Annotated in this window: 49 protein-coding genes, 1 pseudogene and 1 riboswitch (1 of these 51 running past the window's edge); of the genes and pseudogenes, 23 read left to right on the forward strand and 27 right to left on the reverse strand. The window is 71.9% G+C overall.

Features of this window, described 5'->3' with window-relative positions:
- The 4 genes and pseudogenes from AB0I22_RS28225 to AB0I22_RS28240 form a co-directional block, all read left to right on the forward strand.
- Window positions 1-101, forward strand: a pseudogene (locus AB0I22_RS28225) (MerR family transcriptional regulator); the annotation flags it as partial.
- 442 nt (window positions 102-543) lie between these two features.
- Window positions 544-747, forward strand: a complete 204-nt coding sequence (locus AB0I22_RS28230; RefSeq protein WP_363133754.1) for a cold-shock protein — start codon at window positions 544-546, stop codon at window positions 745-747.
- Between the two features lie 331 nt (window positions 748-1,078).
- Window positions 1,079-2,605, forward strand: a complete 1,527-nt coding sequence (locus AB0I22_RS28235; RefSeq protein WP_363133755.1) for a DEAD/DEAH box helicase — start codon at window positions 1,079-1,081, stop codon at window positions 2,603-2,605.
- A 113-nt stretch (window positions 2,606-2,718) separates the two neighbouring features.
- On the forward strand, window positions 2,719-3,030 hold the full coding sequence (locus tag AB0I22_RS28240) for an SCO5918 family protein (protein ID WP_363133756.1): 312 nt from the start codon (window positions 2,719-2,721) through the stop codon (window positions 3,028-3,030).
- Between the two features lie 51 nt (window positions 3,031-3,081).
- On the opposite strand, the gene AB0I22_RS28245 is transcribed toward AB0I22_RS28240, so the two are convergent.
- From AB0I22_RS28245 to AB0I22_RS28295, 11 genes are all read right to left on the reverse strand, one after another.
- Window positions 3,082-3,231, reverse strand: coding sequence for a hypothetical protein (locus AB0I22_RS28245; protein WP_363133757.1), 150 nt, complete (start codon window positions 3,229-3,231; stop codon window positions 3,082-3,084).
- A gap of 52 nt (window positions 3,232-3,283) precedes the next feature.
- Window positions 3,284-4,006, reverse strand: a complete 723-nt coding sequence (locus tag AB0I22_RS28250) for a class I SAM-dependent methyltransferase (RefSeq protein WP_363133758.1) — start codon at window positions 4,004-4,006, stop codon at window positions 3,284-3,286.
- 54 nt (window positions 4,007-4,060) lie between these two features.
- Window positions 4,061-5,551 carry an amino acid adenylation domain-containing protein gene (locus tag AB0I22_RS28255; protein ID WP_363133759.1) on the reverse strand — a complete coding sequence of 497 codons (1,491 nt, stop codon included), beginning with the start codon at window positions 5,549-5,551 and terminating at the stop codon, window positions 4,061-4,063.
- Entirely contained in the window at window positions 5,548-6,687 is a 1,140-nt protein-coding gene (locus AB0I22_RS28260; protein ID WP_363133760.1) for an acyl-CoA dehydrogenase family protein, read from the reverse strand. Before AB0I22_RS28260 ends, AB0I22_RS28255 begins: the two co-directional genes overlap by 4 nt.
- A 1-nt stretch (window position 6,688) precedes the next feature.
- Window positions 6,689-7,723: a ketoacyl-ACP synthase III family protein gene (locus tag AB0I22_RS28265; protein WP_363133761.1), complete on the reverse strand. Its 1,035-nt coding sequence runs from the start codon at window positions 7,721-7,723 to the stop codon at window positions 6,689-6,691.
- A 27-nt stretch (window positions 7,724-7,750) separates the two neighbouring features.
- Window positions 7,751-8,023 (reverse strand): phosphopantetheine-binding protein, encoded by a 273-nt coding sequence (locus AB0I22_RS28270; protein ID WP_363133762.1) that lies wholly within the window; start codon window positions 8,021-8,023, stop codon window positions 7,751-7,753.
- 926 nt (window positions 8,024-8,949) lie between these two features.
- Window positions 8,950-10,569, reverse strand: a complete 1,620-nt coding sequence (locus tag AB0I22_RS28275) for an ATP-binding cassette domain-containing protein (protein ID WP_363133763.1) — start codon at window positions 10,567-10,569, stop codon at window positions 8,950-8,952.
- The gene (locus AB0I22_RS28280; RefSeq protein ID WP_363133764.1) at window positions 10,566-11,486 is read right to left on the reverse strand and encodes an ABC transporter permease; all 921 of its coding nucleotides are present in this window, start codon (window positions 11,484-11,486) and stop codon (window positions 10,566-10,568) included. Before AB0I22_RS28280 ends, AB0I22_RS28275 begins: the two co-directional genes overlap by 4 nt.
- Complete coding sequence (locus AB0I22_RS28285; protein ID WP_363133765.1) at window positions 11,483-12,430, reverse strand: ABC transporter permease; 948 nt, start codon at window positions 12,428-12,430, stop codon at window positions 11,483-11,485. Before AB0I22_RS28285 ends, AB0I22_RS28280 begins: the two co-directional genes overlap by 4 nt.
- Window positions 12,431-12,434: 4 nt before the next feature.
- Window positions 12,435-13,997, reverse strand: coding sequence for an ABC transporter substrate-binding protein (locus AB0I22_RS28290; protein ID WP_363133766.1), 1,563 nt, complete (start codon window positions 13,995-13,997; stop codon window positions 12,435-12,437).
- 51 nt (window positions 13,998-14,048) lie between these two features.
- Window positions 14,049-14,178: riboswitch (cobalamin riboswitch) on the reverse strand.
- A 158-nt stretch (window positions 14,179-14,336) separates the two neighbouring features.
- Window positions 14,337-16,946 carry a PA14 domain-containing protein gene (locus tag AB0I22_RS28295; RefSeq protein ID WP_363133767.1) on the reverse strand — a complete coding sequence of 870 codons (2,610 nt, stop codon included), beginning with the start codon at window positions 16,944-16,946 and terminating at the stop codon, window positions 14,337-14,339.
- A 200-nt stretch (window positions 16,947-17,146) separates the two neighbouring features.
- Here AB0I22_RS28295 and AB0I22_RS28300 point away from each other — a divergent pair, with 200 nt between their 5' ends.
- A complete protein-coding gene (locus AB0I22_RS28300; protein WP_363133768.1) occupies window positions 17,147-18,160 on the forward strand; it encodes a LacI family DNA-binding transcriptional regulator in 1,014 nt (337 codons plus the stop codon).
- Window positions 18,161-18,307: 147 nt separating this feature from the next.
- Here AB0I22_RS28300 and AB0I22_RS28305 read toward each other — a convergent pair whose 3' ends face one another.
- The 5 genes from AB0I22_RS28305 to AB0I22_RS28325 all read right to left on the reverse strand — a co-directional run bounded on the left by AB0I22_RS28305 (window position 18,308) and on the right by AB0I22_RS28325 (window position 23,830).
- Window positions 18,308-19,465, reverse strand: coding sequence for a sensor histidine kinase (locus tag AB0I22_RS28305; protein WP_363133769.1), 1,158 nt, complete (start codon window positions 19,463-19,465; stop codon window positions 18,308-18,310).
- Between the two features lie 419 nt (window positions 19,466-19,884).
- Complete coding sequence (locus tag AB0I22_RS28310) at window positions 19,885-21,429, reverse strand: amidohydrolase family protein (RefSeq protein ID WP_363133770.1); 1,545 nt, start codon at window positions 21,427-21,429, stop codon at window positions 19,885-19,887.
- 447 nt (window positions 21,430-21,876) lie between these two features.
- Window positions 21,877-22,374, reverse strand: coding sequence for a nucleoside deaminase (locus tag AB0I22_RS28315; RefSeq protein ID WP_363133771.1), 498 nt, complete (start codon window positions 22,372-22,374; stop codon window positions 21,877-21,879).
- Between the two features lie 211 nt (window positions 22,375-22,585).
- Window positions 22,586-23,056 (reverse strand): cyanase, encoded by a 471-nt coding sequence (gene cynS / locus AB0I22_RS28320; protein ID WP_363133772.1) that lies wholly within the window; start codon window positions 23,054-23,056, stop codon window positions 22,586-22,588.
- A 186-nt stretch (window positions 23,057-23,242) separates the two neighbouring features.
- Window positions 23,243-23,830, reverse strand: coding sequence for a carbonic anhydrase (locus AB0I22_RS28325; protein WP_363133773.1), 588 nt, complete (start codon window positions 23,828-23,830; stop codon window positions 23,243-23,245).
- Between the two features lie 204 nt (window positions 23,831-24,034).
- On the opposite strand from AB0I22_RS28325, the gene cynR reads away from it, so the two are divergent.
- Window positions 24,035-24,973: a transcriptional regulator CynR gene (gene cynR, locus AB0I22_RS28330; RefSeq protein ID WP_363133774.1), complete on the forward strand. Its 939-nt coding sequence runs from the start codon at window positions 24,035-24,037 to the stop codon at window positions 24,971-24,973.
- Window positions 24,974-25,043: 70 nt separating this feature from the next.
- On the opposite strand, the gene AB0I22_RS28335 is transcribed toward cynR, so the two are convergent.
- The gene (locus AB0I22_RS28335) at window positions 25,044-25,553 is read right to left on the reverse strand and encodes a MarR family transcriptional regulator (RefSeq protein WP_363133775.1); all 510 of its coding nucleotides are present in this window, start codon (window positions 25,551-25,553) and stop codon (window positions 25,044-25,046) included.
- Between the two features lie 76 nt (window positions 25,554-25,629).
- Here AB0I22_RS28335 and AB0I22_RS28340 point away from each other — a divergent pair, with 76 nt between their 5' ends.
- Both AB0I22_RS28340 and AB0I22_RS28345 read left to right on the forward strand, forming a co-directional pair.
- The gene (locus AB0I22_RS28340) at window positions 25,630-26,049 is read left to right on the forward strand and encodes a hypothetical protein (protein ID WP_363133776.1); all 420 of its coding nucleotides are present in this window, start codon (window positions 25,630-25,632) and stop codon (window positions 26,047-26,049) included.
- Entirely contained in the window at window positions 26,046-27,578 is a 1,533-nt protein-coding gene (locus AB0I22_RS28345) for an FAD-dependent monooxygenase (RefSeq protein WP_363133777.1), read from the forward strand. Before AB0I22_RS28340 ends, AB0I22_RS28345 begins: the two co-directional genes overlap by 4 nt.
- Before the next feature lie 315 nt (window positions 27,579-27,893).
- Here AB0I22_RS28345 and AB0I22_RS28350 read toward each other — a convergent pair whose 3' ends face one another.
- Entirely contained in the window at window positions 27,894-28,997 is a 1,104-nt protein-coding gene (locus AB0I22_RS28350) for an FAD-dependent oxidoreductase (protein ID WP_363133778.1), read from the reverse strand.
- Window positions 28,998-29,101: 104 nt separating this feature from the next.
- The gene (locus AB0I22_RS28355; RefSeq protein ID WP_363133779.1) at window positions 29,102-29,992 is read right to left on the reverse strand and encodes an RNA polymerase sigma-70 factor; all 891 of its coding nucleotides are present in this window, start codon (window positions 29,990-29,992) and stop codon (window positions 29,102-29,104) included.
- 238 nt (window positions 29,993-30,230) lie between these two features.
- Here AB0I22_RS28355 and AB0I22_RS28360 point away from each other — a divergent pair, with 238 nt between their 5' ends.
- The 5 genes from AB0I22_RS28360 to AB0I22_RS28380 all read left to right on the forward strand — a co-directional run bounded on the left by AB0I22_RS28360 (window position 30,231) and on the right by AB0I22_RS28380 (window position 33,820).
- Window positions 30,231-30,785 (forward strand): hypothetical protein, encoded by a 555-nt coding sequence (locus tag AB0I22_RS28360; RefSeq protein ID WP_363133780.1) that lies wholly within the window; start codon window positions 30,231-30,233, stop codon window positions 30,783-30,785.
- Complete coding sequence (locus AB0I22_RS28365; RefSeq protein WP_363133781.1) at window positions 30,772-31,110, forward strand: transcriptional regulator; 339 nt, start codon at window positions 30,772-30,774, stop codon at window positions 31,108-31,110. The genes AB0I22_RS28360 and AB0I22_RS28365 overlap by 14 nt, the downstream gene beginning before the upstream one ends.
- 195 nt (window positions 31,111-31,305) lie before the next feature.
- Window positions 31,306-31,938, forward strand: coding sequence for a histidine phosphatase family protein (locus tag AB0I22_RS28370; RefSeq protein ID WP_363133782.1), 633 nt, complete (start codon window positions 31,306-31,308; stop codon window positions 31,936-31,938).
- 321 nt (window positions 31,939-32,259) lie between these two features.
- Window positions 32,260-32,889 carry an MSMEG_1061 family FMN-dependent PPOX-type flavoprotein gene (locus AB0I22_RS28375; RefSeq protein ID WP_363133783.1) on the forward strand — a complete coding sequence of 210 codons (630 nt, stop codon included), beginning with the start codon at window positions 32,260-32,262 and terminating at the stop codon, window positions 32,887-32,889.
- A 22-nt stretch (window positions 32,890-32,911) separates the two neighbouring features.
- Window positions 32,912-33,820 carry a PDR/VanB family oxidoreductase gene (locus AB0I22_RS28380; RefSeq protein WP_363133784.1) on the forward strand — a complete coding sequence of 303 codons (909 nt, stop codon included), beginning with the start codon at window positions 32,912-32,914 and terminating at the stop codon, window positions 33,818-33,820.
- Between the two features lie 113 nt (window positions 33,821-33,933).
- Here the strand turns inward: AB0I22_RS28380 and AB0I22_RS28385 are convergent, their stop codons facing one another.
- From AB0I22_RS28385 to AB0I22_RS28420, 8 genes are all read right to left on the reverse strand, one after another.
- On the reverse strand, window positions 33,934-35,049 hold the full coding sequence (locus AB0I22_RS28385; RefSeq protein WP_363133785.1) for a methyltransferase domain-containing protein: 1,116 nt from the start codon (window positions 35,047-35,049) through the stop codon (window positions 33,934-33,936).
- A 258-nt stretch (window positions 35,050-35,307) separates the two neighbouring features.
- Window positions 35,308-36,309: an SMP-30/gluconolactonase/LRE family protein gene (locus AB0I22_RS28390; protein ID WP_363133786.1), complete on the reverse strand. Its 1,002-nt coding sequence runs from the start codon at window positions 36,307-36,309 to the stop codon at window positions 35,308-35,310.
- Window positions 36,310-36,375: 66 nt separating this feature from the next.
- Entirely contained in the window at window positions 36,376-37,305 is a 930-nt protein-coding gene (locus tag AB0I22_RS28395) for a GNAT family N-acetyltransferase (RefSeq protein WP_363133787.1), read from the reverse strand.
- Window positions 37,302-38,132: a hypothetical protein gene (locus AB0I22_RS28400; protein ID WP_363133789.1), complete on the reverse strand. Its 831-nt coding sequence runs from the start codon at window positions 38,130-38,132 to the stop codon at window positions 37,302-37,304. Before AB0I22_RS28400 ends, AB0I22_RS28395 begins: the two co-directional genes overlap by 4 nt.
- Before the next feature lie 198 nt (window positions 38,133-38,330).
- Window positions 38,331-39,236, reverse strand: coding sequence for an SDR family oxidoreductase (locus tag AB0I22_RS28405; protein WP_363133790.1), 906 nt, complete (start codon window positions 39,234-39,236; stop codon window positions 38,331-38,333).
- A gap of 197 nt (window positions 39,237-39,433) precedes the next feature.
- Complete coding sequence (locus tag AB0I22_RS28410; protein WP_363133791.1) at window positions 39,434-40,279, reverse strand: amidohydrolase family protein; 846 nt, start codon at window positions 40,277-40,279, stop codon at window positions 39,434-39,436.
- Window positions 40,280-40,310: 31 nt separating this feature from the next.
- The gene (locus tag AB0I22_RS28415) at window positions 40,311-41,498 is read right to left on the reverse strand and encodes a mandelate racemase/muconate lactonizing enzyme family protein (protein WP_363133792.1); all 1,188 of its coding nucleotides are present in this window, start codon (window positions 41,496-41,498) and stop codon (window positions 40,311-40,313) included.
- Window positions 41,498-42,877: an aspartate aminotransferase family protein gene (locus tag AB0I22_RS28420; protein WP_363133793.1), complete on the reverse strand. Its 1,380-nt coding sequence runs from the start codon at window positions 42,875-42,877 to the stop codon at window positions 41,498-41,500. Before AB0I22_RS28420 ends, AB0I22_RS28415 begins: the two co-directional genes overlap by 1 nt.
- A 235-nt stretch (window positions 42,878-43,112) precedes the next feature.
- Between AB0I22_RS28420 and AB0I22_RS28425 the strand changes: the two genes are divergently transcribed.
- From AB0I22_RS28425 to AB0I22_RS28470, 10 genes are all read left to right on the forward strand, one after another.
- Window positions 43,113-44,231, forward strand: coding sequence for an IclR family transcriptional regulator (locus AB0I22_RS28425; RefSeq protein WP_363133794.1), 1,119 nt, complete (start codon window positions 43,113-43,115; stop codon window positions 44,229-44,231).
- 238 nt (window positions 44,232-44,469) lie between these two features.
- Window positions 44,470-46,719 (forward strand): peptidase C14, encoded by a 2,250-nt coding sequence (locus tag AB0I22_RS28430; RefSeq protein ID WP_363133795.1) that lies wholly within the window; start codon window positions 44,470-44,472, stop codon window positions 46,717-46,719.
- 85 nt (window positions 46,720-46,804) lie between these two features.
- Entirely contained in the window at window positions 46,805-48,061 is a 1,257-nt protein-coding gene (locus tag AB0I22_RS28435; protein ID WP_363133796.1) for a Gfo/Idh/MocA family oxidoreductase, read from the forward strand.
- A gap of 141 nt (window positions 48,062-48,202) precedes the next feature.
- Window positions 48,203-49,480: an extracellular solute-binding protein gene (locus AB0I22_RS28440; protein WP_363133797.1), complete on the forward strand. Its 1,278-nt coding sequence runs from the start codon at window positions 48,203-48,205 to the stop codon at window positions 49,478-49,480.
- A gap of 163 nt (window positions 49,481-49,643) precedes the next feature.
- Complete coding sequence (locus tag AB0I22_RS28445; RefSeq protein ID WP_363133798.1) at window positions 49,644-50,549, forward strand: sugar ABC transporter permease; 906 nt, start codon at window positions 49,644-49,646, stop codon at window positions 50,547-50,549.
- Between the two features lie 125 nt (window positions 50,550-50,674).
- Window positions 50,675-51,493 (forward strand): carbohydrate ABC transporter permease, encoded by an 819-nt coding sequence (locus AB0I22_RS28450; RefSeq protein ID WP_363133861.1) that lies wholly within the window; start codon window positions 50,675-50,677, stop codon window positions 51,491-51,493.
- An 18-nt stretch (window positions 51,494-51,511) separates the two neighbouring features.
- Window positions 51,512-52,594, forward strand: a complete 1,083-nt coding sequence (locus AB0I22_RS28455) for an epimerase (RefSeq protein ID WP_363133799.1) — start codon at window positions 51,512-51,514, stop codon at window positions 52,592-52,594.
- 8 nt (window positions 52,595-52,602) lie between these two features.
- Window positions 52,603-53,670: a dihydrodipicolinate synthase family protein gene (locus AB0I22_RS28460; RefSeq protein ID WP_363133800.1), complete on the forward strand. Its 1,068-nt coding sequence runs from the start codon at window positions 52,603-52,605 to the stop codon at window positions 53,668-53,670.
- Window positions 53,654-54,694, forward strand: a complete 1,041-nt coding sequence (locus AB0I22_RS28465; protein ID WP_363133801.1) for a hydroxyacid dehydrogenase — start codon at window positions 53,654-53,656, stop codon at window positions 54,692-54,694. Before AB0I22_RS28460 ends, AB0I22_RS28465 begins: the two co-directional genes overlap by 17 nt.
- A 333-nt stretch (window positions 54,695-55,027) precedes the next feature.
- Window positions 55,028-57,671 carry the 5' portion of a M4 family metallopeptidase gene (locus AB0I22_RS28470; RefSeq protein WP_363133802.1) on the forward strand. Its footprint extends 131 nt past the window's final position, so 2,644 of the gene's 2,775 nt are visible here — the first part of the coding sequence; the start codon lies at window positions 55,028-55,030; the stop codon falls past the right edge of the window.

Below are 57,671 nucleotides of genomic sequence, written 5' to 3' on the forward strand. Positions count from 1 at the left end.
GCCGCATCGTGATCCTCGAAGACCAGCTCGAAGAAGCCCAACGCATCAACACCGAATACCGCCACGCCGCCGAATCGGCGAAACCCGCGGACGCGAGCTGAGGAGGGGTCCGGAGCGCACGCGAGCAGGGCCGCGCAGCAGTGCTGTGCGGCCCTGACCTGTGTCGGGGCCGGCGCCTACGCCAGGCCGGGCGGAGCTACTGCGCTCGTTGCGCCCTCCGGGCCGGGAACAGCGACCGCTCTCCTGAAACACTGCACTCCGGGTGGATTAATATCTGTGGCCGCTGAGTGAGGGTTTAAGGCGCCGCGCGGAGAGTGTTTCCACCGCAGCGAACAGAGTGGAATTATTGGCCGCACGCAGGCTGCCGCCGCGTGCTACTGTCGAGCTCAGTTGCAGTCGTGGTACCCAAAATTTCAACGCTTCTCCGGTTCTTCAACCGCGGAAACGTTCTGCATTACCGGTCACTCCCGGGCGGGGCATCATCGCGACGACCCGGCGTCCGTGAATTGCGGGGACGACGTACTGCCCAGAAGGAGATATGACATGGCGTCCGGCACAGTGAAATGGTTCAACGCGGCCAAGGGGTTCGGCTTCATCGAGCAGGACGGTGGCGGTGCTGACGTGTTCGCCCACTTCTCGGCCATCGCCGCCGAGGGCTTCCGTGAGCTGATCGAAGGCCAGCGGGTCACCTTCGCCATAGCTCCGAGCCAGAAGGGCCCGACGGCCGAGAACATCGTTCCGCTCTGAGCACCGACGCCCACACTCCGCAGCTGGGGCCCGCGTCCCTCGGGGCGCGGGCCCCAGCTGCGGGCATTCCCCGAGATTTCACCTACGGACAACGCTGTCCGTGGACCCTCTTCGAGAATTCCCTCTTCCGGGCAGTACCCGTTAGACGTCCTGGACTTCATGTCCGCATAACGCCGCTCCTTTCATCGCCGATATCCGCGCCGGTATCCGCGCCGGAGCGCCACAGGCAAGATCCGTTTCCATGTTCTGTTCGGCCCGTTCTTGTGATTCCCCGCGCTGCTCTTCCGCTGCGAGAATTCCTTGGTGCGTGCCGTATCAAGGAAGGTTCCGAATGAATCCCGCACGTACGAAAAACCGCTCGTCCCGCAATCGGGCCGGCAGTCCCGCCGGCGGCTCCGGTGCCGGTTCGCGCCAAACCGGTCGCGTCGGTTCGTCCGCCCCGCGCCGTTCAGGTGGGCCGAGCCGTTCAGGGGGGCCGAGCCGCCAGGGCGGCCAGGGCCGGCGGCCCGCGGCGGCGTCGGGTGAGTTCGCCCTGCCGAAGATGACCACTCCCGCGCTGCCCGCCGTCGAGTCGTTCGCCGACCTCGACATGCCCGGGCGGCTGCTGGCGTCACTCACCGCGCAAGGCGTGCGGGTCCCGTTCCCGATCCAGGGCGCGACCCTGCCCAACACCCTCGCGGGCCGCGATGTCCTCGGCCGCGGGCGCACCGGCTCAGGCAAGACCCTGGCCTTCGGGCTGGCCCTGCTGGCCCGCACCGCCGGCCGCCGCGCCGAGCCCCGCCAGCCGCTGGCCCTGGTCCTCGTGCCGACGCGTGAGCTGGCGCAGCAGGTGACCGATGCCCTCACCCCCTACGCCCGGTCGGTGGAACTGCGTCTGGCCACCGTCGTCGGCGGAATGCCGATCGGCAGGCAGGTCAGCGCACTGCGCGGTGGCGCCGAAGTCGTCGTCGCGACGCCGGGGCGCCTCAAGGACCTCATCGACCGGGGCGACTGCCGGCTGAACCAGGTCGCGATCACCGTCCTGGACGAAGCCGACCAGATGGCCGACATGGGCTTCATGCCCCAGGTCACCGCGCTCCTGGACCAGGTCCGCCCCGAGGGCCAGCGGATGCTGTTCTCCGCCACCCTCGACCGCAACGTCGACCTCCTGGTCCGCCGCTACCTCACCGATCCGGTCGTCCACTCCGTCGACCCGTCCGCAGGCGCGGTCACCACGATGGAACACCACCTCCTGCACGTCCACGCCGCCGACAAGCACCGCACGGCGACCCACATCGCGGCGCGCGAGGGCCGGGTGATCATGTTCCTGGACACCAAGCACGCCGTCGACCGGCTGACGCGGGACCTGCTCGACAGCGGGGTACGGGCCGCCGCCCTGCACGGCGGGAAGTCGCAGCCGCAGCGCACCCGGACCCTGACCCAGTTCAAGACCGGGCACGTGACCGTGCTCGTCGCGACGAACGTCGCGGCCCGCGGTATCCACGTCGACAACCTCGACCTCGTCGTCAATGTCGACCCGCCGGCCGACCACAAGGACTACCTCCACCGCGGTGGCCGCACCGCGCGGGCCGGCGAGTCCGGCAGCGTCGTCACCCTGGTCACCCCCAACCAGCGCCGCGACATGAGCCGCCTCATGTCGACCGCCGGCATCGTCCCCCAGACCACCCCGGTCCGCCCCGGCGAAGAGGCCCTCAGCCGGATCACCGGCGCCCAAGCCCCCTCCGGCATTCCCGTGACCATCACCGCGCCGGAGCCTGAGCGCCGTAAGCGCGGCACGCCGTCCCGCGGCCGACGCAGCCCCGCTTCGGCCGCCCGGCGGACGACCATGCGGCAGCGCCCCTTCGACGCGGCGGCCTAGAACGTCCACGCACGGCAAGCCGAAGCATGGCAGTGCGCCAGGCGTTCTCGCCCTGGCCCGCTGAACCGCCTCGCCGAGGCAGAACAGTTCCCTTCTTCCCCCTGGGAGGCATCATGCGCTGTGTCATCGCCCGCTACCCGTTCGACCTCACCAAGAGCGGCGTCCTGGAGTCCATGAAGGGCATCACGCCCGAGCCGTCCGTCGGCGAGTCCGTGACCATCGGCCGCCGCACCTACCCCGTCAAGCAGGTCGGGCAGGTCATCACACGCCAGGACCGCCGCGATTTCAGCGCCGGCGAAATCCTCCGGGCCATGAACCGGCTCGGCTTCACCTGCCATGGCCTCCCCCACGCCACCACACCCGAGCACGCCCCCAGCCCGGTCCAGCAGGCTTCCGCGATGCTCGGCGCCCCTGCCGCCCTCTGACCGACGAGCAGGCGCGAGCCGCCATCAGAGCGAGAGCGGAGCGCCGCCCGTTCAACGATGCGGCTGCGAAAAGGCCCGGCCCGTCCAGGTCCGGTCCGCGACCTCCGGCATGTCGGTGCCGTGTTCGCGGATCCAGGCGTGATGGCGGGTACGGGCGTCGGTCACGGTCTGATGCTCCTCGCGGGGCAGCGGGCGGGTCATGGGCGCCGCTGTCCCGCACCGGAGCCGGTGCGGGACGGCGGCGGCATGGTCGTCAGGCGAGGTGCGCGATCACGTAGCGGGTCGTCAGGTCGAGTGGGGTGCCGTCGGCGAGGGTCTCGGTGGTCCGCATCAGGATGTCGTCGGCTTCGACGATCTCGAATCCGGTCTTTTTGAACAGGTCCTCCAGTTCGGTGTCGACCTCCTGGCCCGGCGAGAGGCCGAACTGGAACTGGTTGAACAGCCGCTCCAGCTTCGGCAGCGACTCGTCGGACTCGAAGAGCAGCCGGTGCACCACGGACCAGGTGACCTTGGTCGGCTCCTGGCAGAACACCCGGCCGCGCTTGCCGGCCAAGGCCGCCAGCGTCTCCACCGCGGGCGCCCGGTGGTCGTACGGCAGCTGGTGGAAGAGGGCGCGCATGTAGATGTTGACGTCGCCGATCCGTTCGTGCAGGGCGTGCGCCTCATCGGTCTCCATGACGTCGAAGCGGAAGTACTCGACGTTGGGGTGGGCGTTGGTCTGGCGTGCCATGTCGATCGCGGCCTGGGCGATGTCGACGCCGATCACCCGGTCGAAGTGCTCGGCGAGGACGGGGCTCTGGGTGCCGTTGCCGCACCCCAGGTCCACCACCGGCAGCGTCGGAGCGAAGTGGGGCCGCAGCATGGGGAGATGGCGCACCGCGTTGTGGGCCGGGTCGGAGTCCCAGAACGCCTCGCCGCCCTGCTCCGGCAGATCGGCCCAGTACGTGTCCCACAGCGCTTCCCGGTCCATGGTCATGTGCCGTGATCCCTCCTGTTCGGTGGTTGGTGCCAGGTGGCCGTGGCCCGGGTGTCAGCCGCGGGCCGTCGCTGTCAGCCGGGCCGTCAGTGCGGCCCGGTCGGTCTTGCCGTTCGGGGTGCGGGGCAGGGCCGCCATCACGTGCAGGGCGTCCACCGTCATGGAGAGCGGGAGGCGGTCCGCGCAGTGCCGTTTGACGCTCAGCAGTGTCGGCGGGCTCGCGTCCGGCCGGGGCACCACGGCCGCGTGGATACGGGCCTTCAGCCCGGAGCCGATGACCACCACGGCCGCCGTGCCGACCGACTCGTGGGCGTCCAGCGCCGCCTCGATCTCGCCGAGTTCGACGCGGTGCCCGCGCACCTTGACCAGGTGGTCGCGGCGGCCCACGTACTCCAGGTTGCCCCGCGCGTCGTAGCGGCCGACGTCACCGGTGCGGTAGGGGCCGGCCTGCGGTGCGGCGCCCCAGTACCCGTTCATCACGGTCGGTCCCGCGACGGTGATCTCGCCCTCCGGCCCGTCCCGCGGCTCCAGCCAGACGTCGGCGCCGGCGCACGGGGCGCCGATGGGCAGCGGGCTGCTGCGTCCCAGGTCGTCGGCGGTGATCTCGTACGAGGTGCAGACGTTGGTCTCGGTGGGGCCGTACCAGTTGAACAGCCGTACGTCCGGCCACGCCGCGCGCAGCCGCAGGGCGTCCGCCAGCGGGAAGGGCTCGCCGGCGAAGGCGCAGACCCGCAGCGCGGGCGGCGGAGCGCCGTCCAGCAGCCCGCCCTGGTGCAGCATCAGCACGAGGACCGAGGGCACCGAGTACCAGACTGTGATCCGCCGGCTCTCCAGCAGGTCGGTCAGCAGGTCCGGCGCGTACGCCATGCCCGGCGGCACCAGGTGCACCGAGGCGCCTACCAGGAACGCCGCGTACAGGTCGAACACGGAGAGGTCGAAGTTGAACGGGGCGTGGTTGGCGAGCCGGTCCGCGGCTTGCAGGCCGGTCTCGGCGGCCGCCCAGGTGACGAACGCCAGCGCGTTGCGGTGGCTGATCGCGATGCCCTTCGGCACCCCGGTCGAGCCTGAGGTGTACAGGATGTACGCCGGGTCATCCGCCGTGCCGTGGTGCGCCGGAGGCGCGGAGGGGGCGGGGGACGCCAGCAATTCGGTGGCGCCGACCACTCTCGGCGCGCTCTCCCCCGCCGCCTGGGGCCAGGTGTCCCCGGCGGCGCGGCGCAGTCCGTCCGCGTCGGCAACGACGAGGGCCGGGCGGCAGTCCCGGATGATCTGGGCCAGCCGGGCGAGAGGGTTCGCCGCAGAGACCGGTACGTAGACCGCTCCGATCCGCAGGGCGGCCTGCATCAGCGCCACCGAGTCGATGTCCTTGCCGCTCCAGATCACCACCCGGTCGCCGGGGGCTATGCCGGCGGCGTGCAGGGCGCCGGCGAACGCGTCGGCCAGCAGGTCCAGTTCGCGGTAGCTGACGCCGCCGGACAGGTCGTCGACGGCGAGCGCGTCCGGCGTCCGGCGAGCCGAGCGCGTCAGCAGTTCGTGGAGTCTCACAGGCCCAGCTCCCTGGCGATGATCTCCCGCTGGATGTCGGAGGTCCCGGAGAAGAGGGTGCCGGGCACCGCGTCCCGCAGGGCCGCCTCGATGCCTTCCTCCCGCAGGTAGCCACGCGCGCCGAACAGCCGTACCGCGTCCATCGCGCTCTCCAGCACGCCTTCCGAGACCGCCAGCTTCGACAGCGCCGCCCACAGGGCGCCGTCGCCGTCGCGGTCGAGTTCCCAGCAGGCGCGGTAGAGCAGGAGGCGGCCGCTCTCCAGGCGCAGCTTCATCTCCGCGAGGCGGTGGGAGACCGCCTGGAACTCCGACAGCCGCCGCTGGAACTGGCGGCGTCGCCGCACATGGTGCGTACAGGCGTCGAGCAGTCGCTGCTGCACGCCGAGGTAGAGCGCGAAGAGGCAGGCCCGCTCCCAGGCCATGGAGGTCTGGAAGACCGTGCTGCCCAGCCCGGGGGCGCCCAGGACCTGGGAGGCCGGTACGAAGCAGTCGTCGAAGGAGACGGTTCCGGCCGGGCAGCCCAGCAGGCCGGTCTTCTCGAACGGCGGGCCGGCCGAGACACCGGGCGCGTCGCGGTCCACGACGAACCCCGTCAGGCCCAGATGCGCGGCCTTGGCGTCGGTGGTGGCGTAGGTGACATAGACGTCGGCGACCGGGCCGTTGCTCACGAAGGACTTGGTGCCGTCGAGAACGTAACCGCCTTCCACCGGGGTGGCGGTGACGGCGAGCCGGGAGACATCGGAGCCCGCGTCGGCCTCGGTCATGGCGTTGCCCGCGATCAGGGCCCCGGAGCACAGACCTGGCAGCAGCCGTTCCTGGACGGCCGGTTCGGCGAACTCCAGGATCGGCCTGGCACAGGCGAACTGGTGGGCGGCGGCGGCGAAGACCAGGCCGGTGCTGGAGCAGCCCTCGCCCACCGCCTCGATCACGCGGGCGGTGTCGAGGGCGCCGAGTCCGCCGCCGCCGAACCGCTCCGGGACGCTCGCGCCCAGCACGCCGAGCTTCCCCAGCCCCAGCCAGTCCTCCCTGGTGAAGGGCTGCTCGTCCCGCTCCCGATCCTGAGGGAAGGCGGCGCGCACCCCGGCCAGGACCTCGGCGTACCGGGCCTGCTGCTCGGTGTTCCAGCCGAAATCCATGTCAGTCCGCCCACGAAGGACGTTCGAGGATGCTGAAGACCGCACATGCGATGTTGAATCCCGGCCCGACTCCGAGCATGAGGAAATGATCGCCCGGGCTCAATTCCCCGGTCCTGACCAGGTGTTCCAGCGAGATGAACTGATCGCTCGCGCCGGCGTGGCCGATGGTGCGGCTGAAATCCCAGGTCGATCGGCTCATGGGCAGCCCGAGCGGGATCATGCCCCGGCCCTCGACCCGTTCGCGCGATCCGTTGACATAGGCGACCTTGGTGACGTCGTCTATCCCGATTCCGGATTCCTCCAAGGTGCGGGTCACCAGTTCGTCCTGGGCCGCGATGATCGGGAGCGGGCCCCCGGGCGGCCGTTCCGCGTTCACCATCCAGTGCTTCTTGGTGGCCGCGAAGTTGAGCGGACGCCCGAGTGTCTCCCCCGGCGGGAACATCGGCTCACCGCTGCGGTGCATTCCCTCGTATTCGGGCAAGGTGACCGCGTTGACGGATTCGAGTCGGGCGAATCCGGGGGTCCTGCTGAGCACCACGGCGCAGCCCGCGTCCGCCATGGGGAAGTGCGGACTGAAACGTAAGCGGTCGATGCGCGGCGAATTGAAGTTGTCGGCGCTCGTGATGACCGCGGAGTCGCGTTCCGGTACGCCCATCAGATAGCCGGCCGCGAGTTCCAGGGCGCTGAACATGCCCATGCAGCCCTGTCTCACCTCGGCCGCCACGACGTTGCCGCCGACCGCGTGCCGCTGGATGTAGTACTGCGGACACCAGCCGTCCGGGCCCTGGTACCAGACGCTGGCGTACAGCAGCATGCCTAATTCGGACTGGTCCTTACCGGAACGGTGCAACGCCTCGCGCACCGCGTGCAGGGCCATTTCGGGGGCCGGCGTCTCACCGGCCACCGCGATGCTGGCGAAGTCGTACTCCTTCGCGGCTGCGGCGTCGATCATCCCCTCCGCCACCGCCGACTCCATACTCATCTTCTCCGGCACATAGACGCCGAGGCCGCCGACGAACACGTCTTTCGTTTTCACGGAGGTAAACCTCTCGACGTTTCGGGGTCAGCCGACGGGCTGCTGGAGTTCCAGAACCAGGTCCGTCACGTGTTCCAGGTCCTTGAAGTGGTCGCCGACCATCTTCTTCGGCGGCACGCGCACACCGATTTCGTCGCGTATGAAAGCGAGCAGTCGCGCCGTCTTCACGGAGTCGAGCACCCCCCATTCCAGCAACGGGGTGGTCGACGTCAGATCGTCACCCGCCTGCCCATCCAGCAGGCCATCCCGAACAAAAGTGAGGAGCTTTTCGAGCAGGTCCACGCGTTCGACGTCAGACACTTTCTCTCCAGCCTGATGACAGCAGGTCACAAAAGACCCGAGCAGCGACAAGGGGATACTCAACCGGTCCGAAAGACGGCGTGAGCCATTCCGTGACACGGCGCACTCAGCGACCGGGTTCGCGCGAGTTATGCGCTATCCAGTCGGGCGAATCGACCTCAGATGCCCAGCAGTCTGCCCACCGGGCCAGGCGCCTGTCAAGGAAAGTCCGCGTTACACAATTCGTTGCACAGTCGATCACTCACCCTCTCGAATCCGAACATCGCCCCATCGTCCATTACTCATCGGTAGGAGGGAATCCCAACCGGCCGAGGGCGAAACATTGCCCGGCGGTGAAGTTTTTCTCGTTTCCCGCACGCTCCGGACGCGCACCATCAGCGGAATCCGGACGAGCACGCCGCACCGTCGCTCGGCCGAGAAGGCCCGAGCCATTCTGGCGTGCGCCGACGTATACCGAACGCCGGTGCCGCACGGATCATCGACGCCCAGGCCAAGACGGTCGGCAAGTCTCGCCAACAGGTACCACGTTGAAGCGGAGTGGTTACGGCGCGCACTTCCTGCGAAACGGGCATGGGGCCGACACCCGATCGCGGCCCGGTGGCGAGGATTCGAGAGCCCGCCGCGTCAAACGGAATGGCAGCTGCGTACGGAATCGGCTGGGGCATTGCTGTGAGCTTTCGAGGAACCCTTCACGGGTCCGTTCGAAGCGGTCCTGAAACAGATCCGATATCCAGAGAAACGGGCACTGCGCGACACCGAATCTCCGAACCACAGTCTTTTGGGTCCGTGCAGAACATCGCTTGGCCTGCGGACAAAGCCAGGCCGGTCTGTTCGGACACTCCGATGGCATCGCCGATCTTGGTCCCAGACGCGCGGCACTTCAGGATCGATCCCGTCCACCCATCAAGCGTCGGCAGCTTCCGCAGTCATGGCAGAGGCAGCAATCCGTCCGCTCGCCGGCGCCGCACGCGACGCCCGCCCTCGAACTCCACGACGTCCTCGGCCACCGTTCGCACCGCCGGGAGGTCGTGGCTGATGAACAGGAGCGCTGTGGCGGCCGGTGCGAGCAGGCTGGGCAGCGCGTCGAGGACCAGTTCCCGGGATGCGGTGTCCAAGGCCGATGTGACCTCGTCGCACACCAGCAGCGCGGGGTGGGCCGTCAGGGCGCGGATCAGTGCGCAGCGCTGGAGCTGCCCGCCGGACAGCTGGTCGGGGGTGCGGCGCAGCATCGCCTCGTCGAGCCCCAGCTTCTCGCCGGTCGTCAGCGCCTCGGCCGTCGCTTCCTCGCGTCGCAGTCCGCGCAGAAGGCATGCGGTGTCGGCGAGTTGGCGGATGAGCGGGCGGTGTTTCTCGAAAGAGTCCGCGCTGTTCTGGTGCATGTATTGGACGACGCGGCGCTGCGCGGCGGAGCGGCGGTCGATGCGGGCGGGGAGCAGCGTGCCGTCGACGCGTATCTCGCCGGAGGTGGGCGCGGTGAGACCGGCCAGGGCCCGGGCGAACGTCGTCTTGCCCGAGCCCGAGGGGCCGAGCAGTGCGGTGCTGCTTCCGGGCGGGAACGCCATCGACACCGGTCCGGTGAGGGGCTCGGCGGACCGGCGGCGTACGGCGATTCCCGTGGCCACGACGCCGCCGGATCGCGGGGAGTTGGGGCCGCTCGCCCCTGACGCCGCTCGCCGCGCCGCGCTGGTGCGGTGTTCCGCGGCGAGCAGTTCCCGGGTGGCCGGGTGGCGCGCCACGACGGACCCGCTGGTGGCGGACTCGGGGGCGGGGTCGTCAATGCCGAGAACTCCGTGGCTCCCGTAACCCCCAAGCCCCCCAAGGACTTCGTCCGTAGGGCCGTCGTCCACGACCCGGCCGTGCTCCAGCACGATGGCCCGGTCCGCGGTGCGGCGCACCAGGGGCAGGTCGTGGCTGAGCAGCAGGATGCCCATACCGTCGTCCGCGAGGCGGCGGACGGTTCGGCCCAGGGCGTGCGCGAGGGCGGGGTCCAGGCCGCTGGTGGGCTCGTCCAGTACGAGGAGGCGTGCGCCCGTCACCAGTGCGGAGGTGAGCGCGAGTCGCTGTTGCTGGCCGCCGGAGAGCTGGTGCGGGAAGCGGCGGTGCGTGGTCTCCCAGTCGAGGCCGGCCGCTGACAGTGCGCCAGCGGCGGCGGCTTTACGGGCGGACCGTCCCTGGCAGCCTCCGAGAGCGGCCAGTTCCGTCAGCACTCCCCCGACTCGGCGGACCGGGTCCAGTACGGATTCGGGGTGCTGCGGCAGATGCGCGGCCCGGCCCGCCCGAGCCGCGCGGCGCCGGTCCGGGGCGAGGCTCATCAGGTCCGTACCCTCCAGCAGTGCGCGTCCGGACAGCCGTACCGCTCCGCGCGCGGCGCCGAGTGCGGCCAAGCCCAGCGTGGTCTTGCCGCTGCCCGACGGGCCGACGACGGCGACGACGGTGCCCGGCCGCACGGCCAGTTCGACCTTGTCGAGGAGCGGGCGCGGCGCTCCGTCGGCCTGCGCCGAGATCTCCTCCATCGCCAGCAGCGGTGCGGGGACGGCCTCGGTCACGGTCTTCTCCTCTTGCCGGTCCTCATGCAGGTCCTCTCGCGGGTCCTCTGACCGCTCCCCTGACGGGTCCCATTGCGGGTCCCATTACGGGTCCTCTGACGGGCGAGGGTGCTGTCGACGAGCAGGTTGGCGCCGACGCACAGCGCCGTCAGCAGGCCGGCCGGCACCAGGACGGCGGCGGGCTGGGTGAACAGGGCGGCGCTGTTGCGTTCGATGAGCACCGCCCAGTCCGGTGCGGACGCGGGCAGGCCCAGGCCGAGGAAGTTGGCGGACGCCAGCAGGTACAGCACGGTGGAGAACCGGCCGCCCGCGTCGGTGGCCAGCGGTGCGGCCAGTTCCCGCGCCAGGTGCCGGAGGTGGATGTACGCCCAGCCGTGCCCCTGCATCCGCAGGGCCTCGACGACGGTCCGGGAGCCGGGTGCGAGGGCAGCGCCGCGTACCAGGCGTGCCACGGCCGGTACTTGGAGCACCCCGGCGACCGTCACCAGCCAGAACCAGTCGCGGTGGCCCGTCGCCGCCAGCGTCATCAGCACCAGCAGGCCGGGGAAGGCGAGGAGCAGGTCCATGGTGCGCATCACGGTCTCGTCGACGACCCGGCGCGGGCCCGCGGCCAGCAGCCCCAGCGGTATGCCGAGCGCCGTCCCGACGGCGAGCGCGGCCAGCGCGCTGCCCACCACCGAGGCGCCGCCTTCCAGTACGAGCGAGAGCGCGTCGCGGCCCAGGACGTCCGTGCCGAGCGGGTGCCCCGCGCCGGGCGGCTGCGACGGCAACGCGTCCTGCCGGGGCGCGTCGTCACCGGCCGCCAGTGGTCCCAGCAGAGCAAGGAGCACGGGTACGCCCAGCAGGATCAGGGCGGTCCACGGGCGTCGGCGTCTCGTAGCGGCGGTGCGGGATGTCCTCGTTCGCGGCAAGGTCATGCCGTCACCTCGCGGCGGGGTGCGAGACGGTGCGCGACCAGGTCTCCGATCAGGTTGACGACGACGGCGGTCCCGGCGAACAGGAGCGCGTACGTCTGTACTTGTGGCAGGTCCCGGTTCTGGACCGCCTCGACGAAGCCGTCGCCGAGCCCGCGGAAGCCGAAGACCGCTTCCACCAGCACGGCGCCGCCGAGCAGTCCCTCCACGCAGCGGGCGTACTGCTGGGCCGCGGGGCCCAGGGCGTTGGGCAGCACGTGGCGCAGTACAACGGTGCGCTCGCGCAGGCCCAGGAGCCGCAGGTGCTCGGCGACGGCACCGTGCCGCTCGGCCGCCACGCCCGCGCGGATCTGCCGTGCCAGGTCGCACAGGTGCCGGGCCGTCAGCACGGTGATCGGGAGGACCAGGACGGCCGGCTGCGCGCGCAGTGCGGCCGCGTCCATGCCGACGGCGGTGGCGGGCAGCAGGCCGGCCGCCAGCGACACCGAGGCGACGAGCAGCAGTCCGAGTACGAATTCGGGCACGGCGTGCAGGACGACCGCGGCCGTGTTCAGGGCGCGGTCGACGCGGCTGCCCTCGCGCAGTCCCGAGACGGTGCCCACGAGAGGCGCCAGCACGGTGACGAGCGCCAGTGCCGGTACGCCCAGCAGCAGCGTCACGCCGATGCGGCGGCCGATGTCGTCGCCGACGGGCAGTCCGGTGGTCAGGGAGTGGCCCGGATCGCCGGTGAGCAGGTGGCCGAGCCAGTGCCAGAAGCGGGGCCAGGCGGGTTCGTCGAGGCCCAGCTGCTCGCGCAGGGCCGTGATCTGCTCGGGGGTGCCCAGTTCGCCTCGGAGCACGTCGGCCGTGTCGCCGGGCAGCAGCGAGCCGACGGCGAACACGGCCACCAGCACGACCAGGCACTGGAGGAGGGCGAGCAGGGAGCGGCGGAAGACGTAGGCGCGCACGTCGTCAGCTGATGCGGACCCGGTCGAAGCGGGCCCAGTCGTGCGAGTTCGGGGGCGCCGCGCGCAGGCCGCCGACCGACCGTGCGATGGCGTCGTTGGCGTCGGAGAACGCCCACACGAGCAGTCCGGACTCCTCGCGAGCGATCTTCTGGGCGCGGGAGAGAAGCGCGAGGCGGTCCTGCTCACCGCGGCTGGTGCGGGCCCGGTCGAGGAGGACGTCGAACTTCTTCGAGGCGTACTGCGTCTGGTTGCGGGCGGCTCCGCCGCGGACGCGCTGCTCAAGGAAGTCGGAGACCGGCAGGGTGGAGGTGGTATTGAAGGCTGCGATGCCCTTGGTCTTGATCTCGCTGAAGTACGTGCTGGAGGCGCGGGTGTTGACGGTCAGCTTCAGCCCCACTTCGCGCAGCTGCCGCGCCATCAGGTCCGCGGCCGGCTCCCAGGCGGCGTCGACGGAGCTGGTCTCCACGGTGATGTGCAGGCCGTCCGCACCGGCTTCCTTCACCAGCTCGCGCGCCGCGTCGACGTCCCGCTTGAGGGGTTTGAGGTCGTCGGGGTAGCCGCGCAGGCCGAGGCCGAACAGGTCGTCGCCGGCCTCGCCGTGACCGGCGAGCGCGACTCTGACCAGGGCTTCCCGGTCGATCCCGAGCCGAACGGCGCGTATCAGCCGCGGATCGTCGAACGGTTTGCGCCCGGTGCGCAGGAGCAGTTGCTGCGCGGTGGCCCGCTTCGCGGTCAGCAGTCGCGTCGAGCCGTCCCTCTTCAGCCGCTCCACGGAGGAGCCGGCCATGTCGGCGCCGTAGTGCACCTGGCCCGACAGCAGCGCGTTCAGCCGCGCCGACTCCTCGTTCGCGGGGACGATCTCCAGCTCGGCGATGTGCGGGGCGCCGTCCCAGTGGTCCGCCCAGCTCCGGTAGCGGGCGGTGCCGCCGGGGGTGAACGACACGTAGGTGAAGGGGCCGGAGCCGACGGGCTTGCGGAAGTCGGTCGTCCCGTCCGGGATGATCTCGGTGCCGGGGCCGGCGAGGACGGTGGGGAACTCGAAGTTCGGCGCCTTCAGCACGAAGACGACGGACCGCGTGCCGTCGGCCTTGCTCGCGGTGAAGTCGATCGCGGAGAGCAGCACCTGCGAGGGCGAGCCGGTCTCGGGGTCGGCGGCGCGGCGGTAGCTGTACAGGACGTCCTTCGCGGTGACCGGCCGTCCGTCGTGGAACTTCGCCGCGCGCAGGCGGATGCGCCACCGGGTACCGGAGGCGTCGCTCTCCCACGACTCCGCGAGCCTTTCGCGGACCGACATGTCGTCGGCGTACGTACCGAGGGTGTCGTAGAGGGCCTTGGCGCGGGCCTGGTCGACGAAGTTCGGGGCGACGTGCGGGTCGAGGGTCTCCTGGGAGCCGCCGGAGGTGAACGCCGCGCGGAACCGGTCGCCGCCGCCCCCGTCCTTGGTGTCGCCTCCGCAGCCGCTGAGCAGGCCGGTACCGGCGAGCGCCAGGGCGCCTGAGGCGGCCAGTACGCCCCGCCTGCCTGGTCGCGGTCGTCGCTCCGGCTGCGTCCGGGCATGCGTCGTCACATCGATCCTCTCCGGGGTGTCCTCGCCCCTGCCGCTGGACCGGCGACGGGTCAGTCTTCTGGCTCCCGGATCGTCGCTCGCCTCCGCCTTCCCGCCCGCTTAGCGCGGTCAGTGGCGTGCGGGAGGATCGCTTCCCGGTCACAGTGGCGGGACCGCGCCGGACTCGCACCGGCTTCCTGGTCCCCGTCGCCTCGTGCGCTCATTGTGGCGCACGGGGCGACGGGGGCTTCAACCCGGTGGGATCAGGCGGGGAGAGCGGCCGTCCGCCCGCGGCGAGCAGCCGGCCGCCCTCCCGTCATGGCTCGATCAGACCGGCCGTCATGGCTCGATCAGGCCGGCTCAGGCGCACCCGGCGGGCTGTGCCCGCGAGGCGTCGCGGATCAGCGCCCGCTGCGCGTCGTGCACCCGTTTCACGTCGGGCTTCACGACCCTGCGGTCATAGGTGAGCAGGCCGTTCAGCTCGCCCTCCACATCGGAGATCTGCGTGTAGACGGCGCCGTTGCCGCCCTTGCAGGCCAGCGCCCGCACCTCCTTCAGCTTGTCGAGGTAGGCGTCCGTGTACGTGGCCGGGTCCACGTCCACGTACGACTGCTGCACGGACCACGCGTGTCCGGGGACGCCGAGCCCGAGGCCGCCGTACTCCCCGGCCACCAGAGCCCGTTTGCCGTCCGGGTGCGGGGGCAGCGCGGGGCTCGGATATCCGTGCTCGTCCATGATGTCGCCGGTGCCGCCGTCGACCCCGAGGTTGAGCCCCGACATCGAGTTGATCAGCCGCGTCGGGTCCCACGCCTTGGCCTGGTCGGCGACGCGGGCCTCGTCGTACTGGCCCCAGCCCTCGTTGAACGTGACCCACATGGCGACCGACGGATGGTTGTAGTGCTGGTCGATCATGGTCTTCAGCTCACGCTCGTACTCGGCGCGCGCCGCCGTGCTCGGGTTCACCCCCGCCGCCATCGCCGGCATGTCCTGCCATACGAGCAGCCCCAGCTTGTCGGCCCAGTAGAACCACCGGTCCGGCTCGACCTTGATGTGCTTGCGGACGGAGTTGAACCCCATCCGCTTGTGCATCTTCAGGTCGTACGCGAGTGCCTTGTCGCTCGGCGCGGTGTGCAGCCCGTCGGGCCAGAACCCCTGGTCCAGCGTGGCCATCATGAAGACGGGCTTCCCGTTCAGGACGGTGCGCGGAGTGCCGTCCACCCGCTGCACGGAGATCGACCGCATGCCGAAGTAGCTCTTGACCCGGTCCCGGCCGACGCTCACCTTGAGGTCGTACAGGTAGGGGTCGTCCGGCGTCCACAGGCGCGGCTTGGCGATCTTCAGGTCGAGCGCATGCCCCGACCGGCCCGTAACGGTGCCGACCTTGCGCTTTCCGGCGTACACGGTGGCAGTGACCGGAAGGCCGCTGCGCACGCCCGCGGTCTCGACGGTCAGCCTGCCGCTCGCGTCGGGCGTCAGCTTCAGACCGGAGACATGATCCGCGGCGACGGGCTCCATCCACACGGTCTGCCAGATCCCGGAGGAGGGTGTGTACCAGATGCCGCTGGGGTCGAGGCGCTGCTTGCCCATCGGCGGGTTCTCACCGTTCGCCGCGTCGGTCGGGTCGTACACGCCGACGATGAGCTCCTGGGTGCGCCCCGGCTTCAGCGCGTCCGTGATGTCCGCGCTGAACTTGTCGTACCCGCCCTTGTGATCGGCGACCTTCTTGCCGTTCACGTACACCTGCGCCTGCCAGTCGACGGCGCCGAAGTTCAGCTGGAGCCGCTTGCCGCGGCCCACCTGCCAGTTCGCCGGAACCGTGAAGGTGCGCCGGTACCACATGCGGTCCTCATGGCGCTCGATCCCGGAGAGCTGCGACTCCACCGGGTACGGCACCAGGATCTTCTCGCCCAGTCGCCTGCCCGCCGGCACGGCGTCGCCCGCCTTGGCCGCGGCGAACTCCCACCTCCCGTTGAGGTTCCGCCACTCGGACCGGGTGAGCTGCGGCCGCGGGTACTCACGGTGTGCGTTCGCGGACGTCACCCGGTCGCCCCATGGGGTGCTCAGCTCGTACGTGGAGTGGTTGGGCCCACTCGACCAGAAGGGGCCGACGGCGGTCCCGTCCTTCCCCGCCAGGCCGCCCTTGCCGTCGTACGTCACGTCCACGAGGCCCGGCGCGTCGCCGTCCTTGTTGCCGACGACGGGCTCCTTCAGCCCGACCAGCAGGGCCCGCGAGTCGTCCGGGTCCGCCTTGACGCTGCTCAGCGGCCACTTGGCGCCCCCGATCACCGCCGAGACATGGCCGTTCGCCCCACCCGGCACCCTGCCGAGCTTCTGCGCGAAGTCGAGCTTCAGGGTCCGCCCGTCGCCGAGAACGGTCGTGCCGACGGCGCCGTCGTACTTCCAGTCGTCGGGCAGCCGGAACGCCGACGACGGGATGGCCTTCTTCTGCTCGCCGGGCTCGGTCCACCGCAGATGCAGATTGGAGCCGCCGATGTGCTCGAAGTACTCGACCTTGACGTCGACTGCCTGGTCGGCCGTCAGTTTCACGGGTTTGGAAGACTGTTCCCTGTCCCAGTCGTCGACCCAGTGGTCGATGACCAGTTGCCCGCCGACCCACAGCCGGAAGCCGTTGTCACCGATGATGGAAAACGTCGTCGAGCCGGATTTCTCCGGCACGAGCTTCCCGGTCCAGCGCACACTGGCGTTGTCCGACTGCCCGGTGGCGGACTGCAACCGGGATTCGAGGCTGCCGAAGTCGATGTTCGGATCGAATCCCGTCGCCTTCAACCGGTCGAAGTCGAATGCTCCGGGGGCGGATTGCGTGTAGTACTCGCCCTTGAGCCCGTGAGGCACGACCGGCTCATCCGCGGCCGTGGCGGGTGGGGTCATGGTGAGCGCTGTGAGTCCGAGTGCTGTCGTGAGGAGCAGGGCCAGATGTCGGCCGGTCCGTCTGAGGGGTCTGATGCGCACGGATCCTCCTGTAAGGGAACGCGTCTACTGGAACGCGGTGAGGAAGGGTGGCGGCTCGTCGCTCAAGTCGGTACAACTCATCTGTACAACGTTGGAAAGAACGGCAGTTGGCATGACAGCACGTGATCCGGTGCACTGTCCAGAGCCAAGACGAGCGCGCCCGGCGGGCGGGAGTGCCGAGCCGAGCCGAAGGAGATTCCGTGCGGGTGAGTCTCAAGGATGTCGCGGAGCACGCCGGCGTCTCGATCAAGACCGTGTCGAATGTCGTGAACAACTACCGGCACGTGACTCCCGCGACGCGCAGCCGCGTCCAGCAGACGATCGACGAGCTCGGCTACCGCCCGAACCCGACCGCCCGTCACCTGCGCAAAGGACGTACGGGCATCATCGCCCTCGCCGTCCCCGAGCTCGGCAACCCCTACTTCGCCGAACTCGCGGGAGCCGTGATCGACGCGGCGGCGGCGCACGACGTCACGGTCCTCCTCGACCACACCCAGGGCGACCGCGAGCAGGAGATCCTGGTCAGCCAGGGCTTCCGGGCACGGGTGATCGACGGACTCATCCTGAGCCCGCTGGAGCTGGAGGCGGAGGATCTGCGCGGCCGGGACGACGACGTGCCGCTGGTGCTGCTCGGCGAGCGCGAGTACGACCTGCCCTACGACCACATCGCCATCGACAACGTCGCCGCGGCCCGCACCGCGGTGCGCCACCTGCTGGGCCGCGGCCGTACGCAGATCGCCTACCTCGGCGCGCGCACCGACTCGGCGAACCGGCCCGCGCACCTGCGGCTGGACGGATGGCGCGCGGAGCTGACCGCGGCAGGGCTGCCCGCACCGGACGCGCTGATCGGCGAGACCAGCGGCTGGGACCGGGGCGACGGCGCCTCCGCGATGGCCCGGATGCTGGACTCGGGCGTCCGCCCGGACGCCGTGTTCGCCTACAACGACCTGGTGGCGATCGGTGCGATGCGGGTGCTGCACGAGCGGGGCCTCAGGGTGCCGTGGGACGTGGCGGTGGTCGGCTTCGACGACATCGCGGAGGGCCGGTTCGGCGCGGTCACGCTGACCACGATCTCGCCGGACAAGCCCGCGATCGCACGGCTCGCGGTGCGGTCGCTGCTGCACCAACTGGAGCATCCCGAGGAGCGCTCGGGCCATGAGCTGACCCCTGAATACCGCCTGACCGAGCGCGAGAGCACCCTCGGCCGCCGCTGACCGAACGGGGCGTCGCCCCGGCGGCGGCCCCTTCTTCGGCAGACGAGTCTCCGCGCAAAGCCATTACGGCCTTTACGGCCTTCTTCCAACGATGTAAAGACCCTTCCCGGTACCCGCTTGCTCGACTGGTCGAGCATCGAGCCCCTATCAGCCGCATAACCGGTGACCGGGGCTCGGGGGCAAGGTCGTCGCGGCGGTCGGCAGGGTCAGCCGCACGGCGAAGCCGCCTTGGTCCTGCGGGCCGATGCTGATCTGCCCGCCGTAGAGCTTGGCCCGCTCGCGCATGCCGAGCAAGCCGTGCCCGCCGTCGGTTCGTGCCCTGTCCGGGATCGCCCCCTCGCCGTCGTCCGTGACCGAAACCGTCACCTGATGCGGTTCGTAGCTCAGCCGTACTTCCGCATGCGCGCCCGGCGCGTGTTTGAGGACGTTGGTGAGGGCCTCCTGCACGATCCGGTAGGCGCACAGTTCCACGCCGGGGGCGATGGGCCGCGGGGTGCCCTCGACGCTCAGGGCGACTGGGACTCCACCGGCGCTGACGCGTTCGGCCATCTCGTCGAGGCGGGCCAGACCCGGCATCGGGCCGGCCGGGGCGCCGTCGTCGTCGGCGCGCAGCACCATGAGCATGCGGCGCAGCTCGTCGAGGGCCTCCTTGCCGGTGGCGTCGATGGTGTCGAGCGCGCCACGCGCGGTCCGGCGATCGGTGTCGAAGACGAAGCGGGCGAGACCGACGTGCACCGAGATCACCGACATGTGGTGTGCCACCACGTCGTGCAGTTCGCGGGCTATCCGGCTGCGTTCCTCGGCCACCTCGCGCCGGGCCCGTTCGGCCTGTTCCCGGCGCAACTGCCGGGTCAGCTCGGCCGAGCGGCGGGCGACGACGCCGAACCGCCACAGCACCGCCGGGTAGACCACGGCCTGCCCGAGCACGGACGGCCAGGAGTCGGTGTGGTTCACCACGCCCGCATAGATCCAGACCCCGCCCATCAGAGCGGCGCACGGCACGGAGAGCGCGCCGGGCCGCAGGGAGGCGACGGTGTAGACGGCGAGCAGCGGGCCGAAACTGCACACCACGGGCCAGTAGCCGAGGGCGATGTACACCAGCCAGGTCGCATGCACGAGGCACCAGACCAGCAAGGGGACCCGGCTGCGGAGTACGAGCGGCAGGTGGGCCAGGACCACCAGCGCGTAGGCGGCAGCATCGAGCGGGTTCTGCCCCTGGCGTGCGGCCTCCGGTCCCAGCAGCAGGGCCACGCTGGTCAGCGCCGTCGCGACCAGCGCGTCGACAGCAAGGGGGCGAATCCGCATCACAGCAGCGTAGGGCCGATTTAGTCGAATGGGCGTCAAATCGCCGTGATACAGCTGGAGTTGCAGGATTCTGGTCGTTACCGCGCTGGTCTGTAGTGGAGTTCAACCCTGTGCGGGACGCGGGTCGTAAGGGGCGGACTGTCCGTTCGGGTAACGCGACGGCGCCGGGCAATCGCCGGCACCGCCTCTGCTGACACTGAGCCGATTCGCCGTCCGGACCCGGGCAGCAGCGGCGGCCACAGGACTACGGAACGCAGTAGACGCGATCCCGGCCACGGACGGTGGCAAGCGATCGGCGGCAAACCCTGACGGCTCGCGGCGGGCATCGACCCCATCGGAGAAGGAAGCCCACCGCGGCACCGAGCCACCCGCGTGCCCGAGCCCTGCTCAGCGTGTCCGTACCTGCTCACGCATCGCCGTCATCGCGGCTCGCCCCGCAGTGGCCGCCCAGGTAGCGCGTCGGTCTGCAACTCCCCTGCGCTGACCATCTGCACGCCGCCTACGAGCAGATACCGGACGCCCACGGAGGGCCGCGTGGAGTCGAAGTAGGTGGCGGTATCCGTGATCGCCTCGGGGTCGAGGACGACTATGTCGGCGTCGGCTCCGACCCCGAGGTGGCCCTTGGCTCGGGCTCCCGGTGCGACGTCGTCGAGGACGCGCGCGGGCAGGTGGGCGCATCGCCGGAACGCCTCCGGCCAGTCCCAGGCGCCGCTCTCCCGCACCATCACGCGCAGCGTCTTGGCGAACGTGCCAGCCGTGCGCGGGTGCGTGGTCCCTCCGGGCGGCAGTGGCCACAGGGTGCTGTCGCTGCTGCCGTCACGCCAGAAGACGGGCATCGCGTCGCTGGCGACGATCGCGTCGGGGAAGGCGAGGGCCTGGTGCAGCATGGCGCGCTCGCGCGGGTCGCTCTCGTCCAGGAACTCCAGGATGCAGGGCGCCCCGGGGTCGCTCTCGCGCAGTTGGCGCAGCCGGCCGTCGTCGGCGATGCGCTCCCCCGATTCGAGCATCACGACGCTCGACGCGGACAGGCCCTTCATCCGGAGCCGTTCGGCGTCGAGGAAGGCGGCTCCGATCGCGGTACTGCCTGCTCCGTACGGGTACGCCTCGATCGTCACCCGGGACCCGGACCGCCGTGAGGCGTCCAACGCGCCGAGTACCCGGTCGATGTGTTGGCCGGAAGTGCTGTTGACGTGGCAGTGGTGCATCGCGGCGCCGGTCTCGGCCGCGGCGGCGGCGACCTCCTCGGAGCCGTCCGCCGGTGTGCGGGGGTCCACCTCCACCAGTTCGCGGACGTGCGTATACGTCGGTGCTCCGGCCCTCGCGGCGAGCCGGGCGACGGCGAGGAACTCGGCGGGTTCGCTGTGGGGCGCGTATCCGAGGAGGACTCCGATGCCGAGCGCTCCGCCGGCCAGCTCGCCTTCCAGCAGGGCCAGCCACTCGGCGAGTTCACGGTCGGACGAGGAGCGTTGCCACGCGGGGTTCCCCAGTACCGCGAATCCGCTCGCCAACCGCGCGTCGGGCTCGATGCCGGCGAGCACCTGGGCCCGGGCGCCGCCCCACGAGGCGGAGAAGCCGTAGTGCAACGGGCGCCCGGCCGCCGCGGCCTCGGCATACGCCCGCCCGATGGGCATCAGGCCCGCTTCCAGGTCGAGTGCCGTCGTCACGCCGTCCATGGCCTGCAGCCGTTGCCCCGCGATCGAGTGCACATGGCTGTGCAGGTCGACGAAGCCGGGGCCGACGACCAGGCCCGCGACGTCGAGGACCGTGCATCCCGGCGGCGCGTCGAGCCCGGTGCCGACGGCGCTCACGACGCCATCGGACACGAGGACATCGGCCACGGCGTCGAATCCGGTTCCCGGGTCGATGACACGGCCGCCGCGCAAGAGGGTCTGCATGCTTCGTCTCCTCGTCGAGGACTCGCCGGAGCACCTGCTGGTCTCCGGTGCAACCCTAGGAGGAGGCACGGCACCGCTGTTCGTGCGAGCCTACGAATCCGAGCGGCTCTGTTCGCGCGCCGGTACGAACTCGGCCTTATGAAGATCTTGTTGGCCGCCCCCTGGTTTCGAAGCGGAGCACTTCGCGTACGGGCTCCGGTTCGTACGCCATGGTGTCCGCCGCCCATTCCGCTCCCTCCCTGCCACATGCCGACGACGTTGCGGGTCAGGTCGAGCTTGGAAGCGGGAGAATTCCTCATGTATAACGCCTGGCTGTTCCGGCGGAATGCCTGCTCCCGGACGCAGCGGAACGGTGAGCGGACTTCGGGCCCCGGGACGCGGCGGGCCGTGGCCGCCGTTCAGCGCAGCCCGTCGGCCACCGAGACGACGCGGCCGACGGACCACTCCCGCCCGTACCCGGACGGGCCCGGGAACCTTCCTGACCGCACCCGGCCGGTCGCACCGGCCGCGGGTGGTTCAGGCGCCGGGGGCGCCCGCGACCCGGCGCTCGCCGCCGTTGTTCTCCTGCCAGAACCGGTAGACGTCGACGGCGGCATCGCGCGGCTCGTGGCGCATGGGCAGTCGCCGGTCCTGCCAAGGCTTGGCGAACTCGTCGTAAAACGTGTTCAGCTCGAAGTACGCACGGTCGTCGACGTAGTGCGGCTCGTAGGCGTCGCGGGTGGTGAGGAAGACGACCTCGTCCGGCGAGCAGTAGTACAGCGAACCCAGGCACATCGGGCACGGGTGGGCCAGCACGTAGATGGTGGCGCCGGTCAGATGCTCGGTGCCCAGCTTCGTGCACGCCTCGCGGATGGCGAGGATCTCCGCGTGGGCGGTGGGGTCGCTGGTCTGGGCGACCAGGTTCGGGCTCTCGGCGAGTACCTCGCCGTCCTTGACGATCACGGTCGCGAACGGGCGGCCGCCCTCGGCCACGTTCTGGCGGGCGATGTCGATGGTGCGTTGAACGAAGTCCATGGTGCTCCTCCGGAGACGGACTGGGGGGGGTACGGGGATAGAGGCTGACGGGGATATGAGGCGGCCTCTCGGAAGGGGTACGAGGCCGCCTCATCGGAAGGGCCCGCCGCTCACAGCGGCACGCAGGCTCGGGCGCCGCGCGCGGAGGCGGGGCCGGGCGGAAGGGCTGCCACGCCCCCGCCCACCCTCCGACGTGAAACCCGACGCTCAGTCAGAAAGGCTTGGTCGGCAGGTACTTGCCGTCCAGTGTGATGACGGCGCGCTCGCCGCCCTCGGGGTCGGCGACCTTCTTCACATCCAGCTTGAAGTTGATCGCGGAGATGATGCCGTCCCCGAACTGCTCGTGGATCAGGGCCTTGAGGGTCGTGCCGTAGACCTGGATCATCTCGTAGAAGCGGTAGACGGTCGGGTCGGTGGGGACGCCGTCGGGGATCGAACCGCGGGTCGGGATCGTCTGCAGCAGCAGCGCCGCGTCCTCGTCCAGGCCCAGCAGCTCGGCGACCGCCTTCGCGGACACCTCCGGCAGCGGGTGCTGGCCGAGGACGGCGGCGGTGGTGAAGGCCGCCGACAGGCCGGCGGCGTCGGCGATCTGCTGCCAGGACAGGTCCTTACGGATCTTGGCCTCGACGGCGGCGTCCGCCAGGGCCTGGCGGGCGGCGGGGCTGAACTGAGCGTGCACCATGATCGGTACTTCCTTTTCTCTTCGCGTTCTCTTTCGCGGCCGCTTGACGAATTCTCTCGGCAGACCGCTTCCCGAAACTTCACGACTTCATGGAAGGGGAGAGTGAAGCAGCGGGTCAGTGTGGATGGGCGGGGTCCCGGCGCGGCGTTGCGGGCGGGAAGACGGATCAGTTCCGGTAGCCGGTCATCAGGCCGCGAGTGCGGGGCCGGCGACGGGGACGTCCTCGACACGTCCGGTGGCGATGTCGAAGACCCAGCCGTACAGCGTGACCTTCCGCTCCGCCAGGGCGCGGGCGACCGACGGGTGGGCAGCCAGGTTCGCCAACTGCGCCCGCACGTTCGCGCGCACCAGGGCGGAGACGTCGCCCGCGGCGGCGGTACGGGCCCGGGAGGCGTCCGCGTGCCGCAGCCAGGCGGCGACGGCCGGAGCGCCGCCGAGGTCGTGGCCCTCGGCCAGCGCGGTCATCGCGCCGCACGCGGAGTGGCCGCAGACGACGATGTCTCTCACGCCCAGCACGGAGACGGCGTACTCGATGCTCGCCGCCACCCCGTCGGTTCCAGGGGCGTAGGCGGGCACGAGGTTGCCGGCGGTGCGGATGACGAACAGGTCGCCCGGTTCGGCGCTGGTGACCAGCTCGGGCACGACGCGCGCGTCGGAACAGCCGATGAACAGGGTCTGCGGGCTGTGGTGCGTGGCCAGGCGGGCGAGAAGCTCCTCCTTGGCCGGGAAGACGTCCCGCTGGAAGCGGGCGACGCCCTCGGCGAGGTCTTGCATGGATCACTCCCTTCGGCGGTGACCGGCCCCTGTGGGCCGACGGGATCCGGCGAGGCCCGGTAGGGCCAGGCGAGGTCCGATAAGACCAAGCGAGACCCGGCGGGGCCCATCGGGGTCCGGTGCGATCCACCCTGCACCACCTGCACCTATAGCGTCCAAGAGCAGCTATCGATGATAGTCAGTGGTCACATCTATAGTTGTGTCATGGCCGCTCTGGAATTGCGTCATCTGCGCTATCTGCTCGCCGTTGCCGAACACGGCAACTTCACCCGCGCCGCCGAAGACCTGCATATCTCCCAGCCCACGCTCTCCCAGCAGATCAGGCAGTTGGAGCGCACCCTGGGCGTGCAGTTGCTGGACCGCACCGGCCGCACGGTACGGCTCACCGACGCCGGCGCCGTCTACACCGACCACGCCCGGCGCGCGCTGCGCGACCTGGCCGCCGCCGAGCGCGCCGTCCACGACGTCCAGGACCTCTCGCGCGGCCACCTGCGCCTGGGCGTCACCCCCACCTTCACCGCCTATCTCACCGGCCCGCTCACCGCCGAGCTGCACTCCCGCCACCCCGGCGTCAGCCTGACCCTGACCGAGACGACTCAGGACCGCGTCGAGGCCGCCCTGCTCGCCGACGACCTCGACCTCGGCATCGCCTTCGCCGGCCCCCACCTGCCGGGCATCACCCCGACCCCGCTGTTCACCGAAACCCTCAGCCTCGTCACCGCCGCCCCGCACACCCGTACGGCGCAGGAACCCCTACCCCTGCCCGTACGCGACTTGAATGACCGTCAACTGGCGCTACTCAGCACCGACTTCGCCACCCGCGGCCACATCGACGCCTACTTCGCCCGGCACCGGACCACCCCCCGCGTCACGGTCGAGGCCAACTCCATCCAGGCCCTCACCGAAATCGTCCGACGCACCGACCTGGCCACCGTCCTGCCCGACGCCATCACCCACGATCACGCCCACCTCGCACCCATCCCCCTCGACCCTCCCCTGCCCACCCGCACCGTCACCCTCCTGCACCGGCAAGGCGCCTACCTCGGGGCCGCCGCCCGCGCCTTCACCGAGCTCACCCACGACCTCGTCCGCAGCCGCGGTTACGCCCCGCCCCCGCGCCCGCTGCCGTCCAGCCCCCGATAGCTCGCCGACAGCGCGAGCGGGAACGGCGAGCAGGGGCGGCGGGCCGGGAGCACGGGCACCGCGCCCCGGCTCACTGCTCGTGGTCCCCCAGGGCGAGCAGCACAGCGCGCAGGTCGCCGTTGAGCCGACGCTGGTCCTCCGCGGACAGCACGGAGAGCAGGCGCAGTTCGGTCTCGGTCTTGGTGGCGAAGACGTCGCGGGCCCGTTCGGCCCCTTCTTGGGTCAGCGTGACCGTGACGGAGCGCCGGTCGTGCGGCGCGAAGTCGCGGACGGCCCATCCCTTGGCTTCCAGTTTCGCCACGCGGTTGGTGACGGCTCCGGAGGTCAGTTGCATCGCGACGGCCAGTTGAGACGCCGTCAGCTGGTGCCGCGGCGCGCGGAGCAGACAGGCCAGCAGTTCCAGCGCCCACAACTCGATGCCGTGCGGGGCGAGTTCCCGTTTGAGGTCGGTCTCCATACGGTGAGTGAGGCGGCGCAGGCGGTAGGCGAGCGTCTTGGCCTCCAGTTCCGCGGAGTCGTGGTGCTGCGCGAGGACGTCGACCATGCCGTCGACGTAGTCGCTCGTGGGTTCCTGGGGCACTGGCGGCCTTTCATCGTTCGGTCGGGTGAGCTACCGTAAGGTTCATTATCTTAACGTTCTCCTATCTGGAGGGGTCATGAAACCCGCAAGGACCGCACGAGAGAACGCCGGCGCTCTGATCACAGCAGCGGGCATCGCCGCCGCCGCTCCATCCGTCTGGCAGACCATCACCCACATCACGGACGAGACCTACCGCGCTCCCGAGGCGCGGCACGGCGAGGGCCACGTCCAGTACCACATGGCGCGCGAAGTACTGATCAGCGCCGGAGCCGTGGGCGCCGTCGCGATCGGCGTGCTGGCCGGGCCGCGGCGCGGCCGCGCGATGTGGCGCGGGATGGCCGCCGCGGCGGCCGGGTTCACGGCCGCCATGTGGTCCGGCGGGCCGACCACCGGCGTCTGGGCGCCGAACCGCCAGGCGTTCGCCATCCATGTCGCCTCCACCACCGGCCTGGCCGCCGGCGTACTGCTGCTCCGACCGAAGGGCGAAGACCGGTGAACACGGACGTCGTCATAGCCGGGGCCGGCCCAGTCGGACTGCTGACCGCGGCGCTGCTGGACGCCGCAGGAGTGCGCGTACAGGTCTTCGAACGCGAGGCCGGGCCCAGCGTGCACTCCAAAGCCACCACGATGCACCCGCGCACGCTGGAGGTGCTCACCGCCCTGGAGACCGGCGGGCGGCGGCTGTCCGACATCCTCGTCGGCCAAGGACGCACTGCTCCCCGTGCGCATTTCGCGGCGCTGCCCACGATGCTCGACTACTCGGATCTGAACACGCCCTTCCCGTTCGTCCTGATGATCCCGCAAGCGCGCACCGAGCGGGCACTCACCGACTACCTGCACGAACACGGCGTCCCCGTGCGGTACCGCCGGCCGGTGACCGGCGTGGAACAGGACGCGTCGGGGGTGCGGGTGCACACCGGGGACGACGTGCACGAGGCCCGCTACCTGGTGGGCGCGGACGGCGCGCGCAGCGTGGTCCGCCGACTGGCGGGCATCGGGTTCCCCGGCGCCGCCCCCTCGCTCGTCGGCTTCGCGGCCGACGTGGAACTCGCCGACCCGCTCGGCACTCCGTCGCACCGCTGGAACCGGGACACCGGCAGCCTGAGCATCGTGCCGCTGCCCGACGGCCAGTACCGGATCTTCGGGGCAGAGCCCGCCGACACGGGGCTCACAGCCGCCGAGGTGCGCGAACGACGCGCGCGGCCGCAGTCGCTGGAGGAGTTGCGCGCCACTCTGCGGCGCATCACCGGCACCGACTGCGGCGTGCGTACCGCGTCCTGGCTCACGACCGCCACGGACGGCACCCGCAACGCCGACCGCTACCGCGTCGGGCGGTTACTCATCGCCGGCGACGCCGCGCACATCCACCTGCCCGCGGGCGGCCAGGGCCTGAACGTCGGCCTGCAGGACGCCGCCAACCTGGCCTGGAAGCTGGCGGCCGAGCACCAGGGGTGGGCTCCGGACTGGCTGGCTGACGGCCCGTTCGACTACGACAGCGAACGCCGGCCGATCTCGGCACGGCTCGCCGCCAACACCCTCGCCCAGGGCGCCTTGATGCACACCTTCACCCCCGGCGGCGAGGCCCTGCGCGGGATGTTCAGTGAGCTCATCGGGCAAGCCGGCGACATGGCACGCGAGTTGACCGGATGGCTGTCCGGGCTGGAGCTGGCCTACCCGGCCGCGGAGGGCGCCCATCCCCTGGTCGGAACCCGGGCCCCCGACCTCGCTCTGACCGGTTCGTCCCTGCTGCACGCACTGCGCCAGGACGCCTGCGTACTGGCCGACTTCACGCCCTCCGGCCGTTACGCCCGCATCGCCTCACGCCGTGTCGACGTACGGACCGCCCGGCCCGGCGCCGGAGCCTGGTCCGCGCTGGAAGCGGCGCTGATCCGGCCCGACGGCTATGTCGCCGCCGTCGCGGAGTCCACCGCCCCGGCCTCGGACCCGCACGCGAGCGCGGTCCCGGACACGTTCCCGGACGAGGTCGCCCGGTGGACCGCGCCGGCCACGTCCTTGGTCCGGTAGGACGCGCCGGTCCGCCGGTCCACCGGTCCGCTGGCCAGCGCGTCCTGGCGCGGGCTGAACAGAACAGCCCGGTCCTGGTGGCGCCGGTCACTCCGTGTCCGGAGGTTCGCCGCCCGCGACAGTCCGGACCGTAAGGGCTTTCCACCGCACGCCTCGGGCAGCCCCGCAACCCGCAGCCCTGTCACATCGGCCCCGCGCGGGTCGTCCGCGCCATGCCCGTCCCCACCCTCGGCGTGCCGCCGGCCCCAGCCACTCCCCCGGTCCCGAGGCCCCGCTCCGGGCTCCACGGGCCGGACGCCGGCGGGCCTGGCCTGGTCAGCGGCGCAGGGCCAGCACCGTGCCTCTCGTGACGGCCTCTTTGAAGCGGGCCGAGGCGCGGCCGGTGAGGATGGCGGGGACCGGGCTGTCGTCGGGGCGGGTGAACTGCGTGAGGCCGTCGTGCCGGCCGAGGCTGATGTTCTGCCAGACGTAGCGGAGGCGCAGCGGCTTGGGCGTACGGCCGGTGAGCGAGGCGGCGACGCCGCGCGCGACGTACGCGCCCATCGGCAGCCCTGTCTGGCACGACATGCGGGAGGGGGCGCCGTCGGGCCCGTACGCCGCCACCGCGTCGCCCGCCGCGAAGACCTCCGGGTGGGAGGTCGAGCGCAGTGTCGGGTCGACCGTGAGCAGACCGCGGGCGTCGACGGCGAACCCGGCCTCGCGCGCCAGGTCGGGGACGCGGAATCCAGCCGTCCACAGGACGGTGTCGGCCGGGATCTCCCCGCCGTCGGCGAGGACCAGGCCGTGTGCGGTGACTTCGGAGACACGGGTGTGCTCCCGGAGCTCGATGCCGTGCCGGTCCAAAGAGCCGCGGAGGTAGCGTCGGCCGCGCTCGGAGAGCCCGGCGCCGAGCTCGCCCCCGGTGACCAGCCGCACCTTGAGCCCCGGGTGGGTCTCGGCCAGTTCGGTGGCCGTCTCGATGCCGGTCAGGCCCGCTCCGGCCACGGCCAGCGAGCCCTGGGCGTCCGCCGTACGTTCGCGCAGGCGGACCGCGTCCTGGTAGGTGGCCACCGCCGACGCGTGTGCGTCGACTCCGGGGACGGCGGCGGTGTCGGCCGCGCTGCCGAGTGCGTAGACGAGGGTGTCGTAGGCGACGGCGCGCGGAGCCGAGTCCAGCCGGACCGTACGGGCGGCGGCGTCGACGGCGACCGCCCGGGCGACGACCAGCTCGATGCCCGTACCGGCGAGGAGCCGGCCGAGCGGCAGGTCCTTGAGCGGCCGGCCGGCGGCGAGCTGGTGCAGCCGTACCCGCTCCACGAACTGGCCGACAGCGTTGACCAGGGTGATGCGTACGTCGGTACGGCGCAGCCTGCGGGCCGCGCCCTTCGCCGCGGACAGTCCGGCGTACCCGGCTCCCAGAACCACGATGTGATGCGTCATGCCTCCTGAACCGGCGGGCGGGCGGATCCGTGACACTTCACGACGTGGATCGGCGTGAAGAGGCCTGCGGCGGCGGGAAGAGGCCTGCGCCGGCAGGAAGTGGATCACGCGAGCTGGCGGGCGGCGAAGGCGAGCTTCCCGGGGTTGATGACCGTACGGACCGCGCCGACCCGGCCCTCGCGGATCTCCGGTACGAGGATGGCGATTAGCTCCTGACCTGCGAGGACGAGAGCCGCCGGCTCGCCGTTCACCTCGGCGAACTCGGCCCTAACGTGCGCTGTCTCGGGCCGGTTGCCCAGGCCGAGCAGGTAGCGGAGCACCTTCTCGCGGCCGGTGATCGGCCGGCGTGCCGCCGAGACCTGACCGCCGCCGTCGGCCCAGGCGGCCACGTCGTCGGCGAGCATTTCTTCGAGGCCGGCCACGTCGCCTTCGACGGTGGCGGCGAAGAAGCGCTCGACGATCTTCTTGCGCTGTCCGTCGTCGACGTCGAGGCGCCGTCGCGGTCGGCCGAGCTGTGCGCGGGCCCGGCGGTGCAGCTGGCGCGAGTACGCCTCCTCGATGCCGACGGCTTCGGCGACCTCCCGGTGGCTGTGCCCGAACGCCTCACGCAGGACGAACACCGCACGCTCGGCCGGAGTGAGCCGTTCCATCAGGGTGAGCAGCGCGAACGACACGGACTCGCGCTGCTCGGCAGTCTCCAGCGGCCCGAGGGGGCCGGTCGCCGTGTGCGTGAGGACCGGTTCGGGAAGCCACGGCCCGGCGTACAGCTCCCGCCGGGCGCGGGCGGAGGTGAGCTGGTTGATGCAGAGGTTCGTCATGACCTTGGTCAGCCAGGCCGCCGGCGTACGGACGGCGGAGCGGTCGGCCGTGCTCCACCGCAGATACGTGTCCTGGACGATGTCCTCGGCCTCGCTCGCCGCACCGAGCATCCGGTAGGCGAGCGCGAACAGCCGGGGCCGGTGCGCTTCGAACTCCGCGGCGGCTTCCATGGTCATGTCCGTAGCGTGCCAGGCGCGGCGCCTGCCGCGCGTCTGGACCGCACGTCGGGACCGCACATCAGGAGCCGAGCCGTCTGGACCGCACGTCGGGAGCCGAGCGTCTGGACCGCACGTCGGGAGCCGCGCCCCCCGATCGGCTTCCGTTCGCCCCCGTTGACGAACCCACCCCAGGGAAACTACTTTCCTCTCAGGAAAGAGATTCTGCTGGGGCAACCAGCGTTCCGAGGAGGCAGCCATGTCATCAACGCCATCACCGTCCGGACCCGACGCCCCCCGCCCCTCGGCGGACGAAGCGGTCCGCGCGCTGCGGGACATCGACCGGCGCCGGGCCCAGGCGCACGGCTCGGCCGCCAATGCCCGGTGGGTGTACGTGGTGGCCGGCGTCGTCTTCTTCGCACTCCTGGCGGCCCCCGACTTCCTCGGCCGGGCGGCGGCCGACTGGGCCCCGGCGTGCCTCGGGCTGCTCGCCGCCGGCTATGTCGTGCTGCTCAACACCCGCGGCGGCTCGGCCCTGCTCGGTCAGCCCGTCCGGCCGCGCAGGCAGGAGATCTCCCGGCCCTTCCGCCGGTACGCGCTGCTCGCACTGCTCGTCGTCGTCCTGGCCGGCTTCGCCCTCCAACTGCTGCGACCGGAGTGGCACCTCCACCTGCCGTACTGGCGGACCGCGGTGGGCGCGGTGGGCGGCGCGGCCCTGGCCCTGTTCGGACCGCGCATCCAGCGGGCGCTGCTCTTGGTCGCCGTACGCGGCGGTCATCGCGCGGGAGTGAGCGCCTTCGATGGCCCACGCTGACTTCGACCCCGTACTCCTCGACCCCACCCGGCTGACGATCGTCTCGCTGCTCGCGAGCGCGCAGTGGGCCGAGTTCGGGTGGGTGAAGGAGACGGCGGGGCTGTCCCCCTCCGCCCTGTCCAAGCAGGTCAGTACGTTGCAATCGCACGGGTACGTCGAGGTGCGCAAGGGGTACGTCGGCAAGCGCCCCCGCACCTGGGTGAACCTCAGCGACGACGGGCGCGCGGCGCTGGAGGCACACGCGGCAGCCCTGCAACGGATCGTCGAGGAGTCGCGACGTACGGCGGGCGGGACGGCCCGCGGGGCGGCGGCCGAGGACGGCTGAACGCGCGGGCGTGGACGACGCCCGGCGACCCCACCCCGAGCGAGAGCCCGCTTCCGGGATCACGCACCCGAGACCCCGCTTGATGGCTCCGAGCCGCCCCTCCCATAGTTCTCCAGTTCTCTAGTTCTCCATAGTTCCTTCCGCAGTCGCGGACGCGATCACTCAGGACTCCCACCGCAGGAAGGGCCCGCTCATATGCGCACGCTGTACGTCGTCACCCACTCCGAAGCGACCCACCACACCGAGGGCGTCGTCGGCGGATGGCACGACTCGCGGCTAACGCCCGCGGGCGTCCGTGCGGCGGCCGCTATCGCCCGGGCGTTGCGGAACGAGATCCCGGACGGCGCCGAGGCGGAGCTGTTCTCCTCGGATCTGCGGCGCACTCTGCAGACGGCCGAGGAGGTGGCCCAGGTGTTCGGTGTGGAGCCGGCCGTGGACCGCAGGTTGCGGGAGAAGTCCTACGGCGAGGCGGGAGGCAGGCCGCAGGCGTGGCTGGACGCGCGGTTCGTCCGGCCGCCGGCGGTCGGGGAGCGGATGGAGCACGACGAGGGCGTACCCGGCGCGGAGACCAAGGCGGCGTGGGCGCGGCGCGTCTACGCGGCCATGGGCGAGATCCTGCGGAGCCCGGTCCGCCACCAGATCATCGTGACGCACGGCGGCTCGCTGACGTTCATCGTGGCGTCCTGGATCAAGATGCCGATCGAGTCGGCCGGCTACGCCAGTTTCAAGGCGCCCTCGGGCAGCATCACCACGCTGCACGAGGACGACTTCTTCCACAACCGCCAAGTCGCCCGCCTCGGCGACACCCGCCACCTCGACGCTCCGTAGTCATCGACGTCGGCGCCGGCGAAAGCGAGGGAGGGCCAGAACCGGCCGGGACTCGGATGGCCGTACCCGGCGCGAAAGTGAGCAGCGGCGGCTGGGGCACGCCGTCGGGCGAGTTCGTCCCGTGCCCGACGGGGCTGCTCACAAGGGCTGAGCCCGAGCCGGCCGGACGGCGTGCCGCCGCCTGGGCAGCGCCTCGAAAGCGAGTAGCGCGCGACCTGAGCAATTGCTCACAATAGTGCCGCGTACTGTGGCGGAGCGGTGGATCACGGCCCGCCGCGGGCGTCGCCCGACGCCGTCCCGCACACACCCCGGAGGAATCCCATGACGCAAGCCGGAACTCGCCCCCGGCGGGTGTCCCCGGCCGAGGTCCGCGCTCGGCTCGGGGAGCCCGAGGCCATGACCAAGGCCAAGATCCAGAACCGCATCGACGAGCACTTCCACCGCTTCATAGCCCTCTCCCCGTTCCTGACGATGGCCACGGCGGACGCGGCGGGGCGCGTCGACTGCTCGCCCCGCGGCGACTACCCGGGCTTCGCGAAGGTCCTCGACGAGCACACGCTCGCGATCCCCGACCGGCCCGGCAACAAGCTCGCCGACTCCTTCCGCAACCTCGCCGAGAACGACGGCATCGGGCTGCTCTTCCTGATACCGGGGCTGCGGGAGGCGCTGCGCGTCAACGGCCGCGCCTACCCCACCGACGAGCCCGACGTCCTCGTACGGATGCGGACCGAGGCCAGGCAGCCGGAGCTGGCGATCGTCGTGGAGGTGACCGAGGCGTACTTCCACTGCGGCCGGGCGATAGTCCGGTCCCGCCTGTGGGACCCCGACAGCCAGGCCCTCGCCGATGAGCTGCCGCGGTTCGCCGAGATGGCCGTCGCGCAGTCCGGGTTCGACGTGGACCCGTCGCTGCTCGAACGCGGCCTCGAAGACGCCTACCGCAAGCTCTACTGACCAGGCCACGAGGGAAACTCCGATGCAACAGACCACCATCGAACACATGGACCGGGTCGCCGAGGGCGTCATCGCCCTCACCCTGCGCGGCGCCGCCGGCCCCCTGGCGCCCTGGGAGCCCGGCGCCCACATCGATCTGGCCCTGCCGAACTGGCTGACCCGGCAGTACTCGCTGTGCGGGGACCCGGCCGACCGGGACGCCTACCGCGTCGCCGTGCGGTACGACCCGCTCAGCAGGGGCGGTTCGGAGTACATCCACCGGTTCCTGCGCCGGGACCGGCCCCTCGACGTCTCGATGCCCCGGAACAACTTCCCGCTCGCGCCCGCGCCGGAGTACCTGTTCCTCGCCGGCGGGATCGGCATCACCCCCCTCCTGCCCATGCTGCGGGCGGCGACCGACGCGGGACGACCCGCTTCCCTGGTGTACGCGGGAGCGTCGGCGGAGACCATGCCCTTCGTCGACGAACTGCGTTCCGGCTACGGCGACCGGGTACGGATCGTGGCGACGAAGCAGCAGGGGAGGCCGGACCTCGCCGCCCTCGCGGCCGCCCTGAGCCCCGACGCCCTGGTCTACTGCTGCGGTCCCGCCTCCATGCTCGCCGAGGCGGAGGCCGCGTTCCCCGCCGACCGGCTGCACGCGGAGCGTTTCCAGCCGGTGCCCAGGTCGTACGGCCCCGACACCGCGTTCGAGGCGGTGTGCGCCCGGTCCGGCCAGACCGTCCAGATCCCGGCCGACGAGTCACTGCTGGACGCCCTCGTCCACGCCGGCCGCCCGGTGCCCTCAGGCTGCCGCGAAGGCGTCTGCGGCAGCTGCGAACTCACCGTCCTCGACGGCGAACCGGAACACCGCGACGACATCGGCGCCCCCACGGGCCGCATGTACGCCTGCGTCTCCCGAGCGCTGTCCCCGCGGCTCGTCCTCGACCTCTGACCGGTCGACCGGCCGCCGCCCCGGCGTAGCGGCGGAACTCAGGTGCCGGCGCGGGCGGTTGCCGCCCGCGCCGGTCCGCCTGCCGTCAGGAGCAACCGCTCCGCGGGCGTCGCTCAGGCCCCGATGACCTGGTCAGGAGTGTGCAGCCAGGTCTGGCGGCTCTCGCGGCCGATGGTCATTCCGAAGGCCGACGCCGGCGGCTCGCCGAGGTCGAGGTAGTCGCTGTAGGCGGCCTCCACCTCCGACCACAGGCTGCGCGGCCCGTACTGCCACACCGGCTCCCCGGCGTCCGCGATGGCGCCGGAGCCGTCCCGGTCCAGCAGCCAGACGCGGTCCGTTCCGCCGGTCTCGGCGTGCACCATCGACACCCCCGGCAGCAGGGCCCCCGCGTACAGGGCGAAGCCCAGGCTCAGCAGGTCGCGGGGGCCGGTCCCGCTGTCGGCTGACCGGGCTGTCGACTGGTCCACCGGGCGGCCGGAGGCGGTGGTGCGGTGGGACTTCATCGGCATGTACGAGGCGCCGCCGGTGAACGGGCCGCTCGCGGTGCCGTCCGCGTGGACGCGGAGTCGGAGTACGGCGCCGCTCCAGAAGTCGCGGGCCATCGGGGCGACCAGGATGCCGTCCGGCTTGACCTGGCGTACCAGCTCGTAGGGCACATGCCGCAGGGCGCAGGTGGAGATCAGCCGGTCGTACGGTGCTCCGGGGGGCCAGCCGTGCTCCCCGTCTGCCCGTACCACCGTGACGCGAGGGGCTCGGACGGCGGCCAGGTTCCGCTCCGCCCGGGCCGCCAGGCGCGGGTCGATCTCCACGCTGACGATGCGGTCGTCGCCCAGGCGCCGGGCCAGCAGGGCGGCGACGTGTCCGGTCGCGGTGCCGATCTCCAGCACTCGCTCGTGGCCGCGCACATCCAGGCAGCCCAGCATGGTGGCGACCATGCTCGGCTTCGAGTTGGAGGACGTCGCGACACCCGGCCCGTCCTCGCGCCCGTCGTCGACCTGCGTCACCACCGGCTCGTCGCTGTGCACCAGTCGCCACCACTCGCCCTCGGTGGTGACGGACTCGCACCGCTCGGGGCCCTGGCGCCAGATCTGCCGGGGGATGAACTGGTGCCGGGGCAGCTCCTCCCACACGGCGCGCCAGGCCGGGGACAGCAGACCGCGCCCGTCCAACAGCTCGACGAGCGCGGCGTGCCCCGGGTGCGCCGTCCCGGGGGCATCCGTCGTGGTCATCCGGTGGCCCGGCCGCCGCCTGAGCCGCCGGAACCGTCGGGAGACGGCGGGGTCGGCGGCGGGGTCCACGGCTTGTCGGAGGGGGGACCGCTGTGCTTTCCGTCATCAGTCATACGAACGCTCCTGTTCGCGCCGGTGTTTGCCCCTCCATGCTCCCCCGCCGAGGCCGGGGAAACGCTCCCGTCACTGGAAGGAGCGAACATTCGGTCGCGGTACTGACGCGGTGACCGGCCGGCGGTCCACAGTCCACCGCAGGCATCAACTCAGCGGCTGCCGGCCCTGCTTTTCGTTCAAGCGGAAGGCGGCCGTGGGGAGGCCGGGGACCTCCACTCGTACGGTGAACACCGCGCCGTCCGCCGGGCCCGGGTCCGTCAGGCCCGTTCGGGCCGTGGTGATGTACAGCGTGCGCAGATCGTCGCCGCCCAGGCACAGACCGGCCGGCTGGCGGGCCGGGAGGGGCAGCACGTGGTCGAGGGCGCCGTCGGCGCGGTAGTGGTGGACGCGGGCCTCGCCCCAGATCGCGCTCCATACCCCGCCTTCGGCGTCCACCGCCATGCCGTCGGGGTTCCCCGCGCGCACCGTGGCGAACTCCTCCAGGGCGTGGGCCGGTTCTCCGGTGAGCGGGTCGACGCGGCAGGTCAGGATCGTGCCGCGGGCGCTGTCCGCGAGGTACAGCACCGTGCCGTCCGCGCTGAAGGCGGGGCCGTTGGGTACGGTCAGGCCGTCGAAGACCCGATGTACGGAGCCGTCGTGGTCCACGCGGTAGAGGCTGCCGACGCCTTTGTCCGCCGCGTACGGCATGCTCCCCGCCCAGAACCGGCCGTGCGGGTCGGCGGTGCCGTCGTTCATCCGGATGGGGACCGGCGCCTTCTCCTCGGGGCGGTCGAGCCAGCTCACGGCGGTGTGTCCGTCGCGCGTGTCGCCCGGCCTGTCACGTGCGTCGCCCGACCTCTCGCGTGGGTCGCCCGTACGGTCTCCCGGCCCGTCGCCCGGCCCCTCGCCCGTACGGAAGAGGCAGATGCCGGTGCCTGCTGCCGCGATCCACTGCCCGGGGCGGCCCGCGACAGGTGCCACGGCTCCCAGGGGGACGTCCAGCCGGGCCAACTCTTCGAGCGGGCCGTCCCGGTGGGCGAGCGGACCGCGCAGGAGGCGGCCGCTCAGGATGTCCACCAGGACGGGGCCGCCGGGAGTCCAGCGGATGCCCTCGCCCAGGTCGAGCCGGTCCGACCAGACGGGCTCTGCGAAGGAGGCGGCGTTCATGCGGCGGCGGTTCCCTTCGTTCGGCGCGCGGGACCTGAGGGGCCTTAATACGCGTGAGTGAGCTGGTCAGAAGGAATCGCCGTACCAATGGACGGCCCCGGGGGCGCGGGGCACGGCGTACGCGTGCTCCGGCGGGGCCAGCAGCGGGCGGATCATTCCGGTGTGCTCGGTGCGGACCGTAACCCCTGTCATGAGCTGAGGCAATGCCCCAAGTACGGCAGGGCCGGGGGCCGGGCCCCGGAGGCGCGCTCTGCGCAGTCCCGCGTGCCGGGCACGCGCGGCGACGGCCGCGAAGAGCGCCGCGAGGGCAGCGGTTCCGGTCGCCGCATACTCCCGTACGTCCACGGTCTCCCCGCCGTGTGCGGCGGCCGCCCAGCCCGCCGGCCGGGCGGTGTGCGGGTCCTGGGCGACCAGCCAGCCGTGGGTCGGTCCGTACCAGGCGGGCAGCCGCGTCCGCCAGTCCGACTCGGTCCGGATCGTGCTCAATGGGGCTGCGGTGCAGGAGAGTTCGGCCAGGTACGGCAGGTCGGCAGGGCACGCGGGTCGGACCCGGTACGGGGAGCGGCCGGGCGGTGCACCGCTGAGAGCGCCCTCGCGCAGGTGGGTCGGGAAGGTCTGCCAGCCGGAGCCCGTATAGACGCCGGGGGTGCCGGTGAACAGCAGCGACCAGGCGCAGGATTCCGCGCGCATCGCCGCGGCCGCCTCCTGGAGCAACGCGCGGACGAGCCCTTGTCCGCGTGCCTCGGGGCGGGTCGCGACGCTGCCGATGCCGCCGACCCGTAGGGGCGCGCCGTCGGCGTCGTGGATGTCGCGGGGCACGTAGACGACGACGGCGTCGACCGTGCCGTCGTCGCGGGCGGCGAGGAAGGTGCGCCGGTGGCGGGCGGGGTCCAGCGCGTACAGGGCGGGGAGATGAGGGGCGGAGCCGAAGCACTCGCCCCACAGGGCGTGCAGGGCGGGCTCGTCGGCGGGGCGCGCGGTGCGGATGAGGCTCATAGCTGAAGGTTTCCCGCTGTCTGCGCGGTGGAGCCGGGCTCGGGGAAGGCGGTTCGGCGGGTGCCGTCCTCGACGCAGGCGCTGTGCAGCGTCGAGCGGAGGGCGCCGGGGGCGAGGTGGAGGGTGCCGCCGGTGAAACGGCAGCCGGTGGCCGACCAGTGGTTGGCTCCGTGGTCGACGCGCGCGTGCGCGGTACCGCCCGTGGTGGTGGCGGTGATGCCGGAGAGGTCCCATGCGACGCTGGCGTCGCTCGCGGCGCGGCTGAGGAAGGCGCCGCCCGCGGGTGTGCCGGACAGGGCCATGCCGCCGGTGATCCGCGGCCGCTGGTCCTTCTCGGCGGTCAGGCGCAGGCCGAGCCCTTCGAGGCTGCCGCCGTGGACGCGGAGTTCGGATGCGGATACGGCCATGGGGGCGCTGTGCACGGCTGCGGCGAGGCGGCAGTCCGTGAGGCGGACCGGGCCGGTGCCGTGGAGGGCGTCGCCGTCGAGGCCGGTCGGTTCGCAGCGCACGAAGTGGGCGGGCGTGGTGACGGTGCTGTGGATCAGCACGATGTCCGGCGGTACGGCGAACGCGCAGTCGCTGACCACGGTGGGGCGCCGCGAGCGCGTGGAGCGCTGGGCGACGAGGCTGAAGGTCTTCGCGGTGCATCCGCGCAGCTGGGCGCCGCCGGCGTTGACGGCGAGGGTTCCGCCCCGGTCGAGGAGGGCGCGGACGCGGTCGTACATGAGGGGCGTACGGGCGGCGCCCGCCGCGTTGGCCGGCGCGGTCGCGAGGGCGGCGGCGGTCAGGACGCGGCGGCGGGTGGTGGTATCGGGCGGGCGGTGCACGGGTTCCTCCACGGGGTGCGGCGGTGCACGGGTCCTCTGCGGGGGTTCGGCGGCGATGAACGGGGCAGCTCGCTCTGGGCGGTCGTGTGCTGCGGGCCCCGCGTATGCCGCGCGCCGCGGGTTCCGGTACTTGGCGTCCGTACGAAAGGTTGTTGCCGATCCTCAGCCGGGCGACGACCGCGCCGCCCGGGTCAGGGCTCAGCCGCCGACGCGCGAACTGCCAGTACCGGCCGCACCGGCAGCACCGGCAGCACCGGCAGTACCGCCGACCGTGTTGCGGTACGGCGGCATCCAGCGCATCCGGGGCTGCTGGTCGGCGAGGACTCCGCCGTCGACCACGATGCGCGCGCCGGTGAGGTAGGCGCCCGCGTCGGAGGCGAGGAGCAGGAGGGCGCCCACGCAGTCGTCGGGTTGCGCGTAGCGGCCGAGGGGTATGCGCTCGCGCCAGGCCGCTTCGAAGGGCTCGCGGTCGAGCGGGAATTCCCCGTCGATGGGGGTGTCGACCATGCCGGGGGCAAGGGTGTTGGCGGTGATGCCGTGCGGGGCGAGCTCGACGGCGAAGGTCTCGGTGAGCAGCTGCGCGGCGGCCTTGGACGCGTTGTAGTGGGCGAGGCCCGCCTCGGCGACGAGGGCGTTCTTCGAGGTCACGGTGATGATGCGGCCGGGTGTGCCGTCGGCGGTCATGTGCTCGGCGATGCGCTGGGTCAGGAAGAAGACCGCGTCGACGTTGACCTTCATGACCCGGCTCCAGCTCTCCGGGGTGATCTCGTTGCAGCGCTCCAGGGCAGCGGTGCCCGCGTTGTTGACGAGGATGTGTACGGGCCCCGCGTCGGCGCGGACGGTGTCGGCGAGGGCGGCGAGCTGTTCGGTGTGCGCGAGGTCCTGTTCGTACGTGCGGCAGCGGCGGCCGAGGGCGCGGACCTGCCCGGCGGTCTCCTCGGTCCCCTCGGCGCCAGGGAGGTCGACGAGGACGAGGTCGGCCCCGGCGGCGGCGAGTCCGGTCGCGAAGGCGCGGCCGAGGCCGCGGGCCGCGCCGGTGACCAGGGCGTTGCGTCCGGTGAGGTCGAAGCGGTCGGTGCCGCGCGGGGCTGGCGGGTGGGTCACGGCATGGTCCTCGATGGTCCTCGGGGCGGGTACGGAGAGGGGCCCGCTCGCCCGGGCCATGGCGCTCGGGCAAGCGGCGGACGGGCGAGCAGCAGACGGGATAAGCGGGGAGAAAACGCGGTGGACGCGGCAGGCGGTACGGCCTGCCGGTAGACGTACCGCCCGGCCGGCAGGCCGTACCGCACCGACGGCCCGTCTCAGTCCGCCAGGCCCAGCAGGTCGAGGGAGGGCCGGTGGATGAGGGCTTCGACGGCTTCCGCGTCGAGCGGCGGGAGGCCCGGTATGCCGGGGATCGCCGCTATCTCGCGCAGGCCGTCGATCGAGTCGTTCACCGTGGTGAACGGGTAGTCGCTGCCGAACAGCAGCTTGTCCCAGACTCCGTAGTCCTGGACCAGGCGGAGGCTGTGCCAGAGCTGGAAGGGCCGGTAGTGCAGGGCGCTGATGTCGGCGTAGACGTGCGGGTGCTTGCGGATGACGGCGATGCACTCGCCCTCGAAGGGATGGGAGAGGTGGGCGAGGACCATCCGCAGTTCGGGGTGGCGGATGGCGACGGCGTCGAGGTGGCGGGGCATCGCCCACTCCAGCGGGGCCGCGGAGACGAAGGTGGTGCCGGTGTGCACGAGCAGGGGCAGCCCGTGGCGCTCGGCGTAGGCGTACAGCTCGTCGTACTCCTCGGCGGCCGGGTCGAACCCGGCGTACATCGGCATGAGCTTGATCCCGCGCAGGCCCAGTTCCTGGTGGCCGTAGCGGAGTTCGTCCTGCCAGCCGGGCTGGGTGGGGTCGAGGGAGAGGTAGCCGATGAGCCGCTCGGGGTGTCGGCCCGTGTAGGCGGCCACGGCGGTGTCGTCGACCCAGAGGCCGCTGCGGCGGGCCTTGCCGCCGACCACGATGGTGCGGGTGTCGGGCGGGCAGGTCGCGGCGTACTCCTCCCAGGTGACGGTGAGGTCTACCTCGCCCTCGTGGGCGCGCGCCGAGTCGGAGGCGAAGGGTTCGCCGAAGTCGTGGCTGTGGCGGAAGAGGTGGGAGTGGACGTCGATGATCATCGGCAGCCTCCCGGGGCGGTGCCGGCCGGGCTCATGTGCGGTTCCTCTTCTCCCAGCCTTCGCTGAACATGTTCCAGAAGCGGTGGGTGGGCGGGTGCTCCTCGAAGACCTCGTCGACCAGTTCGACGCCGAGCCCGGGGTCGGTGGACAGCGGCAGGCGGCCGTTCTCCACGGGCAGGACGCCCCGCAGCGCCGCGAAGACGTGGTCCTCCAGGAGGCTGTCGAAGGTCTCCAGGATCTTGAGGTTGGGGATGCCGAGGGCCGCGTGGGCGGAGGCCGTCGTGCACAGCGGGGAGTTGGAGTTGTGCGGGGCGACGAGCATGCCGTGGGTGTCGGCGGCGGCGGCGATCTTCCGCATCTCGGTGAAGCCCCCGGCCATCGAGAGGTCGGGCTGCACGATGTCGACGGCCTCGGTCGCGAAGAGCTGCTTGTACTCGTAGCGGTTGTGGAAGTGCTCTCCGCCGGAGATCGGGAAGGCGGCCCGCTGCCGCAGCTCGCGGTAGCGCTCGATGTGGGTCCAGGGCATCGGCTCCTCGAACCAGCCGATGTCGAAGGGTTCGAGCTCGCGCAGCAGCCGGGCGGCGGTGGGCATCGCGAACCGCGCGTGTCCCTCGATGAAGAGGTCCGTGTCGGGACCGACGGCCTCGCGGACGGCCGCCACCAGGTCGACGGAGCGGCGCAGTTCGGCTCGCTCCAGTTCGTGCAGTCCGGGGCCGAAGGGGTCGAACTTGAGGGCGCTGTACCCCTTGGCCAGGGTCTCCCGCGCCTTGGCGGCGAAGGTCTCGGGGTCGCGCTCGCCGTTGTACCAGCCGTTGGCGTAGACCCGGACGGTGTCGCGGCACGCGCCTCCGGTGAGCCGGTAGACGGGGACGCCGAGGGCCTTGCCCATGAGGTCGTGCAGGGCCTGGTCGAGGCCGGAGAGCGCGACGCCGCCGACGTCTCCGCCGCGCAGGAAGTCGCCTTGGTAGAGGCGGAGCCAGATCTCCTCGGTGTCGAAGGGGTCGGCGCCCAGCAGATGCCGGCCGGCGAGGGACTCGGTGAGGGCGCACACCTCCTGCCCCCGGTAGGGGTGGGTGATCTCGCCGACGCCGGAGAGCCCCTCGTCGGTGTGCACGCGTACGTAGCCGAAGTCGCGCCACGCGGTGCCGAGCATCAGGGTCTCCACCCGGCTGACGCGGCCGGCCGGACCGGTGGGGCGGGTGCGGTTGACGGTGAGCATCAGAGGTGGGCTCCGCCCATGGTCGAGGTGTGGCTGAGGTCGCGGACGCCGCCCTCGGCTATGACCGCCTCGACGGCCGCCTCGGTGGCTTCGAGGAGCCGGTCGACGTCCGCGTCGGTGTGGGCGTAACTGATGTGGCTGCGCTTGAGGTTGAGGGGCAGCTCGAACAGGCCGTGCTCGATGAGGCGGCGGCGGTAGCCGACGAAGAGGGAGGCGTCGTTGGCCAGCAGGTCGCGGTAGGTGCGCGGCGGCATGTCGGGGGTGAAGCCCGGCATGAAGTACGTGACGAACACGGAGCCGTAGCCGGTGACGACGGCGGGCACGCCGAGGCGGGTGTAGAGCGCGCCCAGTTCGCCGCGGACGCGGTCGCCGAGCCGGAAGACGTGCTCGTGGACCGGCTCCTCGCGGAGCTTGCGGAGGGTGGCCAGCGCGGCGGCCACGACCGAGGGGTGGCCGTTGTAGGTGCCGGCGAAGAAGGCGGGGGCGCCCGGCGTCGTCGAGAACAGGTCCATCAGGTCGGCCCGGCCGCCGATCGCCGCGACGGGGGCGCCGTTGGCGATGGCCTTGCCGAGCGTCGTGAGGTCGGGGGTGACGCCGCTGATGCGCTGCCAGCCGCCGAGGTCGTGGCGGAAGCCCGTGATCACTTCGTCGAAGACGAGGACGCTGCCTGCCTTCGTGGTCTCCTCCCGCAAGGTCCGCAGGAACTCCTGGTACGGGAGGAGGGCGCCCACGTTGTGGGGCACGGGTTCGACGATGACGGCGGCGATGTCCTGGCCGTGCTCGGCGAAGGCCCGGCGGACCGCCTCGCTGTCGTTGAAGGGCAGGACGAGGGTGGCGGCGAGGACTTCGGGCAGGATGCCGGTGGAGATCGGGTCGTGGCCGCCGACCTTCTCGGGCGCCGAGATGACGTTGAGGCTGACCGCGTCATGCCAACCGTGGTAGCAGCCCTGGAACTTGACGATCAGCCGCCGTCCGGTCGCGGCGCGGGCGACGCGCAGGGCGTGGAAGGTGGCCTCGCTGCCGGTCGAGGTGAGCAGCAGCTTCTCGACCGAGGGGATGAGCTCGGCGAGCTGTTCGGCGAGGCGCACCTCACCTTCGGTGACGCCCACGCCCATGTGGCCGAGGCTCCGGCCGGCCTCCTCGGCGGCGCGGGCCACGTCAGGGTCGTTGTGGCCGAGGAGCGGGGGGCCGAACGCGGCATGGAAGTCCGTGAACTCACGCCCGTCCGCGGTGCGGAAGCGGGCTCCCCCGGTGCCGGTCACGACGAGGTCGGTCAGACCGGGGATGCTGCGCTGCCCGCTGTTCACGCCACCGGGCACGACCTGGCGGGCCCGCCGGGCGAGCCGCTCGGCGGTGGTGCCGTCCTGGCCTGAACTCATGATCGGTGCTCCTTGCGTCGAGAGTCGTCCGGCCCGTCGGGGTCCTGCCCGGTCCCCGGGAGCCATGGCGCCATCCGCCGGCGGTCTTCGCAGGAATTTTTCTGAACAGCGTTCTGCATTCCAGAACAGCCAGGATCGTACGGGCCGAAAATCGCGGAGGTCAACCCCCTATCCGTGCAACTTTCGGCGCGAACTCGCCCCAGAATCCCGAGAGAAGGCACTACGCTGTTCAGCTATGACGAACAGCCAAGATCCAGCCGAGTCGAAATACTGGGTCAAGAGCGTGGCGAGGGCCGCGGACATCCTTGAGACCCTGGCCACCGCGGAACCGGACCGGGGCATGAGCGTCACCGAGGTCGCGCGGAACTGCGGGATCGCCAAGAGCGCCACCTTCGGCATGCTCCAGACCCTGCGGGCGTACGGGCTCGTCTCCGACGACGGCGAGGGCATGAGCCGGCGCTACCGCCTGGGCATGGGACTCGCGCGCCTCGGCGACCGGGCCCGCTCCCAGGTGTCCCTGCGGACGGTCGCCCACCCGGTGCTGCGCGAACTGACCTCCCTCACCGGCATGGCCTCCCGCCTCGCCGTGCCCGAGGGCGGCCACGCCGTGGTCGTGGACCAGGTGGAGACGGACCAGCGCATCCGCCTCGATCTGCGCATGGGACAGCGCGAACTGCCGCACTGCACCGGGCTGGGCAAGGCGCTGCTCTCCGCCCTCTCCCCCGCCGAAGCGGCCCTCGTGGTCGAGCGGTTCGGTCTGCCGCGCCGCACCGCCCGGACGATCACCGACCCGGCGACCCTCCTCGCGCACCTGCGCGACATCGACCGGATCGGCTACGCGCTGGACGACGAGGAGGACGCCGAAGGAGTCATCTGCGTCGGCGCCCCGGTCCGCGACCACCTGGGCGGCTGCGCGGGCGCCATCAGCATCACCGGCCTCAAGCTCGGCCTGCCCGCGTGGCGTTACCAGGAGCTGGGCGGGCAGGTCAGGGACGCCGCACGGCGCATCAGCGAGGGCCTGGGCCAGGAGACGAAGGCGACGGCGGAGGACTCGGTCTCGGAGGCGATCCCACAGCCGGTTCCGCCGCAGGCTCCACAGCCGTCCCCGCAACTGGCCTCGCAGGCGGCCCCACAGCCGACCGAACAGCCGGGTTCGCAGCCGTCGTCACATCCGGCTTCGCAGCCGTCGTCGCAGCCGATTCCGCCACCGGCTCCACAGTCGTCGTCGCAGCCGTCGTCACATCCGGTCGCGCAACCGGCTCCCCAGCCGCCGTCGTCCCCCGCTCAACAGCCGCCATGGGTCCCCGACCCGCGCGACACCCGGCAGGACGGCGGAAGCGCCACCGGGTCTTGACGCGGGCCGCACGCCCGGCGTAGCTTTCCGGCCAACCGCGCTGCCCGTGATCATCACCGGCCGCGCGGCCCCGTGGCGGTCACGGTGCGAACGCGCACCGGACCCGCCTCGCGGCCCGCCCCGGCGCCTGCCCAGTACGCCCCGGCCCCCGGTCGCCCCCTCTTCTCAGCCATCCGCTCCACGGCAGCCCGCGCAGGAACGCTCCCCCCTCGGCACTTCTCGGAAGGCGAAGTCCGTCATGAGCGTTCCCCCCTCCTTTCCCTCCTCCACTCCACCCTCCGACGCCCCGGTTCCGAACACCCCGTCCTCGGACGCCCCGCCCTCAAACGCCCGCCGCTCGTTCCTGCGCGCCTCGGGCCTGGCCGGGCTGCTCGCCGCCGGCGCGGTGACCGGATCGGGTTCGGCCGTAGCCCAACCCGCCGCGGCCCACCCCGCCGCGCCGCGAGCCGCCACGGACCCGCACCCCTCCGGTACGGTCCGTCGCCTCGACACCGTGGCCCGCCTGCGCGAGCTGCGTCCCACGGCGGCCGAGGACGGCGCGCTCGCCCTGCTCGCCGGCTACCGCGCGCGGGGCGACGGCGGCGGCATGGCGGTGCGCTGGACAGCGTCCGCGACCGCCGCCCACAACGGCGGAACCGTGATCGCGCCCGATTCCGCGCCGAGCCGCGGCCGCTGGCTCCAACTGCACGACGGCGCCGTCGACCTGCGGACCTTCGGGCACTTCGACGCCGGTACGCCCGCGGACGACGCACTCGACGCGCTGGTGGCCGACCCGGCCGTACACCGCGTCGAGGCCCACACCGATCTGCTGTTCCGCAGACGCCATCTGTGGTCCCGGTCGGGCATCGAGCTGGACTTCGGCGGCCATCACGTCCGTACGGCCGGGATCGAGAAGAACACGCGGGACAACCCCTTCGGGGCGGTGTTCTCCTTCCGCGGCAAGGTCACCGACACCGTGCACCGGCACACCCTCGGCTCCGTGATGCCCGACCTCAGCGACCTCTTCGAGGTGGGCGACTCCGCCGGGTTCGCCGTCGGCCAGTGGTGGGCCGTGGAGGTGGACGCGCTCAAGGGCAAGTACGAGAAGGAGGTACAGCGCCTCGTCCAGGTCACCGACGTGGTGGACGGCGGCCATATCCGCGTCGCGTACCAGATCGGCTGGGAGCTGGCGGCGGGGCGCACCCTGACCTGGACCCGGGTCGAGCCGGTGAGCCGCAGCCACGTGCGCGACCTCGTCTTCGAGGGGGCGGGCGACGACGAGTACACCGGCTCGCACCCGGTCGCCTACGAGTACGCGGTGCACTGCGACGTCTCCGGGATCGAGGCCGCCGGCACGTTCTGGCCGGTGGTGATGCGCCGCTGGTGCACCCACTACCGCACCGAGCAGTGCTCGCTGGCCAACCCCAAGTCGGTCACCCACGGCGGGGCCGGCTACCTCACGCAGCAGATCTACTGCCTCTACGGCCATGTCTCCGACTGCCACACCTCCAACGCCCGCCATCTCAACGACTTCACGGCCTCCGCCTACTGCTACGTGACCAACTGCCACGGCGACGGCGACGATCAGGGGCCCTTCGTCACCCACGGGCAGTTCGAGCACGATCTCGTCTACACCGGCAATTCCGGGCTCATGACCTTCGCCAACTCCGGTACGGCCTGGGGCGGCGCGGCCAAACGGATCACGGTGCGCCGCCACTCCTGCTCGTGGTTCGTGGCACGCGTCAGGGTCACCGACCTGACGCTGGAGGACATGACCGTCATCGGCAAGAAGTCCCTCGACGGTTCGGGGATGCTCTGGGTCAACGCCGACGGGGTGCAGGTGCGCGGCTGCACCGCGAGCGGGCCGCTCATCGTGTCGCGGACGTCCTCCCTGTCCCAGCGGCCCAGCACCATCAGCGATTCGGCGTTCGCCTTCACGAAGAACGCCGAGATCACCCAGGGCTCGGTCGACGCCCCGCTGACCCTGGAGCGGACTTCGCTCGCCGGTGTCGACGGCGCGCGCTTCAACGGCACCGGGCCGCTCGTACTCGACCACTGCGTGCTCACCGCGTCCGAGGGCGCCGACCCGGTGACGTACCGGCACGGCGAGGTCCATGTCGAGGGCGGGGAACTGCGCGACGCTGCCGTGCGGTTGACCGGCTCCGGGGACCAGCTGCTGCGGCTGGCCGGGGCCCGGATCGGCGCGCGCGGCAGCGGCGCGGCGCTGCTCTCCCGCGGCGCCGGCGACCGCACCGTGACCTGGCAGCTCTCCGGCGTCGACGCGCGAGCCGGCGGCGGTCGCGCCCACGTGAGCATCGGCGAGGGGACCAACCGGTACCGCGCGAGCGGCTGCACCTTCACCGGCGGGACTTTGGACCTGCGGCAGGCCGGTTTCGGCGCGGGCGGTCACCTGCTGCACACCGCGTGCGTCGAGGACGGCACGGCCCGCGCGGCGATGCCGAAGGAGAGCGCGCGCGTCTCCCACAGCAAGGGCAACCTCAGCCTCTGAGGGGCCGACCGCCCCCTGAGTGCGCCCCTGGTGAAGCGCACAATTATCCCTCGTAATTGCCCCTCAGACACCACTGGGAACTCTCGTGACACTGCACCCCCCGATCACCGACCGCCCCGTCCGGGTCGCCGTCGTCGGCGCCGGCCAGCGCGGCCTCACCTACGCCGAGTGGATCAAGGACCACCCCGAGCAGGCCGAACTGGTCGCCGTGGCCGACCCGCGCCCGTCCGCCCGCGCCGCCTCGGGCGCGCCCCTGGAGTTCGACGACTGGCGCCCCCTCGCCGAGAACCGCATAGCCGACGCGGTCATCGTCGCCACCCAGGACCGCGACCACGTCGAACCGGTCCTGGCTCTGGCGCGGGCCGGATACGCGATCCTCGCCGAGAAGCCGCTGGCGCCCACCGAGGAGGAGACCAGGCAGCTCGTCGAGGGGGTGCGCGAAGCCGGCGTGCTGTTCGCCGTGTGCCACGTCCTGCGGTACACGGAGTACACCGACCTGGTGAAGAGCGTCGTCGACTCCGGTGTGCTGGGCGAACTCGTCTCGATGGACCACCTGGAGCCGGTCGGCTGGTGGCACTACGCGCACAGCTTCGTACGCGGGCCCTGGCACAGCGAGCAGGAATCCTCGCCGATGATCCTCGCCAAGTCCTGTCACGACCTGGACTGGATCAGCTACGTGCTCGGCGCCAGGATCGAGGAGGTCGCGAGCTTCGGCGGCCTCAAGCACTTCCGGCCGGAGAACAAGCCGGCCGGGGCGGCGGACCGCTGCCTGGACTGCCCCGTCGAGCCCGACTGCCCGTACAGCGCCCCCAAGCTCTACATGCCGACGCTGCGCGACGAGGGCGCGGTGTGGCCGGTCACCCACGTCACCGAGGCCACGGACGAGGAAGGGCTGCGGGAGGCACTGCGCACCGGCCCGTACGGCGTGTGCGTGTACGCGGGGGAGAACGATGTCGTGGACCACCAGGTGGTCGCGATGCGGCTGTCCGGCTCCCTCACGGCGACCTTCCAGATGGTGGCCTTCACCGAGCAGACGCACCGGCAGACCAGAATCTTCGGCTCGCACGGCTGGCTCAGCGGAGACGGCGAGCGGGTGACCGTGCAGGACTTCCGCACCGGGGAGAGCCAGGTCCACGAGCTGGGCGACAGCGGTTCGAACGCGGCCGACGGGCACGGCGGCGGCGACACCGCGCTCGTCGCCGCGTTCGTACGGGCGGTCGCCACCGGCGACCCGGAGGCGATCCGCTCCGGTACGGACGCGTCCCTGGGCAGCCATCTCGCGGCCTTCGCGGCGGAACGGGCCCGGCACACCCGCACCGTCCAGCAGGTGCCCGTCCACTGAGCCCGGCCCGCTCGTAGATCCCGCGCCGGGGCGCGGGCCCGGACCCGCTCCCGGGGTCCGGGCCCGCGACGCCCACACCCCTGGCAGCCCATAGCCCCCCAACTCGCCGACCCACCACCGCTCCCTTCGGAGGCACCACTCATGCCCCTCACGTCCCGGGCCTCGGCCCCGGCCGGCCGGCGCCGCGGACGGCGCTCGGCGGCCGCCGCGGCGCTCGCCGCCGCTCTGGCCGCCACCGCCGTCGCCGGCTGCGGCTCGGGCCGCGGGAGCGACAGCCGCACCATCACGATGTGGACCTATCCGGTGATCTTCGACGAGGCGAAGAACAAGGCGTACTGGAACGGTCTGGTCAAGGAGTTCGAGAAGCAGCACGCCGGGATCACGGTGAAGGTGGAGACCTTCCCGTGGGCCAACCGCGACACCGCGCTCGCGACCGCCATCGCCTCCGGCAAGGGGCCCGACGTCGTCTATCTCGTCCCCGACCAACTCCCGATGTACAAGCGGAACATCGTGCCCGCCGAGGAGTACCTGTCCCGGAGCGCCCGCGCGGACTACACGGACTTCGCCCTCAAGTCGGTCACCGCCGACGGCAAGACCCTCGGCGCGCCCGTACTCACCAGCGGGAACCCGCTGATCTGCGACAAGCGGGTGTTCACGGCGATCGGCGAGAAGCGGTACCCGCACACCTGGAAGGACCTCGCACGGCTCGCGCCCCGGCTCAAGGAGAAGGGCTACTACGCGACGAGCTACAGCGGCGACACCCAGCAGACCCTGAACCTGACGTTCTATCCGCTGCTGTGGCAGGCGGGCGGCGACGTCTTCAGCAAGGACGGCAAGAAGACCGCGTTCGCGGGCCCGGAAGGCGTCAAGGCCCTCACGTATCTCAAGAAGCTCGTGGCCGGCGGCTATACCGACCGCGATCTCGTGACGACCACGCCGAAGCTGGAGCAGACGCCCGTCGCCCGCGGCAAGGTCGCGTGCACCTGGCAGAACACCCCGGCCGACGTCGAGCCCTTCTGGGGCCGGAAGAACACCGTCGTCCTGCCCCCGCTCAAGGACGTCGACTCGGTCGGCTACGGGACCGTGGGCGCGCTGTCCCTGCTCAAGGGCGGCAACACCAAGGCGGCCGGCGAGTGGATCGACTTCGTGGCCCGGCCGGAGCACGCGGCGGGCCTGGAGAAGGAGGCCGGCTACTTCCCGGCCCGCCGCTCCGCGAAGGACCTGTACCCGGGCGACCCCCTCCAGACCGCGGTGTCCAAGACGCTGCCGAGCATGAACGCCGGTCCGCTCTGGCACAGGTCCCGCGAGGTGATGGGGATGCTGGCCCCCGAGATCCAGGCGGCGCTGCTCGGCGACAAGTCCCCCGAGGACGCGCTGCGCACGGCCGCGAACGCGGCGGACGCGATGCTCGGCCGCTGACGCCGAGCCCTGACCGGGCGCCGAAGCGCTCTTGTCGCACATCGCGCGGGCCGAGCGGCCCTGCGCCCCGGCTGGTCCGATCCGCGATGCGGACGGCGCGTGGGTTCTCCGCGCCGGCTTCCCTCCCCTTCACCCACCTCGTACCACCCCGTAAGGAGTCCCCGTGGCAGTCGTCGCGGAACCCGGGCGCCGGGGCCGCCGCAGCGGGCCGCAGGCACGCCGCGAGGCCCGGATCGGCCTGCTCTTCGTCCTCCCCTGCTTCCTGCTCTTCCTCGCCTTCCGCTTCGGCCCCGGCATCGCCGGTGTGCTGATGAGCTTCACGGACTACTCGCTCACCGGCGGCGGGCGCTTCATCGGCCTCGACAACTTCAACCGCCTGTGGCACGACCCGCTGTTCTGGAAGTCCCTCAAGGTCACCGTCCTCTACACGGTCATGGCGGTGCCGGGGACGGTGGCCGCCTCGACCGCGCTGGCGCTGCTGACCCGGCGGGCCTTCCGGGGCTCCAAGGTGTTCCGCTCGGTGTTCTTCCTGCCGGTCGTCACCTCCCTCGTGCTCGCCGCGACGGTCTTCGTGTGGATCTTCTCCACGGGCGGGCCGTGGTCGACGTTCATGAGCTGGTTCGGCCTGTCCGGCTCCTCGTGGCTCGGCGACCACGTCCTCGTGCTCCCGGCCCTCGCGCTCATCGGGATCTGGTCGCGGTTCGGCTACGGGATGCTCATCCTGCTCGCGCGCATGCAGGACATCCCGCGCGAGCTGGAGGAGGCCGCGCTGACCGACGGCGCGGGGCCCTGGCAGCGGTTCCGGCACATCGTGCTGCCGCAGCTGCGGCCCGCGATGTTCTTCCTCGCCGTCATCGAGACCACCTCCTCCTTCCAGGTCTTCGACGCGATCTACACGATGACCGGGGGCGGCCCCGCCAACGCGAGCTACACGCTCGTCTTCCAGCTCTACGACGCGGGCTTCAAGTACTTCGACCTGGGCTACGCGGCGACCATCGGGGTCGCGCTGTTCGTACTGACCCTCGTGGTCGCGCTGATCCAGCGGCTCGTCATCGGGAAGGACACGTGACCATGACCAGCGCCTCCATCGAGAAAGCGCCGCCCACGCCCGTACCGCCGGGCCCGGACCGCGCGGAGCGCCGCGCCGAGCGCGCCCGGCGCCGGGCCGCCGACCGGGACAGCGTGCCGCACGCGATGCGCGGCACGCGCGGGGGACGGATCGTCCGGGGCGTGCTGCTGGCCGTCGCCGCGCTCGTGACGATCTTCCCGTTCTACGCGATGGTCGTACTGTCCCTGAAGCCGTCGGCGGCCGTCGAGTTCCCCGGCAGCCTGCTGCCCTGGCCGCTCAGCGGCGAGGCGTACGACACGGTGCTCGGCGCGCAGAGCGTGCTGCGCTGGCTGCTCAACACCCTGCTGTACTCGGTGGTCTCGGTGGTCGGCGTGCTGCTGCTCGCCGCGCTGGCCGGCTACGCCTTCGCGAAGAAGCGGTTCCCCGGCCGGGAGGCGATGTTCTGGTCGTTCCTGTCCATGGTGATGGTCCCGTACCACGTCACGATGATCCCGACCTTCGCCATGATCGCGAAGCTCGGCGGGGTCGACACCTACTGGGGACTGATCCTCCCCACGCTCGCCAACGCCCAGGCGGTCTTCCTGATGCGCCAGTTCGTACGGGGGCTGCCCGACGAGCTCTTCGAGGCGGCCCGGCTGGACGGGTGCAGCGAGTGGCAGGTCTTCTACCGGATCGTGCTGCCGCTGCTCAAACCGATCCTCGCGACGCTCGGCGTCTTCGTCTTCCTGTGGCACTGGAACGACTTCCTGTGGCCGCTGATCGTCGGCCAGTCCACCGACATGCGCACCCTCACGGTGGGCATCGCCTCGCTCCAGCAGCAGAACGTGCCGCTCAACGTCGTGCTGTCCGGCTCCGTCATCGCGTTCGTACCGATCTTCGCCGCCTACCTCGTCGGGCAGCGCTACTTCACCGAGGGCGTCTCGGCGTCCGGAATCAAGGGATGAGACCGAATGAGAACAGCCATGCTTTCTTCCGCCGCACCCGCCCCTGCCGGTGAACTCACGGTCCCGGAGCCCGGCTTCGCGAGCGAGGCCGCCCTGGAGGAGCGGCTGACCGCCCCCTCCCCCGCGCTGATCCGCGACATGGGAGCGCTGGAGGGCGACCTGCTGGTGCTGGGCGCCGGCGGGAAGATGGGGCCGAGCCTGTGCCGACTGGCCCGGCGCGCGCTCGACGCGGCCGGGCGCGACGATGTGACGGTGCACGCCGTGTCGCGCTGGTCCGACCCGGCCGCCGCGCGGGACCTCGCCGAACACGGCGTACGCACCGTGGCGTTCGACCTGATGGACCCGGACGCCGATCTCACGGCGCTGCCCGACGCGGGCAGCGTGGTGTTCATGGTGGGCGCCAAGTTCGGCTCCAGCGGCGCGCCCGCGCACGCGTGGGCCGTCAACGCGGCGATGCCCGACCGGGTGGCGCGCCGCTGGTCCGGGGCGCGGATCGCCGCCTTCTCGACGGGCAACGTGTATCCGCTCGTACCGATCGGCTCCGGCGGCAGCACCGAGGACGACGCGGTGGCGCCGGTCGGCGAGTACGCGATGTCGTGTCTGGGGCGCGAACGCGTCTTCCAGCACGCGGCCCTCACCCGCGACGCGCGGGTCGCGCTGATCCGCCTCAACTACGCGATCGACCTGCGGTACGGGGTACTCGCGGACATCGGCGAACGAGTCCGGGCCGGGGAGCCCGTGGACCTGACCACGGGCCACGCCAACGTCGTATGGCAGGGCTACGCGAACGAGGCGGCCCTGCGCTCCCTGCTCCACGCGACGACGGGAGAGGGCTTCACCCTGAACCTGACGGGCCCGGAGACCGCCTCGGTGCGGCGGATAGCGCGGTGGTTCGGCGACGAACTGGGCCGGGAGCCGGTACTGGCCGGGGCGGAGGCGGACACGGCGCTGCTGTCCGACGCGAGCCGCTGCCACGCCCTCTTCGGCTACCCCGACGTGCCGCTGCGCACCCTCGTCCGCTGGCAGGCCGACTGGCTGCGCCGCGGGCTCCCCCTGTCCGGCAAGGCCACCAAGTTCCAGTCCCGCGACGGAAGGTTCTGAACCGCGCCATGTCCCTCTCCTCCCCCACGCCGCCGCCCGGCGGCTCCCCCGCACTGGATCTGCTCGGGCGGGGCACCGTGATCCCCGCGCATCCGCTCGCCCTCACGCTCGGACGCGGACTCGACGAGCGCCGCCAGCGCGCCCTGACCCGCTACTACCTGGCTTCGGGCGCCGGCGGGGTGGCGGTGGGCGTACACACCACGCAGTTCGCCATCCGGGAGCCCGGCGTCGGGCTGCTCGCGCCGGTGCTGGAGCTCGCCGCCGAGACCGTACGGGCCGAGGCGGGACGCCCGTTCGTGAAGGTCGCGGGCGCGTGCGGCTACGTCGCGCAGGCCGTCGCCGAGGCCGAACTCGCCGCGTCGCTCGGCTACGACGCGGTCCTGCTGAGCCCGGCCGTGCCGGGAGCCGACGAGAAGGGGCTGCTGGACCGGGCCCGCGCGGTGGGCGAGGTGCTGCCGGTGATCGGCTTCTACCTCCAGGAGGCGGTGGGCGGCCGGTATCTGTCGCCGGACTTCTGGTCGGCGTTCGCGGACCTCCCCTCGACGGCCGCCGTGAAGATCGCCCCCTTCGACCGCTACCGCACCGCCGACGTCGTCCAGGCCGTCGCGAGGTCCGGCCGGGCGGGAGAGGTGACCCTCTACACGGGCAACGACGACGACATCATCGGGGACCTCCTCACCTCGTACACGACCGCCGACGGGCAGCGGCGCGGGGTGGCGGGCGGGCTGCTCGGCCAGTGGGCGGTGTGGACGCGGGCCGCCGTGCGTCTCTTCGAGGATGTGCGCCGGGCCCGGGAGGGCGACAGCGAGGCGATGGCGCGCTGCCTCGCGCGGCGGACCGAACTGACCGATGCCAACAGCGCGGTGTTCGATGTGCGCGGCGGGTTCCGGGGCTGCATCGCCGGGGTCCACGAGGTGCTGCGCCGCCAGGGGCTGCTGGACAGCATCCGCTGCCTGGACCCGCGGGAGACGCTCTCCCCGGGCCAGGCCGAGGAGTTGACGCGGGTGAGCGCCGCCTACCCCTGGCTGACCGACGACGCCTTCGTGGCGGAGCACCGCGATGCCTGGCTCTCCTGACCGCGCCCCGGACCGCGCGGTACGGGGCCGGCCGCGCGTCGTGGTGTGCGTACCGCCGCGGCTGCGCGCCGAGTTCTTCGCCCCCGCGGTGTGGGACCGCCTGGAGGCCGCCGCCGAACTGACCGTGCTGGACGCCCATACGGACGCCGAAGCACTGGCGGCGGCCCTGCCGGGGGCGCGGGCCCTCATCACCTCGTGGGGCGCGCCCAGGCTGGAGGGCCCGCTGCTGGCCGCCGCCGACCGGCTCGCGCTCGTGGCCCACACGGGGTCCGCGGTGGCGCCGTATGTCGCTCCGGAGGTCTTCGCGCGGAACATCCGGGTGACGCAGGCCGGCGACGCGATGGCCCGCCCGGTCGCCGAGGTCGCCCTCGCCTTCACGCTCGCGCTGCTGCACCGGGTGCACCGCTTCGACCACGCGCTGCACTCCGGCGCGGACTGGGAGACGGCGAGCGCGGCCCCGCCCCGGCACGAGATCCACGGCAGCGAGATCGGAGTGATCGGCGCCTCGCGCACGGGCCGCGCCTACATCGCCCTGGCCCGCGCTCTGGGCGCGCGGGTCTCGGTCAGCGACCCCTTCCTGAGCGTCGAGGAGGCCGAAGAGCTGGGCGTGCACCGCGTCTCGCTCGACCGGCTGCTGCGGGGCAGCCGGGTGGTGGCGGTCCACGCCCCCGCGACCGAGGAGACCCGGCACCTCCTCGACGCGCGGCGGCTGGCTTCGATGCCGGACGGGGCGGGCCTGGTGAACACCGCGCGCTCCTGGCTCGTGGACGAGGAGGCGCTGCTCGCCGAGGTACGCGACGGCCGGCTCGACGCGGCGATCGACGTCTTCGACACGGAGCCGCTCCCGTTGGACCACCCCTTCCGGTCCCTGCCCAATGTGCTGCTCACCCCGCATCAGGCGGCGGGCACGGCGGAGGGCCGCCTCCGGCTGGGGGCGAGCGCGGCCGACGAGGTGCTGCGGCTTCTCGACGGCCGCGAGCCCGCGCATCCGGTGGGGCCGGAGGCTCTCGTCCGCCTGCACTGAGCGGGGGCTACGGACCGGGGCCTTCCGGTCGGCGCGTCCGCGGTGGCCGGAACGTGACGGCCGTACGTACCCAACCCCCTTCGTCGGAGGGCCCCTTCGGCCACCTGGCGTACGTCGAGATGGTTATCGACGCTCCTGCCCCATGCGTCATTGCCGTGTCGGCGGTCCCAGGTTTGCATGACTCCGCTCGGACATGTGACGCCTGAGGGGCGCTTGGCGGGAGGGGATGTCTTGCGTGGGTGCGGAGCGCGTGACGGCAGAACGGGGAGAGACAGACCGGAGGGTGCGCGCGGGGCTCACCGGCCGGGAGCCAGGAGGACGACGGGAATCGGTTTGGCGGGTGCGGTGGCGCTGATCGGCGTCGCCGCGCTCGTCATGTCGTCGGGGCCCGTCGCGGCGGTCCCTCGTTCCGGCCCGGCGGTATCGGGGCAGCGCACGGTCGAGGACACGGTCAAGGGCACTGCCGAGAGCAAGGGCAGCGCGGTGGACGCGGCGCGCGGGTACTTGGCGTCGGGCGGAGACCGGTACCACGTCGACGACGCCTCGCGTGAACTGCGCCCGCTGGCCACGTCGGTCCGGGGCGGGGCCGAGACCGTGCGGTTCCAGCAGCGGCACCGGGGCGTGGACGTCCTCGGCGGGCAGTACGTGGTGCGGATGGAGCGCAAGGGCGGCGAACGGTCCGTCACCGGGACGTCCGGCAGGTACTTCACCGGTCTGACGGCCGGCACCACGCCCGCGGTGGACGAGGCGACGGCGGTCGAGCGCGCGGTCGACGCCGCTACGGGCCGGCTCCTGGGGACGCGGCTGCCCCGGGACGGCGCGCGGCCGCTGACCGGTACCGCGCGCGGCCTGGTCGTCCTGCCCCGGGGCGCCGGGGTGCTCACCCGGCACGTGACCGTACGGGGCACCCACCCGGTCACCGCCGAGCCGGTGCTCCAAGAGGTCTACGTGGACGCGGAGAACGGCTACCCGCTGCTCCAGTACAGCGGCCTCAAGACGTTCCACGCACCCGGCGCCGACACTGCGGCGAGCGAAGCCGCCTCCCCTGAGCTGCGCGCGGTGCCCGGCGCGAAGGGGCACGGGGCCGCGCCTCGTACAGCGCCCGGCGCGAAGGGGCCCATCAGCACCCCCCGCGAGGCCCCCGGCGCGAAGGGTTCCGGGACCACGTACGACGGGCGGACCGTCGAACTGCCCGTGACCTACGACGAGCCGCGCGCGGAGTACCTGCTGCGGGACGGCTCCCGTATGGCGGACACCAGCAAGAACGCCCTGTCGACCTGGGACGCGCGCGGTCGGAACGCCGACGACGTCTCCGGGAAGTGGCCGTCCGACCTCAAGGAGTTCGGCTCGCCGACGCCCGGCTTCGGCCCGGAGGCGACCGAGGCGGGTGCGGTGAACGCGCAGTGGGCGGCGGGAGAGGTCTACGACTACTACCGGCAGCGGCACGGCCGGGACAGCCTGGACGGCCGCGGCATGGCGGTCGACTCGCTGGTCGGCGTCGAGCAGTACGGGCGTCCGTACGTCAACGCCTTCTGGGACGGCGGCAAGGCGGTCTACGGCGCGGGCGACGCCGAGCACCGCACGCTCTCCGCGGGCCTCGACGTCGTCGGGCACGAGATGACCCACGGCGTCGTGGACCACTCGGCCGGACTCCTCTACGCGGGCCAGTCCGGCGCCCTGAGCGAGGCGATCGCTGACTACTTCGGCAACGCGATCGAGACGGACGCCTTCCGCACCCCCATGGACAGCCCAGACTCCGGCCTGCTGGGCGAGTCGCTCTGCCGCACCAGAGCGCCGCGCGACTGCGCTGTCCGCGACCTCAACGACGGGCGGACCACCTCGAAGTCCTTCCTCGGCGTGTCCCTGGCCACCGACAGCGGCGGCGTCCACCTCAACTCCACGATCTTCTCGGGCGCCCTGTGGGACCTGCGCGAGGACGTCGGCCGCGAGTTCGCCGACCGCGTCGTCTACAGGGCGCTGACCGAGTACCTGACCCCGCTGGACGGATTCACCGAGGGCCGCGCCGCCGTACTCGCCGCCGCGCGGGACCTCAAGGCCACCGACGCGCAGCGCAGGGCCGCCGAGCGGGCGTTCGGCGCGCACGGCATCGTGCCCGGCTGGGAACTGGCACTGGGCGTGGACTCCGACGTCCTCCTCGACCGGATCGATCCGGCCGGTACGCGGATCGGCGCGGGCGGCGGCTGGTGGGCCGCGAGCACCGCGCGGTCCGCGGCGTGGGCCGGACGGGCCGACGGCACCGGCGCGCCCCGGCGGATCAGCCCCGACGACGGCCGCGCGCACGTCGATCCGGCCACCGACGGCCGAACGGTGGTGTGGCTGGCGTACAACAGGCGGTCCGTGGACATCCTGGCGCGGCCGATCGCGGGCGGGCCGGTCGAGACGCTGTGGCGCGGCCGACGGGCGGCGGTCGATCTGCGGGTCGACGGCGACCTGGTGGTCTTCGAGGCCGGTGCCATACCGGGCGGACGGACCCCGCGGTATCTGCGGCTGAGCGACCCGACCGCCCACCGGGTGATCGAGGAGGACAGCGGCGTCCAGGGGTTCTTCCCGTCCGTCGGCGGCGGACGGATCGCCTACGCCACGCGCCGGTACGACCCGGATACCGGAAACACCTTCGGCACCGAGGTCTTCGACGTGCGAACGGGCAAGCGCACGGCTACGGGCCAGCTCGGCACGTTGAGGAACGCCGGACGCACCGCGATCAACGGCTCGTACGTCTTCTGGCTGGCGCACGAGGGCAGCGAGAGCGGGTTCACGGCACTGCGCCGGGCGGACCTGGACGGGACGCACGTGGTGGACCTCAGCCCTGGTCAGGGCCCTGGCGCACTGCGGATCGCCGACGTGACCGCCACGGATGACGCCGTCACCGTCGCCACCCCGACGATCGCGACCGGCCTCGGCAACGAGGCGACGGGGAAGCTCTGGCAGTTCTCGGTGGGTGGAGAGCGGAAGGACC

This window comes from Streptomyces sp. NPDC050610, from assembly GCF_040654875.1.
GTDB lineage: Bacteria > Actinomycetota > Actinomycetes > Streptomycetales > Streptomycetaceae > Streptomyces.

Coding starts and splice junctions, on each gene's coding strand:
- AB0I22_RS28230 (WP_363133754.1), top strand. CDS start 544: ATGGCGTCCGGCACAGTGAAATGGTTCAACGCGGCCAAGGGGTTCGGC.
- AB0I22_RS28235 (WP_363133755.1), top strand. CDS start 1,079: ATGAATCCCGCACGTACGAAAAACCGCTCGTCCCGCAATCGGGCCGGC.
- AB0I22_RS28240 (WP_363133756.1), top strand. CDS start 2,719: ATGCGCTGTGTCATCGCCCGCTACCCGTTCGACCTCACCAAGAGCGGC.
- AB0I22_RS28245 (WP_363133757.1), bottom strand. CDS start 3,231: ATGACCCGCCCGCTGCCCCGCGAGGAGCATCAGACCGTGACCGACGCC.
- AB0I22_RS28250 (WP_363133758.1), bottom strand. CDS start 4,006: ATGACCATGGACCGGGAAGCGCTGTGGGACACGTACTGGGCCGATCTG.
- AB0I22_RS28260 (WP_363133760.1), bottom strand. CDS start 6,687: ATGGATTTCGGCTGGAACACCGAGCAGCAGGCCCGGTACGCCGAGGTC.
- AB0I22_RS28280 (WP_363133764.1), bottom strand. CDS start 11,486: ATGACCTTGCCGCGAACGAGGACATCCCGCACCGCCGCTACGAGACGC.
- AB0I22_RS28305 (WP_363133769.1), bottom strand. CDS start 19,465: ATGCGGATTCGCCCCCTTGCTGTCGACGCGCTGGTCGCGACGGCGCTG.
- AB0I22_RS28315 (WP_363133771.1), bottom strand. CDS start 22,374: ATGGACTTCGTTCAACGCACCATCGACATCGCCCGCCAGAACGTGGCC.
- cynS (WP_363133772.1), bottom strand. CDS start 23,056: ATGGTGCACGCTCAGTTCAGCCCCGCCGCCCGCCAGGCCCTGGCGGAC.
- AB0I22_RS28325 (WP_363133773.1), bottom strand. CDS start 23,830: ATGCAAGACCTCGCCGAGGGCGTCGCCCGCTTCCAGCGGGACGTCTTC.
- cynR (WP_363133774.1), top strand. CDS start 24,035: ATGGCCGCTCTGGAATTGCGTCATCTGCGCTATCTGCTCGCCGTTGCC.
- AB0I22_RS28340 (WP_363133776.1), top strand. CDS start 25,630: ATGAAACCCGCAAGGACCGCACGAGAGAACGCCGGCGCTCTGATCACA.
- AB0I22_RS28350 (WP_363133778.1), bottom strand. CDS start 28,997: ATGACGCATCACATCGTGGTTCTGGGAGCCGGGTACGCCGGACTGTCC.
- AB0I22_RS28355 (WP_363133779.1), bottom strand. CDS start 29,992: ATGACCATGGAAGCCGCCGCGGAGTTCGAAGCGCACCGGCCCCGGCTG.
- AB0I22_RS28360 (WP_363133780.1), top strand. CDS start 30,231: ATGTCATCAACGCCATCACCGTCCGGACCCGACGCCCCCCGCCCCTCG.
- AB0I22_RS28365 (WP_363133781.1), top strand. CDS start 30,772: ATGGCCCACGCTGACTTCGACCCCGTACTCCTCGACCCCACCCGGCTG.
- AB0I22_RS28370 (WP_363133782.1), top strand. CDS start 31,306: ATGCGCACGCTGTACGTCGTCACCCACTCCGAAGCGACCCACCACACC.
- AB0I22_RS28375 (WP_363133783.1), top strand. CDS start 32,260: ATGACGCAAGCCGGAACTCGCCCCCGGCGGGTGTCCCCGGCCGAGGTC.
- AB0I22_RS28380 (WP_363133784.1), top strand. CDS start 32,912: ATGCAACAGACCACCATCGAACACATGGACCGGGTCGCCGAGGGCGTC.
- AB0I22_RS28385 (WP_363133785.1), bottom strand. CDS start 35,049: ATGACCACGACGGATGCCCCCGGGACGGCGCACCCGGGGCACGCCGCG.
- AB0I22_RS28390 (WP_363133786.1), bottom strand. CDS start 36,309: ATGAACGCCGCCTCCTTCGCAGAGCCCGTCTGGTCGGACCGGCTCGAC.
- AB0I22_RS28395 (WP_363133787.1), bottom strand. CDS start 37,305: ATGAGCCTCATCCGCACCGCGCGCCCCGCCGACGAGCCCGCCCTGCAC.
- AB0I22_RS28410 (WP_363133791.1), bottom strand. CDS start 40,279: ATGATCATCGACGTCCACTCCCACCTCTTCCGCCACAGCCACGACTTC.
- AB0I22_RS28415 (WP_363133792.1), bottom strand. CDS start 41,498: ATGCTCACCGTCAACCGCACCCGCCCCACCGGTCCGGCCGGCCGCGTC.
- AB0I22_RS28420 (WP_363133793.1), bottom strand. CDS start 42,877: ATGAGTTCAGGCCAGGACGGCACCACCGCCGAGCGGCTCGCCCGGCGG.
- AB0I22_RS28425 (WP_363133794.1), top strand. CDS start 43,113: ATGACGAACAGCCAAGATCCAGCCGAGTCGAAATACTGGGTCAAGAGC.
- AB0I22_RS28430 (WP_363133795.1), top strand. CDS start 44,470: ATGAGCGTTCCCCCCTCCTTTCCCTCCTCCACTCCACCCTCCGACGCC.
- AB0I22_RS28440 (WP_363133797.1), top strand. CDS start 48,203: ATGCCCCTCACGTCCCGGGCCTCGGCCCCGGCCGGCCGGCGCCGCGGA.
- AB0I22_RS28450 (WP_363133861.1), top strand. CDS start 50,675: ATGCGCGGCACGCGCGGGGGACGGATCGTCCGGGGCGTGCTGCTGGCC.
- AB0I22_RS28455 (WP_363133799.1), top strand. CDS start 51,512: ATGCTTTCTTCCGCCGCACCCGCCCCTGCCGGTGAACTCACGGTCCCG.
- AB0I22_RS28460 (WP_363133800.1), top strand. CDS start 52,603: ATGTCCCTCTCCTCCCCCACGCCGCCGCCCGGCGGCTCCCCCGCACTG.
- AB0I22_RS28465 (WP_363133801.1), top strand. CDS start 53,654: ATGCCTGGCTCTCCTGACCGCGCCCCGGACCGCGCGGTACGGGGCCGG.